This window comes from Endozoicomonas sp. ALB091, from assembly GCF_049310265.1.
Taxonomy (GTDB): Bacteria; Pseudomonadota; Gammaproteobacteria; order Pseudomonadales; family Endozoicomonadaceae; genus Endozoicomonas.
Map to the genome: position 1 here is coordinate 173,014 of NZ_JBLYNQ010000007.1, position 57,671 is coordinate 230,684.

A 57,671-nucleotide genomic window follows, 5' to 3' on the forward strand; every position below is an offset into this window, starting at 1 on the left:
TATTTCCGGTTATCATGCCCAAGCTAACACTCAAGGACCAAAGCTAATTATTGGTAGGGTTGGTGCGTATTGCGGAGCGGTTTATTTGTCAGGAAGCAATTCTTGGATCACTGATAATGCGCTTTTTATCAATGAAAAACATCAATCATTCGATGATAAGTTTGGACTCTTCCTTTTGGAGCACTTAAATTTGAATTCCTATGCGGCCCAGAGTGCCCAACCACTTATATCCGGTAAGTTATTATTGGAAATTAAAGCAAATCTTCCCCCTCTTCCCGAACAACAAGAAATCGCCCGTATCCTTTCAACTGTTGACCATAAGCTTGATCACCTGAAATCCAAAAAAACCCAAACCCAACAACTAAAAAAAGGCCTGATGCAAAAGCTCCTGACCGGCCAAATCCGCGTGCAGCCGGACCCGCAGGATAACTGATCATGGATAACCCGGAACTGGAAGGCGTAGAAAAACCCGCCATTGCCTGGCTTGTCAAACTCGGTTACATCCATCTCAGCGGTGTCGAGGTGGGCCGCCAGCAGGCGCACCGCCATATGGCACCCATTCTGGAGGATGTGCTGGCTGAACAGTTGCTGCGCCTCAACCCATGGCTGGCAACACTGCAAAAAGAGAGTGGCAGCAGCCCTACCGCCACCGTCCTGCGGGAGCTTCGCAAGTTCTGGCAGGAGAACCTGTTGGAAGCGAACCAGAACGCCTGGGCGTCGGTGATTCATGGCAGTAATATCCAGCTCAAGGATGCCCGTGGCCGTGCCCATAGCGTCCGCTTTATGGACCAGGGCAACCCCGGTGCCAACCGCTTCCATGTGGTGGATCAGTACATTGGCAGCAACAGCGAGGGAGACGAGTTCCGGCCCGATCTTCTGCTGTTTATCAACGGTCTGCCTCTGGCAATGATCGAGTGCAAGGCCAGCCATATCAAACTGAGCAAGGGCATTAACCAGCTGCTCGCCTACCAGAACAGCCACCCGCGCCACTTTGTCTTTAACCAGGTCTGTGCGGCCATTAACCGTGGTCAGGCCCGTTACGGTGCCATCTACACACCCGAAGCCTTCTACTTTCGCTACCGGCTGGACGATGCGGAAGAAGCGGTTGTACGACAATTGCTTGGCACAGAACCCAGCGAACAGGATCGTCTGCTGTGGGCGCTGTTTGAGCCGACCCGCTTTGTCGAGCTGGTCTGCCAGTTTGTGCTGTTTGAAGTGGAAGATGGTCGCACCATTAAAAAGCTGCCCCGTTACCAGCAGTGGCGGGCGGTACGCAAGACGCTGGCACGGCTCACCAAAGCTGACGGCAACGGTGTGGTTGGTGGTGATGGCACCGGCGGCGTGGTCTGGCACACCCAGGGCAGCGGCAAGTCGCTGACCATGGCTTATCTGGCCCGCTACCTGCGGGCTGAAAGTGTTGGCCTGAATAACCCCAGCATTCTGGTGTTAACCGACCGCACCGACCTGGACCGGCAGATTTTTAACACCTTCACCAATATCGGCCTGCACCCCCTCAAGGCACCGTCGGTGGCGGGGTTACAGCAGATGCTGGGCAACGACTACGGCAGCATTTTTACCAGTACCGTGCAGAAGTTTCAGGAGCACGATGGCAAACCCATCAAAGCCGCCCGGCACGACCCGGATGAAGACAGTGCCGACCACAAAACGCGTATCCGCCGGGTAGAAGACGGTGGCAACTATTTTATCTGTGAGGACAGCAACACTCACTTCGGCCAACTGGACGACACTTGGACACCGATGCCACCGCTCTGGCAGGAGATCAGCCGGGAAAAGGTGGATTTTCTGGTGCTCTCCACCAAGCCCAACTTTTATGTATTGGTGGATGAAGCGCACCGCAGTCAGTACGGCTTTCTGGCGGCGTTTATGCGGGCCAGCCTGCCCAATGCCAAGTTTATCGCCTTTACCGGCACCCCCATTGCCAAACAAGACAAAGACACCCTGCGGGAGTTCGGTGCCGGGGACTATATCGACACCTACCGTCTGGACGAAGCCGTGGCCGATGGTGCCACCCTGCCCATCAAATACCAGGAGGGCATGACCGAGCTGACCACCGATGCCCAACTCGATAGCGCCTTTACCGATACCTTCGGGCAGGAGGACGAAGGTCGCCAGGCGAAACTCAAACAGGCGCTGCTGAAGAAACGACGCACGGCAAGTGATCGTATCGAGGCCAATACCCGGCATCTGGTTGATCATTTTCTGTCGTCGGTAAAAGCCCGGGGGTTCAAGGGCTTGCTGGTGTGCAACGGCCGGGAGATGGCGGTGCGTTATAAAGACACCCTCGACCGGCTTATGGCGCAACGGGCCGCCAATGGCGAGGAGACCTTCGAGAGTCGGGTGGTGATCTCCCTGGGCAATATCACCGAGAGCCGCACCGGTGCCGATCAGGTGCAGGAAGCCGCTGGCCAATACCAACTGGATAAGGAATTGTCCTTAAATAATTCCGACATTTTAAACTCGGTCTCCGTTCATCCTGAGCGCCCTTCGACTCCGCTCAGGATGAACGGTCGAAGGGTGACTGGCACGATAATCGAGGCCGGAGTACACGCCCTTCGACAGGCTCAGGACGAACGGAGTTTCGAGGCTCAGAAATGTCGGAATTATTTCGGGCCAATTCCTAAAAAGCCGCTGCAAACCATCGAGGAGCGCATCAAGGCAGAGCGCAATGCCGGTCAGGTGCCGGTGGCGGTACCCAGCGATGAGATTCCCGCGCTGGTCAACAACCTGTTCAAAAAACCCTACGGCGATGAAAGCCAGAATGACAGCAACGCACCCGATGACCAGGGCATCCGGTTTTGCAATATTGGCCTGCTGATCGTCTCCGATATGTTGCTGACCGGCTGGGATGCACCGATTGTCAGCACCCTGTACCTGGACAAACCCCTCAAAGAGCACACCCTGCTACAGGCCATCGCCCGGGTGAACCGCACCCGCAAAGGCAAGAATGCCGGGTACATTGTCGACTATTACGGCGTCGTCGAGTATCTGGATGACGCCCTGAAAATCTACAGTGGCGACGTGCAACCGGAACAGATCTGGACCGATATCAACAGCGAGCTGCCGAAACTGGAAGCAGCGCTGCAAAAGGTGCTGGACCTGTTGCCGAAAAAGCACGATCCGATCCACCAGCCGGAACTCTTCAAAAACGACGCGGAGCAATACCTTGACCCGGACGTACGACTGGATGTGGTGGATGACTTTCTTGCGGCCTTCAAGGCGTTTAACGCCCGCCTCGATACCGTACTCCCCGATCAACGGGGTGCCCGCTACAAACCGTTCTTTCAGGTGCTGGCAACGATCAAGGATGCGGTGCGCCAAAGCCTGCCCGATGACGCTTACCAGCAGCCACTGAGCCAGCTGGAGTCGGCCCTGCTGCAACAACTGCTGGACGATTACATTGCTGCCGATGAGGTTCGCAGCCTGATCGGGCGAGAAGTCTCCATTCTGGATGCCGGTGATATGGAGCGCCTGCGCAAGCTCAAGGCCGCAGGCAGTCAGGCGCTGGTGATGAAGAACCAGCTTAAGCACACCATTGCCGTGGGCATGCGCAAGAACCCCGGCTTCTTCGGAAAATTGCAGGAGGCACTGGAGCAACTGCTGGCGGACGAAAAGGCCAACCGCATTGAGCAGGCGGAGTTTCTGCTGCAACTGGAGCTGTTCTGCCAGCAGGTGCGGGAGAAAGCAGCGGGCGGTCAGCAGGCCGGGTTCAAGACCCCGGCGGAGGTGGCGGTATTTGACTACCTGCGCAGCCAACTGAACGACGATGGCGAAACCGCCGCCGTATGGACGCAAGCGCTGTTTGCCGATCAGGAAATCAGCCAGACCATCGCCAGCCCGGTATGGCAGGAGAAAACGGAGATTCACAAACCGCTGCAAACCTGTATTCGCAAACAGCTGCGTACCCTGGCCGGTTGGGATATGACCGTGGCTCGTCAGCACGCCACCGAACTGCTACATATATTGCTGAACAACTGACAGGACGCTCACCACCATGCCGCTGTTTGCTTACGGGACAACCACCATCGAGTGGATTTTTCAGACCGAACCGGGGCTGAAGCGGCACTACATCACCGTTGAGCGCGGTCGGCCAGTGCTGTTGCGGGGCAGAGCGATTCCCGAAGCCGAACAGCGGCAGTTAATCCGCCAGCGGGCCCGCTGGATTCGGGAGCGACTGAAGGAAGTGAACCAGCCTTGCAAGGATATGTACGTCACCGGCAGCCGGATTCTCTACCGGGGCAAAACCTGGTACTGTCAGGTGCAACCCGCTGCGGAACTAGGCAAGCCGGTGATCTGCTTTAGTAACAGCCGTTTCTTTATCCAGTCACCCCAGGGGGACAGCATTTCCCGCAAAGCCCTGAAACCGGTGCTTGAGGGGTTTTATCGCGATAAAGCCAAAGAGAAACTGATGCCCCGCATTCGTCACTGGCAACGGGCAACGGGTTTGCAGGCGGTCTCGGCCCGGCTGTTCAAGTTCAAAGGCCGGTGGGCCAGTTGTTCCGATGATAATATCCTTGAGTTTCACCCCCGCTGTATGGAGTTGTCTCCGTCAGTGTTGGATTACGTCATTGTCCATGAACTGTGCCATACGGTGGAAAAGAGCCATAATCCGGCATTCTGGCTACTGGTGGAAAAACATTACCCACACTGGCAGCGGTGCCATGGGGAGATTGAGCGGTTGGGGGTGGAGGTTTAAACAACCCCTCACTGCTACGACAACTGAATTGTGCGCTCAATTTTAACTGCCGATTTATTCTCACAATCCTGCTTGTTAATTTCAAAGCCGCCAATCATCAATCCTTCACGGCCAAAGTATGAAAAAGCAAAAGTACCACCAGCATCCATAACTCTATTGATATCTGCATCTCTGCAAACCTTAAGGCGAACACTGGTAAGCAAATCTCCATACAGCCAATCAGGGTCAATTTCAGCCGCTTTGTAGTTAACAAACGTATGACAATAAATGAATTTTGCAGCAGGTACTGCCTTTATCCGGTCTGACCGTGTTTCTTTATTGATCATCACAGGAAGACCAATGACAGCATGGATAGACAGACCAACAGTCCTGTTTCAGCGTCTTGAACAACTACCCTGACTAATCACCAATAGCATGACATCCGTGCTATCATGTCAAAATGATCATTTCTTTCAGAGATAAGGCCACTGAGGATTTGTTTAACGGCATCGCGTCCCGTCATGCTCGTAAAGCCTGTCCTCAGTCACTGTTACGTCTTGTTCGCCGCAAGCTGGATCAGCTTGATTCGGCGGTATCGCTTGATGACCTGAAAGTGCCGCCAGGCAATCGGCTGGAGGCATTGACCGGGGATCGCAAAGGCCAATACAGCATCCGGCTTAACGATCAATACCGGATTTGTTTTGTCTGGAGCGACTCTGGTCCGGCTGATGTTGAAATCACGGATTACCATTAGGAGGCTATGATGACGCGTATTCCAACCAACCGAGCGCCCACTCATCCTGGCGAAATGTTGCGGGAGGAGTTTCTACTGCCAATGAACATCACCCAGCAAGAGCTTGCTGCTGCGATTCATGTCCCTTATCAGCGGGTTAATGAGCTAGTCAATGGCAAACGGGGGCTTACCCCGAGTACAGCCCTGCGCCTTGCCCGTTTTTTTGGCATGTCCGCAGACTTCTGGCTAAACCTCCAGCAACGATGGGATCTGTTCAAAGTACAGCAGGCTGAGCAGGATGATATTGAGCGTATAGAACCCGTCCAACAACAAAAGCAGGCCTGAACTTTTCGTCTTTATACCAGAGAACTACTAAAGATTACTGTTCGATAGTACGATGAAAGACTAACAAACCTCATGGAAAGAGATAATGAAAATAACAGAGAGAACCGAAGCCGCCAGAGGAGTCTACGCGGAAACTTTGCAGTCGCACAAAGGCCCTATGAAAAAAATGAAGGCTCTGGCCAGTGCTGCGAATTGCTTCTTCAACCGTCGGAAAGTACAAAACTGGCAAAAATCGAATACAGCCACTATTTCTCAGGCTCCCACAGCTCAGGAGCCAGAAGCGCTGGTAAAGACAAACATCAAAGAGCGCACCGCAGCCCCTTCAGATATGCAGGCTGAATTAAAATCGGTATTGGCAAAAAGAGCGTTAACCGGGGAATCGCAGGGCAGTGACAGCGAGTTCGAGGCTGAATATGATTCTGCCGGTACAAAAGAAGACAATCAGGAAGCGTCTGTTACGGAACCAGAGAAAATAACGAAACAGCCTGAATCCGCAGACGACAAACTTATACCCGGCGGGGTGGAAAGGCTTAATCACCAGGCTGCGCATGACAAAATTAAAGTTCGCCCGCAAAAGCGCAGACCCCCTACCCGCAATCCCGGCCGTCACTGATGGACAAAAGGCAGGGCTTTAAATTATGAGCATTGATAGAAGAAAAATAACGTTAAGCCCCATAGGCAGCACAAAAGAGAGCAACAAAAACAGCACCTGAACGAACAACAAAGGCAGCGCCAAAGGGTGCAAGAAGGCTGCTTAGTAAAAAATCCCGTTTACGCAGAGCACTGAAGGACTCACCGAAGGGTGTTCCATAAATAAGGAACTTTAACAGGATGAAGTGGTCTTAACCTATAATTCAATAATCCAATGAACATATTTAACCCAGACCCAAATAATATTTCTGGAATTTCCTATTTTCAGGAGTTGCCGGGAAATTACTTACCAACAACTGTAGCTTCAGGTTCACACTTGGTCTGGCATGGGAATTGTGCAAAATCCATCAAATCTGGAAGGTGACAACATCTATCTTGATATAAATATTGATTGGACTGGCTCAGGCAGCAACTTTTATAATAAAAGTTGAATGGAAGCAGCAATTCAATTATTAGATAATTCACTAGATATATTTACTTTTTCTATTCAATCCTGCGCATCAACTACAAACAGCCCGCGATTCAATCTTGCACCCATATCCAACCACTCTCTTATTAAATAAGGTCTGTCATCCTCATTTATTGTCCTGAGTAATCCATCGTTCAGCTCAGCTTGTATATCAAAACAAACCTCCGCACCCAGTTCGAGGAGACATCTAGCAGAATTAGGACGATTATTAAGGATTTGTGTTAGGAGCATTGTATTAAGATCAGCCTGACTGTAAGGGTTGTTTGCACCGCAACTCACCCATTCTTTTACACCATGGGGATTATTACCTTCCGCATAACTCCGGGCGGCAAGATTTATAAATTGATTGGTTTTATCGGTTTTTTTGGCACCCAGTTCCAGCCAATGCTTAAATTGCACAATGCTATTTTCTTGGGCAACTCTTTCCAGATTTGAATCAAGAATTGTTTGAAATTCAGGTTTAATATCCGCACCAGCTTGTTTTAAAAAGATAACTTCTGTCGAGTCAGGTCTATCTTCATGAAGCTTACTGGCCAGAAGATCGTCAAGTTGTTGCTGAAGATTTTCTATGGTGGCCCCCATTGCCACACAATCTTTTACGTCAGATACATCTTTTTGCTTCAGGGATTGTTTTAACCATTCATTTAATTTCAGTTGAACGTTAGTATCTATCGAAGCTCCCAGATCGCACCATTCTTTCGCTTTATCCACTGTAGTAGCTGTTTTTAAACCTTCATTAAGTTTCTGCTGAAGGTCGGGTATCATTGCCCCCAGAGACAACCAGCCTCCGGCAAAAACGGGCTCATTACTCTTTATCATTCTTTCCAAGCCTGAATTCAGTTTATTTGTGACTTTAGCATCTATTTTCGCCCCAATATCCAGCCATACTTTCGCATGAAATGGATTTGGATTATCTTTAGCAAACTCTCGATTCAAACCGCCATTTATTTTGCGTTGAATATCATAACCATACAACCCTGAAGTATTGAGAACCACTTTTAATACACCCGGCAACTCCAGGTCTTCTATTAGAGGAACAGGAACATATTGACAGTTAGTCATAGTATCGAACTTTTTATTAACATAACTGATTGAATATTCCTCAAGCGATTTAACATGTATTTTTTCTAATTCATCAACAAGATATTTAGATAATTCCGGAGTTATATCATCAGAATCCTTGCTTAACTCTTTATACAATATTCCCTGAATACATTCTCGATAAGCTATATTACCAAGCATTATTGCCACCCTGTCATATTAATTTTTGCGTAATAATTGATATATAATTTCATTTGGTTAACTACTTAAAGCTGCTTTCACATAAAGCCAACCAACCAGTTATATTTTTACCAGAAGCCCGGATAAGGTATTTGCCAGAAAACCGGTAAATACCTTTTCCAGTCAGCTATAAAAACTTTTGTGAGTGAAATCTTAAGTGATCCTCAATAAACGTGGCAATAAAATGATAGGAATGATCATATCCCTCCTGCATTCTTATGGTCATTGGATACCCTTTGTCTGCAACTGCTTTTTTTAATGCATCCAGGTGCAACTGTTCGTGCAAAAAGGTATCACTGCTGCCCTGATCCACCAGTGTTGGAACTGCTACAGGTGATCTTTTCAACAGCTCACAGGCATCATAGTGTTTCCATTGCTCGCGATCATTACCAAGATAGCCCATAAATGCTTTTTGTCCCCATGGCGCATTGACCGGATTGCAGATCGGACTGAAAGCAGACACCGATGAGTAACGATCAGGGTTTCGCAAAGCAATCACCAGTGCACCATGCCCCCCCATGGAATGGCCGGCAATACTCCGTTTATCATTTACAGGAAAGTGCTGTTCAATGAGTTCTGGCAGCTCAGAAACCACATAATCATACATTTGATAGTGCTGACGCCATGGCTGCCGGGTAGCATTCACATAAAACCCGGCACCAAGCCCGAAGTCGTAGGCAGCGTCAGGATCATCTGGAACGTCATCCCCCCTGGGGCTGGTATCCGGTGCAACAATCGCAATGCCCAACTCTGAAGCTACCCGCTGGGCTCCCGACTTCTGCATAAAATTCTCATCGGTACAGGTCAGCCCGGACAACCAGTACAGAACGGGCACCGTTTTGCTCTGGCTTTCAGGAGGCATGTAGATGGCAAAACGCATGTTGCAGTTAAGGGTTCGTGACTCATGGGTGTACTGTTTATGCCAGCCACCAAACAGCTTATTACTGCTGATATTCTCCAAAGACATAGACCTTGCTCAATACGGGACAGGCCTTACTGAAAAAACCGTAAAGCCCCGGTGAAAAAAATAACCGATGGTGCAGTTATTGCCGGTAATGGATCACAGAGCGAATACTCTCTCCCTGATGCATCAGATCAAACGCCCTGTTAATCTCCTCCAATGCCATGGTATGGGTGATAAAATCGTCGAGTCTGAATTCACCCGCTAAATATTGCTCGACAATGCCCGGCAGCTCAGAACGGCCTTTCACCCCTCCAAATGCGGATCCACGCCATACACGCCCGGTCACCAGCTGGAATGGGCGGGTGGCTATTTCCTGGCCAGCACCGGCAACGCCGATGATAACCGACTCCCCCCAGCCTTTGTGACAGCACTCAAGTGCAGAACGCATGACGTTAACATTCCCGATACACTCAAAGGAAAAGTCAACACCACCATCGGTCATCTCGACGATCACCTCCTGAATCGGTTTATCAACCAACGTTGAATTGACACAGTCAGTGGCTCCCAACTTACTGGCCAGTTCAAATTTTTTCTCATTAATATCAATCCCGATAATCCTGCCAGCACCGGCCATTCTGGCACCAATGATGGCCGATAGACCAATGCCACCAAGACCAAAGACGGCAACGGTGTCCCCGGGCTGTACCTTTGCGGTCTTTAATACCGCCCCCATACCGGTAGTGACTCCGCAACCCAGCAGACATACTTCTTCCAGCGGTGCATCAGGGCTGACTTTTGCCAGTGAAATCTCGGGTAACACAGTATACTCGGAAAATGTCGAACACCCCATGTAGTGATAAATGGGCTGACCATCTTTATAAAATCGGGTCGTACCATCGGGCATCAGCCCCCTTCCCTGGGTTTCACGTATTTTCTGGCAGAGGTTGGTTTTACCTGAACGGCAAAACTTACACTCACCACACTCCGGTGTGTAGAGTGGAATGACATGATCACCAACGGCAACACTGGTCACGCCCTCCCCCACCTGTTCGACAATCCCGCCACCCTCATGACCAAGAATGGCAGGAAACACCCCCTCCGGGTCATCACCGGACAAGGTAAAGGCATCGGTATGGCAAACACCTGTAGCAACGATGCGAACCAGCACCTCGCCAGCCTTTGGTAACATCACATCGACCTCTTCGATCGACAACGGTTGGCCTGGCCCCCAGGCAATGGCCGCTTTTGATTTAATAAATTGATCGGACATTACTATTCCCCAATATCGCTTATTTTTAGGCCACTGCCGAAAACCGTAGCTGAAACCGACAGTTTAACAATGGCAGGAGACGCTGCAAGGGGAGATCAGGATAACGGCTACGGCGGCTCAGGGTGAGCATATCATTATGCTCGCCTGACTGGATAATCGAGTGCTTGTACTTGCCTGCAGGAAGATGACCACAAAGACTATGGCTACTCTCTACCTGATAACAGGAAAACCATCAGGACAATTTTTTCTGCTTCTTATTAATGACAAAGGCCACCTTTCGGTGGCCTCCGGGACGTTGAATCCAAACTCAATTCATTACTGATTATCAAGCAGGATCTTTACCTTACCTCTCTCCTTCAGACTGGCAAGGTACTCATCAAACATTACGCGCCCATTGCCTGCTGCAATAAACTGACCCAGCCCTTTGAGCTGCTCAGGATTTGCTACTGCTTCACCGGGGTAGATGGCGCTCAGGCCAACCACTGCATAATCACCATTTGCCAAAGTGACTGAACGATAGGCGACACTATTTCCGGGGTGAGGCATTTTAAAGGCTTCCTGCAGGAGCTGTGCAGGCACACCGGGCATATTCCTGCTGGTTGCAGGACTCTCAACCACGTCCAGCTTCTGCTCATCAGCCAGCACGTTCAGCGCTGTTCCGGACTGCAGGGTCGTTACCATCTGTTCTGCACGGCTGGCCAGCTGTTCCCGGGCGCGGCTGTTCTTCAGGGCATTAACGATGGTTTCCTGCACATCAGCAAGGGGGATAAGCTCAGGTTTTTTGTGCTCCTTAACCCGGACCACAACAGCCTGTTCCGGAGTAATCTCAATCAGCTCACTATTGGCACCGAGATCCAATACATCTTCGCTGAAAGCCGCTGCTGATACGCGGGGATCGGCGGCAATACCCGATCCAGCGCCCTTTCGACCAAAGGGCTCACTGGTCAATACGGTCAGGCCCAGCTGCTCTGCTGGCTGAGCCAGGTCAGAAGCCTCAAAGCTGATATCTGCGAGCTGTCTGGATTGTTCAATGAACAGGGAGTCAACTTCATTCTGCTTGAGTGCCACTTCAATATCTGCGCGCATCTCATTCAGCGATGGCACATCCGCTTCATCACGGGAGGTCACTTTCAGGATCTGTATACCGAAATCCGTTTCAATAGGCTCAGAAACCTGACCAACGTTCAAACCGGCAACGGTGTTGTCAAAAGCATCACCAAAGAAGCCCGGCTCAACAGCCCCCAGATCACCGCCGTTCTCAGCGGTCATCGGATCATCAGAATAGGACCTGGCTAACTCGGCAAAATCGGTTCCGGCTTGCAGTTTGGCAACCACTTCATTGGCCCGTGCTTTCGCTTCATCAAGGGTGCGATCTTCACCGGTCTGAATCAAGATAACGGAAACATGGGCATTATTGCCAGACTGTTGCTGCAACTGTTCGACACGGTACTGGTATTCAGCTTCAATATCTTCAGCAGAGACGTCGATACCCCTGGCAATATCTGCCTTGTTCAGAACCACGTAGTTTACGACAACCTGCTCAGGCGTCATGAACTGATTCGAGTTGGCCTGGTAGTAAGTGCTGATCTCTTCTTCGGAAGGCGTAATGGCCTGACGAACCGGTTCCGCCGACAGCATAACCCAGGCGAGGTCCCGGGTCTGACCTTCAAGACTCTGCAGTCGTTTAAGTTCTTCTGCAGTCACAAATTCGGTATTGGCAACCCCGGCGCGTAATTGCTGCAAGAGTGTTTCTTCGCGGATGGCGTCGCGGAACTGCAATGGTGTCATACCATAACTGCGAACCATCATCTGAAAACGGTCGGCATCAAAGCGGCCATTTTGCTGAAACTGCGGCATGGATACGATCAGCTTATCAATCTCGGCTTTGCCAATATCCATTTTCTGATCTTCAGCGTTTTGCAGTAACAACTGACGATCAATCAGGGCTTCAAGAACCGAGCTTTGCAGTAACTGATCGTCCAGCATGGCAGGATCAAACTGACCGCCCATTTGCTGAATCAAAACCCGCCGCTGCTGGTCAACAGCCTGAGCCAACTCTGCCCGGGTTATATCCTTACCATTGACTGACGCCACTTCCGGGTTGTTTGGATTGGGCGCAAGCGTTTCCAGACCAGTAATGGCCATCATAAAAGCGATGATGCCGACGACAACAAATGTCACCCAACTCTTCGCTTTGTCCCTCATCGATTGCAGCATAATAACCTCAGGTACCAGGGCCGCTGAGACAGCAGAGCATATCCCTTGTTCTTCTCACCCAGCCTGATGAAGACCAGGTTTAAAAAAAAAGCGCATCATCGGATGCGCTTTCTGGTGAACCGGCAGACAACTCCCCTGGAATAATTCATGTGGAACCCTGCCTTGCCCACCTGATGAAATAGAACCGATTAAAGCACTATAACAGTGAACCGTACCAGATCAGTTCACGGCATCCTTAAGAGCCTTACCAGCTTTGAAGCTTGGAATTCTGGCAGCGGCGATTTCAATCGGCTCACCAGTCTGTGGGTTACGGCCGGTACGAGCGGCACGCTCTTTCACAGAAAATGTGCCAAAACCTACCAGAACAACCTGCTCACCATTTTTCAGTGCACCAGTGACAGAGTTAATCACGGCGTCCAGGGCTCGACCAGCGGCAGCCTTAGAAATGTCTGCAGATGCAGCGATAGCATCAATAAGCTCGGACTTGTTCACTCTATTCCCCTTCTAAGTAGGATGCGTTTTCAATCATTAACAGAGGATAGACACAGAAAGCGTGCTGGCAACTGAGTAATTTACCGGTCTTCTGTCATCTACCCTATCAGGTGCGACCGATATGCTGCTGCATTTTCCAGTGAAAAACAAGCACCATACATGCACCTTCGTCATTAATAGCCTGCCAACCAGCCAATTTGATCTAATACCACTGAAAATAATCACCAGAATTCATTATGCCAATGGCAACCATCGAACACTGACAGCGAACGATAACACCGGGGCAGTATGAAGTCTGATAATCTGCCGTCAAGCAAATTGTCTGACTGGATTCAAGAAGTCTGGCGGGAAACCCGCTTCCCCCGGAGCTACTGAAGACAGTAGCCCGAAGGCTCATCAAATCGGGGAAGCAGAGTCATTCCTGCGTTTCTTGTCTGGAGGGTCATAGGAAAGCAAATCACCGGTTACAGTCTTTAGCTGTCCGGTCATTCCGGTAAAAGAAGTCTACTTTTATCCGCATTAGCATACAGTTGTCTGACAGTTGAGCTGACAACCTGACTCTATGGCTTCGACCTGGCCCGGATATTTCATAAACATGCTCCCGCTCTCACTTGTCCTTTGCCGCTCTAAGGGAGTTTTGTTCAGTCGACCGTACTCCCCGGTACGGCGCTCCCTCACAAAATCCCTTAGAGCGACAAAGTCCTCGGCTTTGGCATCCTGCGTCGCCCTATCTCCCACATCCATGTGGTCGTGCGCGAGAATCGGGGCAGTTTATGAAAAATCCGGGCTAACTCCTGATCCGAAGTAGCGGCAATTTATACCAATCGTCCGGCCGTCATGTCAACTGAAGAATCCACCGGAAAGCCCCGTCATTACTGAACGACCGCCCAATACAGGGCGGTCTTCACCTTCAACGGTCAGTGGGTATTGACACGTTCATCGCTTTTCTGCCCGGTTTTCTGCTCGGAATCGGCAACTTCCAGTGCTTTTTCTGGCAGTGCTTCGGGCATATACGACAGCGCTACTTCCAGAACTTCATCAATCCACTGAACCGGAATAATCTCCAGGTCATCCTTGATATTGTCAGGGATCTCTTTCAGGTCGCGACGGTTCTCTTCAGGAATCAGCACCTTCTTGATACCACCACGGTGGGCTGCCAGAAGTTTCTCTTTCAGACCTCCGATGGCAAGGACTTGTCCCCGGAGGGTGATCTCACCGGTCATGGCAACATCTGCCCGAACCGGAATCCCGGTCAGAATGGACACAAGGGCGGTACACATACCGATACCCGCACTTGGGCCATCTTTTGGCGTCGCGCCTTCAGGAACGTGAATGTGCAGATCGTTCTTCTGATGAAAATCAGGCTCAATACCCATGGCGGCTGCCCGGGAGCGAACCACCGTCAATGCCGCCTGGATTGACTCCTGCATCACATCACCCAGGGAGCCGGTTTTGATAATCTGCCCTTTGCCGGGAACCGCTACCGACTCAATGGTCAGCAACTCACCGCCAACCGATGTCCAGGCCAGGCCGGTTACCTGACCGATCTGATCCTGATCTTCAGCCCGTCCATAGGTGAACTTGCGAACCCCCAGGAAGTCTTCAAGCACTTCCGTGGTAACGGCGCTCTTGCGGTCCTTTTCAGACAGCGCTTCCTGTTTTACCGCCCGGCGACAGACCTTGGCAATTTCCCGCTCAAGTCCACGGACACCGGCTTCTTTGGTGTAGTAGCGGATGATATCCAGCACTGCATCATCAGCAAAGGACAGCTCGCCCTTACGGAGGCCACTGCGCTTGATTTGCTTGGGCACCAGATAACGCTTGGCAATATTGAGTTTCTCATCCTCGGTGTAACCCGGAATGCGGATCACCTCCATACGGTCCAGCAACGGCCCGGGAATATCCATGGAGTTGGAGGTACAGACAAACATAACATCGGAAAGATCGTAATCCACTTCCAGATAGTGGTCATTGAATGAGTTGTTCTGCTCAGGGTCCAGCACCTCCAGCAACGCTGAAGCCGGATCACCACGCATATCAGAGCCCATTTTGTCGATTTCATCCAGCAGGATAAGCGGGTTTTTCACTTCAACCTTAGCCATCTTCTGGATCAGTTTACCCGGCATGGAGCCAATGTAAGTCCTGCGGTGACCGCGGATTTCCGCTTCATCACGAACGCCACCCAGCGCCATACGGACAAACTTGCGATTCGTCGCCCTGGCCAGTGACTCACCCAGTGACGTTTTACCAACCCCGGGAGGTCCCACCAGACAGAGCACAGGCCCCTTCAGTTTACGAACCCGCTTCTGCACGGCAAGATATTCAAGGATACGTTCCTTAACCTCTTCCAGCCCATAGTGATCAGCCTCAAGAATATCCTGGGCACGCTTCATATCATGGCGGACTTTGCTGCGCTTTTTCCAGGGAACACTGAGCATCCAGTCAATATAGCCCCTGACCACCGTCGCCTCTGCGGACATCGGCGACATCATTTTCAGTTTGGCCAGTTCCGCCAGGGTTTTCTCCCTGGCCTCCAGGGTCATCCCCGCCTGATCAATTTTCGCTTTCAGCTCTTCCAGCTCGTTGGGTGCATCGTCCATATCCCCCAACTCTTTCTGAATGGCTTTCATCTGCTCATTCAGGTAATACTCTCGCTGGCTGCGCTCCATCTGTTTCTTGACGCGACCACGGATTTTCTTTTCCACCTGCAGAAAATCCATCTCACCCTGCATAATACCAATCAGATACTCCAACCGGTCGCCCAGGTCGATGATCTCAAGCATCTTCTGCTTGTCTTCGATCTTCATGGGCATGTGTGCACTGATGGTATCCACCAGCTTGGCCGGGTCTTTGATACCGGATAATGAGCTAAGCACCTCATTCGGTACTTTCTTGCTCAATTGCACATACTGCTCAAACTGAGACATCACAGAACGAACCAGCAGCTCACCTTCCCGGTCGCTGATCTGCTCTGAAAGCTGCTCATGAACTTTCGCCTTAACCAGCCCATCGTCTTCATAGACCGAGTCAATCGTTACCCGGGTCTCACCTTCCACCAGAACCTTGACCGTTCCGTCTGGTAACTTCAGCAACTGCAGAATGCTGGCAACGGTGCCCACAGAAAACAGGTCTTCCACCTGAGGCTCATCGGTCTGGGCACTTTTCTGGGCTACCAGCAGAATTCTCTTGTCACCAGACATTGCCAGGTCCAGCGCCTGGATGGATTTTTCCCTGCCGACAAACAGCGGGATCACCATATGCGGGTAGACCACCACATCACGGAGGGGCAACAACGGCAATTCATAGTGCTCTGATGGTTGCAGGGTATCTTTATTATCCATAGCTCAGCCCCTATATGTTCAATATCAATAAAGCCTGCCGTCCACCAGCCCGCTGGCTGGCTGAAAACTGGAAAGTGAAAACCTGGCAGGCATTCAGGACACGATCTATTACGTGTTTGATCAATGGTCAGCCTACAGCAGAACTACCTGAAACACCGTCTCAGGCATCTGTAAAACCGGCCATGGTCTCTAAGATGGGGCTTTTCCGGCTAAATTACAATAGCCACGTATTTTCGTCTCCTGAAAACGGCTAAGGGACGCTTCATCAGGACTCAAGTCCGGGATAAAGAATCTTGTAACATCAAGAACTTGCAAAAGAACTTCGTTCAGGTAACATAACAGTCATTCGGAAGAGACGTCGCATCGACTCTTCAGGAGAGTCGGAGCGTAGCGCAGCCTGGTAGCGCACCACAATGGGGTTGTGGGGGTCGGAGGTTCAAATCCTCTCGCTCCGACCAAATTATTTTTACCTATCTCTCAGATTTACCTACTCCCTGTTTTACCCAAGCCTTCAAATCCCCCATCTTCTTCAGAAGATATCCATCTGATCGGTTTGAGCCTCAATCTTCAGCGGATGCCATCCGGGCAAGTCCTGAAAACTGTCATGAAAGCGCTTGGCCAGAAGAGGAACCTCGCGATTACTTGGGCTATGCATAAAAAAGCAGGGTTGTTTTCCTGCTGATATCCATTCCCTCAACTTGTGCTGCCAGGGTATAAGATACTCTTCATCACAGGTCATATCCCCCAGGCCAATAAAACGAATCATTGGAAAATGCCCGGTAGCAATTGCATGCACAGGAAGACGGGGCTTTTTAGCCTGAGTCAGATTTCAACCTTCTTGCGGCCTGCCAGGGCATGGGCCAGGGTACCACCATCCACAAACTCAAGCTCACCACCCAGGGGAACACCATGGGCAATGCGAGTGGCCCTCACCCCGAGGGTTTTCAACTCCTCAGCAATATAGTGCGCCGTGGCCTCACCTTCCACCGTCGGGTTGGTTGCCAGGATGACCTCTTCTACCTGATTATCAGCCACCGTTTTCAACAGGTGTTCAATGCCAATATCTTCTGGCCCGATACCATCAATAGGCGACAAATGCCCCATTAACACAAAGTAACGCCCTGAAAAGCCACCGGCCTGCTCAAAGGCCATAACATCCGAAGGATTCTCGACAATACACAACAGTTTTTCATCCCTGCCGGGATTGGCACAAATCTGACAGACAGGTTCTTCTGTCAGGGTACGGCAATGCCCGCATCGCCCCACCCCTTCGGCAGCCTGTCTGAGAGCAGCCGACAAGCGCACAGCCCCGTCACGATCCCTTTCCAGCAGGTGCAACGCCATTCTCTGGGCCGAACGCGGCCCCACGCCTGGCAGACAGCGCAATGACTCCATCAATTCCCTGATCATGGGGCTGAACATAAACAAAACCTGATTAACAATGATATCGCTACCCGACACCCATTAGTTCTAGCAAGTGTGTCGGGCGTAAGGAGTTTAGAATGGCAGTTTTATACCGGCTGGAAGACCGAGCCCTGAGGTCAGCTCACCCATTTTTTCCTTGTTGTTCTCTTCTACTTTGCGAACCGCATCATTAATTGCTGCAGCCACCAGATCTTCCAACATCTCCTTATCTTCCGCAAATAGACTTGGATCGATCTCCACCTTACGAACATCATAACGACCGGTCATGATGACCTTAACCAGCCCGGCACCGGCTTCACCAGTGACTACTGCATTGGCCAACTCCTCCTGGAGTTTCTCCATATCTTCCTGCATTTTCTGGGCCTGCTTCATCAGATTGCCCATACCACCTTTAAACATATTGACCTCTGCACAAAAAACACCAAACAGGGACCACCGAAATTCACCGATAATCCCGCCCGGGCTTTTTACTTGATAATATTACCAACTGGTTGAATCGAATCATCCAGAACCATGGCCGAAAAGGTCTCAATCAACCCCTTTACCCTGGCATCGGAATAAATACTCTCTTTCGCTTCCTGGAGACGCTCGGCAATTTTCCGTTCGCGCCAGGCAGCAGGAGTTTCATTAACAATACGACCAGTGTCAATTGACAGTTTAACGGACTGTTCAAAATAATCACACAGCGCCTTTTCCACACGCTGACGATGGGTGTCGTTGTAGAGCGTGCTGCGCTGTTCATCAAGTCGCAACCGGACAGCACCCTGTTCACTGTCAACAAACTCACAATGGGAACCAATGGTGCCTGTCACCCCTCCCAGGGGAAGACCGCGAAAAACCTGAATCCAGCTCACAGCATCCATCTGCGTAAATGGCACCCGGTCTTCTTTTGCCGGTAATTCCACCACAGCCCTGACCGTGGTTTCAGGGGCAACAACCGATGGCAGACTCAGAGACTGGTGAGCAGAGGCATCCGCTACAGTAGCGATTTCCTGTGAATTGACTCCGGACGACCAGTGTGCCTGCATATCATCCAGAGCACTGTCACGCTCATCATAAACAGGCGACTCAAAGGCAGCCTGGTCATAAGCTGACAGTGGAACGACCTCGGGGACTGGCGGTGTATCTTCACTGACCACTGCCCGGGAGGCTATTTCCTCTGTTGGTGTCTCAGGTGGCTCATCAGCAATAACAGGAGGCTCAAAGGTATCCCTGTGACCACCGCTCTGGACCGAAGGGTTTTCGTGCTCAACTGTTTCCCGAGCAATTTCATGAATAACAGCAGGCGCATCAACTTGCTGGGTAGCAGGCTCAGGCTCCGGATCAGAAGCACCTTCTTCATCAGACGTGCTGTTGTGAGATGAAGAGCCTTCAGCCGATGAAAAGCCTTGCGCAGATGAAGAGGCAACACTGTTTGTCGGCGGCGCTGCAACCGCCATCACATCCTGTTTTGCACCAGAAATATCAAGCGGCCTGCCAGCCGCTGGCGCACCATCGGGCCGGAACGCCAGCATACGCAGCAAGGCCATTTCAAAACCACCCCGGGGATCCGGTGCCAGGGGCAGATCTTTCTTGCCCACAAGACCAATCTGGTAATAAAGCTGCACATCCTCAGCCGTCATTGATGATGCCAGCGCTATAACCTGCTCACGATCACCCTGACTGTTATCAACAGCATCGGGCACAGCCTGGGCAATCGCCACCCGATGCAGCAGGGACAGCATATCATCCAGTACCGCCAGATAATCCGGCGAATGTTCTGCCAGGGATGACACCGAACCCAGGATATGAGCCGCATTGGCGGTCGACAGCGCCATCACCATCTTCATCACCTGTCCCTGGTCAATGGTACCCAGCATCGCCCCCACCTCCGCCTCACTGACCCGCCCATTGCCAAAAGCAATGGCCTGATCCGCCAAACTGAGGGCATCACGCATACTGCCATCCGCAGCACGAGCCAGCTGCCACAGGGCCGCCACTTCGCAGGGGATCTGTTCCTGTCCGAGGATATTCTCCAGATGACCGACAATTCGCTCTGGCGTCATATTCTTCAGGCTGAACTGAAGACAGCGGGACAAAATAGTCACCGGCAACTTTTGAGGATCGGTGGTTGCCAGCAGGAATTTCACATGGGGAGGCGGCTCTTCCAGCGTTTTCAACAGCGCGTTAAAACTGTGCGCCGAGAGCATGTGCACCTCATCGATCAGGTACACCTTATAACGCCCACGGGTTGGCGCATACTGGACGTTATCCAACAGTTCCCGGGTATCTTCTACCTTGGTTCTGGAGGCCGCATCCACTTCAATCAGGTCCACAAACCGGCCATCATCAATCTCTTTACAGGCTGAACACTGGCCACAGGGGGTCGAGCTGACACCCTGCTCACAGTTCAGACACCTGGCAAAAATACGGGCAATGGTGGTCTTACCCACACCCCGGGTACCGGTAAACAGGTAGGCATGGTGGAGACGATCCTGATCCAGGGCATTAACCAGCGCCTGAAGAACATGGGACTGCCCTACCAGCTCTTTGAAAGAACGGGGTCGCCATTTGCGTGCAAGAACCTGATAGCTCATTGAGTAGCGTCAATACCTGAGATGGGAATTAAAGTATCTATGCTAACCAAGAAGCCTTGAAATTGCACGATCAGGAAGCTTTAGAGAAGTATTTGAAAGCGAGTTTGGGAGTGAGGAAAATCCGGAGAACCCGAAATGATGGAGGCGAACCCTGCCAGCCACACCCCGGCACATAACGTCACTACTACCGTTGCTCCCTTCCGGGCCTGGCGGGGTTCGTAGCTGATTATTGCGGGGGGACCGGCAAGGTCCACCATAAAGACCGGGGCATCGCGTCCCGATGCAGCGCATTCTGCATAAAACCCGACCTGACGTCAACTGCCAGCGCACATCTGGCCATCATTTTATTCACAATCAGGCCCGGTTTTTTCCGGCTGGTGAGCCCGGAAAAATATTATCATTGATTCACCAGCGCCAACACACCCAACACCGCAAACAACAACGCTGCCCCACGGTGAATCCATTGCAGTGGCAGCCTCTCTGCCAAATTCTCACCAAAGAAGACCACGGGCATATTGGCCAGCAGCATGCCCAGCGTAGTGCCGGCAATCACCATGATCGTGGCAGAATATTCAGCCGCCAGAAGCACAGTCGCGACCTGGGTCTTATCGCCCATTTCGGCCACAAAAAACAGAGCCAGTGTCGTTAGAAAAACACCATAACCCGCCATTGACCCATCATTGTCATCCAGCTTATCCGGGACCAGGGCCCATACAGCAACAGCAAAAAAGGAAGCGGCAATCAGATATTGAAGAATATCGGGGGAAATCCAGGCGACCACCCAACTGCCAAACCAGACGGCAACGGCATGGTTCAACAGAGTCGCCAGCAAAATAGCCAGAGAGATCAGCCAGGGAGCGCGAAACCGCAATGCCAGCATCAGCGAGAGCAGCTGGGTCTTGTCACCGATTTCAGCAAGAAAAACAACCAGTGCGGAAAGGGAAAAGGTTTCCATAACAAGTCCGGGCAGGCGATGAATGATTGGCTCTTGAACCGGATCGGAACCAGTATTGGCCAGACTCTACTGAACCGCAGTGTTGAACACAACAGACCGGAGAATACAGAAAACATTGTAAGCTGGTGCTGATATTGAACATAACCTGCGTATTACATTTCTTACAAACCAGGGGATAGCCGAAAGACTCCCTGCCTTTTGGGACCAGGTGAGCACAAGGAGCAGCTACGCATTTTTTTGCCGATGACGGTCAGTGGGTATTTGATTTAATACCCCGGGCTGTTCAGTTATTACCGTTGACATGTTGTTTATCAGTTCATGGAGGCCCTCAATTTTCTCGCTATTCATTGTGCATGTATGATTATTTTCGGTTTGGCTCCTGCATAATCGATCAAGCTTTTTATATAGCGCTTCGTCATTTCCTTTAATCAATTTTTTAAGATCAGTAATTGCATCCCGATTTTTTTTACATCCAAGAAAAGTAGCACATTGCCTCTCGGATAATCGTTCAAGCTTTTCCTTTAACTCTTTTTTTAACTCTTTGTTGCTTATCAGCAACAGTTTGGTTTCATAGTCGCGCCGGACAATATTGCGTTGCTCCATGGCCAGACCAATGGCTGAAGCTGTGCAAAATGAAACAAAACCGATAGGAACAGCTTTAGGGAGAGTCGATACCGCATAACATAAAAGTGAGCCAATCTGACCGCAAGAACATGAGATAATTAATACCTCTTCGTTCAAAAAGTAGTCTTTCAGATGGCAGGACGGCGCACCTGGGCATGATGTAGACTGCATTATTCAATTCCTGTTGACCAGTATGGGAAATAAGTTATTGCTGCCGGGTCAGCTCACATGAAAAACGAATTTCTGAAGAACAAATTCCAACTCATATTTTCTAGACTTTCTTTCCAAAAAAAAGTTCAACACGTATCGATTGAAAGGCCTATGATTCCCTGAAACACTTGTTTTTTCCTGACAGTCATTATTTGACAGGTATTTAATAATGTTTACCCCATCAGCAATTTCACCACCAATAGCAACCACACTGACAAATCAATTATCGAATGAATGTTCAAGAGAGTTTGATAGCAGCAAAACACAAGCAGTCAAGCCAGAAACCCAAGTAAAGATCAATGAAGGGACATATACGACAACACCTGAGAAAAAATGCCTTGATGATTATGGAATAACGGTAAATTATGAGGCCGAAGGAAGCCAGCTCGGTTTCAGGTATTTTAACTCGATAATCGGTTCCAGAACGGATCAGGAAAAACACAACCGATTCATGTCTGAATTGCGATCAATCAATGAAGTGGATGTGGATGCACTTAAATGTGTAGCAACAGAAAAGCACGATGGCATTAACACCACCATTAAAGTCGACAGGAATGGCAACGTTTGTTTATACAAAAGACTGACCAAGGTACATAACAAAAGTGATCCTTTGGCAGGGCTTATCGAGAAAAAGTACACTGAAGATATTTTTGCTGTTAATCGCTGGATGAATAAAAATAACATCGATACTGTCTTCCTCCGCTGTGAAATGGTGGGCTTTAATATTCAAAACAGACAGAATTACGGTTTGAGTCATCACTTGATTGCATTTGCCCTGGATATAGAGGGGGAACAACTCCCTTTCGATCAGTTCAGTCAGTTGTGGGATAAGGAAATTCGTCCTCCAAACATGCATAAGGTCAATGTGCTGGCAGAAGGAACATTCAAAGAACTCTGTAATTTCAAGGTTAATCATGTTCCCGGAACATCGGCTGCGATGCTTGCCAGTCAAGTGAATAACATCGAGATCATGCCTTCAGAACTGACTACGGATATTGAAGGGGTAGTGATTCAGCCCGAGCATGAATTATTGTATGTGCCCACTTTCAGGGATACGGAAGCCAGCAACGCCATTCAGGAAAAAAAGAGAAACAATGAGCCGCTACCCTGCTTTGTTGAGGGGACAGATACCAGACGACGCTTTTGTTATAAACTCCTGGCAGACTGGGTTGTCGGGGAAGCCGGGGCATCGTCTGCTGGCGGAAAAGTTGAAGATCAGGTGAGAAAGAAACTGGCTAACCAGTTACTTGACATTATTGAGCAGAGGGACCTGATTAAAGAACAGGGCACACTGAATAATCGAAAGGAGTTGAGCCAGAAAATATCAACAGTTTTCGATATGGCAAGGGATGATTTGGTCAACACGCACCCGGGAAGCGAGGAGATCCTGGCGTGGGGAAAAATGAAAGGATACGTTAACAAAAGGCTGGTTGAACTGATAAAACAGGCCAACCCCCAGCTTTTTCCAGTCAAATCCCCATGACCGGCATGATTGGTCATGAGTATCCGTAATCTGACTGATAGCCAAACGTTTTCTTTAACCGCTCAATATAGTCCTTATCACGGCACAGTGTTTTACCCGGGCTGTCTGAGAGTTTGGCGACGGGAGCCCCATTCAGCTCGGTTAATTTCAGAACAATATTGGGCGCATTAAAGCCCATATCGTTGGTGAGATAGGTACCAATCCCAAAGCTGACATTAATTTTGCCAGCGAACCATTGGTAAATAGCCAACGCTTTATCAAAGTTCAGCTTATCACTGAACACCAGGCTTTTGCTGCGCGGGTCAATGCCCAGTCGGCGATAATGATCAAGGGCCAATTCCCCCCAGACGAAAGGGTCACCGGAATCATGGCGCATCCCCTGGTAGGCGCTGGCCAGCTCAACATCAAAGTCCTTCAGAAACGCTGCCATGCTGATGGTATCCGTAAGCGCTATGCCGAGCTGACCTTGATACTCATCCAGCCATACCCTTAACGCATCTTTCTGACTGGTCCGCAGACTCTGACCGAGAACCTGATGGGACTGCAGCCACTCATGGGCCATGGTGCCTACCGGTTTCAAGCCAAGGGTTCTTGCCAGATTCAGGTTGCTGGTGCCCGCAAAGTTATCTGGTAAGCGGTGCTTCAGGCTTTCCACGACGTGGTAATGCCAGTCCCTTGAAAACCGCCGACGCGTACCAAAATCGACCAGAATAATACCACTATCGCCCGGAAGCTGGCTCAGCTTTTCATCAAGGCGACGCTGGCCTTGAGTAATTACATCATCCTGAGCTCCCTGACCATAAAAGCTATGACCATGAAGCTCACTGACGATTGCCAGCAGGAAAATTTCAAAGTGGGTAATTTCACTCCAGAGCCCCTCAATCACCAACGACAATTGACCACTGGTCTGTTCAATGGCAACCGCATGTGGGTCAAGCCGGAAACCCTCAAGATACTCGATAAAATCATCCGCAATAAACGGCAGAGTAGACAGCCACTCAAGTTCTTCCGAACCCAGGCGCAGCTCTCCCAGAAATTCACACTGCCTTTTCAGTTGCTTTTTTGACAGGGCTAACGGCTGGTCACTCCGGCAATGAAACTCCATGCGAGCCCAGGCATCCGGATAGCGATGCACCATGGACTGCTGCATGGTGTATTTATACAGGTCGGTGTCGAGGAGGGTTGGTATAATCGGGCTATCCATACTTCTTTCCTTCAGAGAGCGTCGGCATCACTGACCGCATCAGCAATGATCAGATCGCTGGCACTCTCTACCAAAATAACTCCGCCGGCATTCAGTTCGGCAATAGCATCAGCCACTGATGATTCAGCCAGGCCACGGGTGGCGGCAAGATTGACATACACCTGAAAACCAGCCCGCTGCAGTTGCAATGCCGTGGTTTTTACACAGAAATCAAGCGCCAGACCACCAACCAATACGGTGGTAATGCCTTTATTGGTTAAAAATTCGATAACTCCTGTACTCAACCGTTCTACCAGATCATGAAAACAGGCACCATAGGGATGAATATCCATCTCGACCCCCTTCCAGACAAAATAATCATAATCCGTCACGTCGGGAAGCCCACTCACCAGCTCAAACCCCTGTGTGCCGGGGACAGCATGTCGATTCCAGCGAAGATCAACATTTTTATGACCGGTTACCGGCGTCAACTGCGGATACTCTGCCCCAGCCACCCATACTGCATTGGCCGGATGCGCATCCTTGGAACCCACACGAACACCAGCCAGCCGGGCCTGGCGATTCAACTCGGCAGCGATATTATGACCATCCGGAACCGGTAGCTCATCTGGACACAACGGGGTGAAACAGTTCTGGGCATCCACATCAAAAGCAGCAATGGTCTCCCTCGACCCAATGGCATACATTATTTTCACCGTGACAAAAGGAATCTGATTCACTAACATAGTGAATTATGTTCTCTAACCTGTCAACCAGAGTATCTGCCATCAGGATTTGTCCATGGGCCCCAAGCCGACCAAGAGCCTTCAGCCAATTAAAAGCCTCAAGACAATCAAGAGCCTGAACACGGCACTTATATCTGTCGATCTGGTCGTATTTCAGCTCAGCGCCAACAACAGCCTCCAGGTACTTGTTCATCAGTTACCGGAAAATAAGTGCCCCCAGCTCCCGGCAGGCAGAATAGAGCCTGAATTTGATCACTGCCTTGAAGATACGGCAAAACGACAACTGAGCCGACTGACGTCAGAACCTGCCACCTATTTCGAGCAGGTCGTCACCATTGGCGATAACCAGAGAGACTCCAGGGGCTGGTCATTAACCGTCGTTTACTACGCACTCCTTCGTCCGGGTAATGAACAGCCATTACAGGCCCAGGCGGCATGGGTTGATGTTGTGAATGATCAACCAGTAACCAGATTGGCCTATGATCATAACCAACTGGTTATGGAAGCGCTGGACAGACTGAAAAATAAAATACAGTACAGTGCGCTGCCTGTTTATCTGCTTCCAACAGAGTTCACGTTATCCGATATTCAAAATGTCTTTTCTGTTATTCTTGGCAAAGCCCCACCCATGCGCTCGATCCGCAACCGTTTCCTGAATTACAATCTGCTTGAGGATACCGGCAAAAAGCGCTATGGAAGCAACCGGCCCGCTACGCTTTACCAGACAAACCGACAGTCAGAAAACTGGTTATTTGACAGGCTCTATTTAACAACTAAAGTTTGAAAAATCTTCTGGTGAGAATTCATATTATATCCGGATTGTCACACATTAACCCCTGCAAATTGATTAGTAAAATTGATTAACAGCTACAAAAGTGCATTAAATGACAAGTGGCAGGAATAATAATGAAATATTGAATCATCTTTCTATTAATTTACTCAGATAAAGCCTTCCCCTGTGAATGCGCTATCCATTAAAAAGTAATTTTAATCGTCCACTTACTCCAAGAGAGCAATTTTCAAAGATGCATGTTAATTCGCTTCGATCTGGTACAGATACTAACAATATCATCATACAACCAACAGCAAATAACCCATTACTGGTAAAACCAGTAACAATATGGCGGCAGAGAGAAGTTGCCCTGCCAGACCAGCCAACGCAACAAAAAGTTCATTATTCACAGGCGCTCAACCCACCTCCTCAAACGGTTTTTTACCCGGTACCGCTACCAGTTGCAGCAGCACCACTACCAACGGTATCCGCACAGAGTGACACCTACCCCATTGCTGTTGTGTCAACACGCCGAAGAATTCCTGCTTTTATCCCCGCGCAAGAGCCAGGGCTTTACCTTTGTCGACCAACCTTTTGCGCTCCTCCCCCCACTTTTAGTCCATTCCAGGCCAGCCTGACGCCCTGCTACATCCCCCAACCGGCCTGCCCAGACACTGCAATTCAATTTTTGCCCCGGTTTCCGGCAGGATCAGCAGGAATAACACCAGCAAAAGCATCTGAAGCCCCGGAAGTCATGGAACTCATTACCGAAAACCGGGGAAGATACTTCACTTCAACCATTGACGACATTGCCTGCCATCGAAGAGCTGGTACTGGCAATATACAACTGGGGATTTTTAATCTGAAGGTTGGCCTGCGCTTTCCATTAGATCTAATGGCCAGCGATATGATCTCGTCACCAATACAGGGAAAGCTATGCTTCTCATCATGGAAGGCTCTGACCCAATACTTATCCAGACAACCCGCCGGCTGCTTTTATACTAAAGACCAGCAAAGAGAGCCCATCAGCAGAATCCCTATTTTCCTGAAATGTGATGAAATGAAATCATCTTCATCTACTCAGCTGGCAATCTCTCAGGAGACCATTGACCCATTGGAGGCAGAGCAGGAAATACCAAAAATTATCGATCACCTGAAATCCCTGAATGAGAAAAGAGTCACTGCCAGAATAGTATTCTTTGACTCCAAACAAGTTGGCGGAATAGCTTGCCATAGAGACCCGACAACAGGCTATCTTGCCTATTTTATGTTTAACACACCTACAGTGTATACGTCACTGTCAGTATCATCGCTCAGGGGGCTGTTTTGCGAACTGGAAGCTACCATAGAGCATTCCATGAATGACAGTGAGTTATCAGATTATATTGAATCTTTGGGTGTAGGCTGCTTTCTTAGACGAGGCATTCGCAGAAGGGGGAGCATACAGTTATTTTCTCACACTGTTAGTTTTCTATCAGATGATTAGTCCGGGAGATAATAAGACATCACGCTTCTTAATCCAGCTATTTAACAATTTAATCAGGCAAAGTGACTCACAATGAACAACAATCCATACACAACAAACGCCACTGCACAAGGATACCCCAGATACGGTGTGCCAGTACCAGCTCAACTGGCTTCTCCTTATCGACAGCCCTCCTTTACAGGAATGCCCCATTGGCAGGGACGAAATATAAGTCACACAGCTCATCTGGCACAGCGACTTCAACTCCCATACTTTACAGGTCAACAGGGGCAGATGTTCACCTCATATTTAAACCCGGATTTCACCGGTCCTGGCAGCACCAGCATTGCCGATGTGCAACCGCACATGCGACAAAGGAAAAAGTCGGCACCCGTACATGTCCCAACACCCCATACTTCAGAACATACCCCCAAATCTACAGCAACAGGCAATCCGAATCGGCCCCACCCCAGAAAATCTGAGCACTGCCCCGACGATGGAAAAAGACACACTGATAGCTTTTCTCAAACATCATCCGCCAACGGGATTAATGAATCAGCTGAAAGTGCTGAAGCATCGTTATCAGAAGACAACGGAATGTTACCCGGAGCATTCGCTGGCAGCTCAATCAATCCTTATTCCAGCCTGCAAAATAATGCCCATGTACAAGTGCTTATGGCCGAATTATGGGCAGCCACCCTCAACTATGAAAATACTTTTGGGATCCCCCCCTCTAACACCTTACTGGCAAGAGCTTTTCATTTATTTTTACAGCAAAACCAAAATCATAAGACACCCTTGCTGCCTACTCCGACCACTTTCAATCAGCCAACCGTGAACTGGATGCCTTCCCACAGCCAGCAGTGCCTTGATGTAATAGAATGTTTAAACCTTTATCGAAACCAACGCATATATGGCGATATCATTCATGTTACAGACCATAAATCCGCTGGTCTTGGCAGAGCTTACATCTACCCACTACACATTAAATTCCGCATTTGGTTCCCTGAGGCGTTTAAAGCACTGCCCAACCAACAAATCAAGGCAATGAAGTTAGAAGGGAATCTGAAATTTAATCAGAGCGAAGTGGCAGCGTATGTCAAAAAACATTCTGAAGGAGCTTTTTATGACCTACGGCTTCAGAATGTAAAGCATGCAAAAGAAATTCCCATCTATTTGATAGCTACCGCCTTGATTGATGAAGCCAGTAGAAGAATTACACCTGAATCCCAACAGGTGCTGACTCATATTAAATCGCTTTTCGGACAGCCAATCACTGCAGATATCCTGATATTTTTTAGCAAGCACCAGGGAGGTATTGCCTGCCATTATGATGAAGCAAGTGGCATCAGTACCCGCTTCCTTTTCAGACTGCCTGATCAAGAATTCAAGAGTGTCCCGATCGCAGAATTGTCGAATAAATACCGTAAATTGCAGGCAAAAATAAAACCAATCAATGATGAAAAATTAAAAAGCTATGTTTTTGGCTTTGGGGCTGAAGCCTTTATGAGAGACTTTAATATAAATAAAATAAAACTGCGCTCCAGCGAGGTTTCTCTCCTTCCGAAAGAGGACTGACAGCAAAAAGCCGCCAGCCGTATAAAATGACTTTAACGCTCAATCCGCCATGTTGTACCTTCTCTGCTGTCCTGAAGAATAACTCCCCGGGCAGCAAGTTCATCACGGATACGATCTGCTTCAGCAAAATCACGATGTCTTTTGGCATTGTTGCGTTGCTCAATCATGCTTTCAATCATGGCTTCATCCACATCCGCACCGGCTTTCAGAAACACTTCCGGGTCCCGCTGCAGAATGCCCAGAACCCCACCAAGCTTAACCAGCAGGGCAGCCAGTGGCAGAGCGGCAGATTCGTCCTGACTGCGCACGGTATTGAGGTGACGCACCAGCTCAAACAATACGGCAAGCCCTTCTGCGGTATTGAAGTCATCGTCCATAACCTTGAAGAACCGCTGCTCGAACTCATTATTTTCTGCTGCGGACACCCCTTCCAGGTCAAGCCCTTGTAACGCGGTGTATAGACGCTCAAGGCGTACACCCGCCTCTTTCAGGCTATCTTCGGAATAGTTGATCGGGCTGCGGTAGTGGCTGGAGATCATAAAGTAGCGAACCACTTCTTCATCGTACTTATCCAGCACTTCCCGGATGGTAAAGAAGTTACCAAGGCTCTTGGACATCTTCACATTATCGATGCGGATTGCGCCAGAGTGCATCCAGGTATTCACAAACCTGGCGTCGTTACACGCTTCGCTCTGGGCAATCTCATTCTCATGATGAGGGAACTTCAGATCTGAACCGCCACCATGAATATCGAAGGTATCGCCCAGACAGCATTTACCCATAACAGAGCACTCAATATGCCAGCCCGGACGCCCCTCACCCCAGGGTGATGACCAGCTGGGCTCACCGGGCTTGGCTGCTTTCCATAGAACAAAATCCAGCGGATCTTCTTTTTGCTCTTCCACCTCAATTCGGGCACCCGCTTCCAGCTCTTCAAGCACCTTGCCGGACAGCTTGCCATAATCCGCAAACTTATGAACGCGGTAATAGACATCCCCATTACCCGGTGCGTAGGCAAACCCCTTACCGATCAGCTGCTCGATCATTGCCACCATGCCCGGTACAAATTCGGTGGCCTTGGGCTCCTGGTCTGGTGGCAGGTTACCCAATCGCTGGAAGTCTTCCTGCATGGCGGCGATCATACGACCGGTCAGGGCCATAAAATCCTCACCATTTTCGGCCGCCCGGCGAATAATCTTGTCATCCACATCCGTAATATTGCGAACATAGGTCAGATCATAACCACGGGCACGGAGATAACGAGCCACCACATCAAAAGCCGTTACCGTACGAGCGTGACCAATATGACAGTAGTCGTAGACCGTCATACCACAAACGTACATGCGCACGTGATTGCCATCCAATGGGGTAAACGGCTCTTTCTTGCGGGTCAGGCTGTTATAAATCTGCAGCACTTTATCGGTATCCTTTCTTCAAGCCTTAATGGCCCAGGTATCTTTCAAACCAATGGTCAGGTTAAACACCGGGTGTTCGGCGCAGTGGTCACGGCGGTCTGCAACAAAGTAACCTTCACGCTCAAACTGGAAGGACTGTTCCGGTGCCGCATTGACCAGCGATGGCTCAACCCATGCCTGAGTCACCTTCAGAGAGTCCGGATTCACATGACTCAGAAAGTCCTCTTCACCACGATCCGGTGCCGGATGGCTGAACAGACGATCATAAATTCTCAATTCAGCCTGTTGGCCGTGAGTCGCCGAAACCCAGTGAATAACGCCACGAGGACGGATACCTTCCGGTGGATCTTCCCCTACCGTACCCGGCACATAAGAGGCATGAACTTCAACAATATTGCCACTCTCATCACGGATCACTGCTTCTGCCTTAATGACATAGGCACTTCTGAGACGAACATAATCACCAATCACCAGACGCTTGAACTTTTTGCGGGACAAGGTGGTATCTTCAGTGAAGTCTTCCTGATCGATATAGATTTCCCGGGTAAACGGCAGGGTTCTCTGCCCCAGCTCCGGACGATTTGGATGTGCTGCCGCCGCCATCTCCTGCACCTCGCCTTCCGGCAGGTTCTGAATCACCAGCTTCAAAGGCGAGAGTACCGCCATGGCTCGGGCGGCATTGGTGTTCAGGTCATCACGAATGGCATGTTCCAGCATGGACACATCAGCGGTGCCATCGGACCGGCTTACACCCACCATCTCGGAAAAGCGGCGGATGGCAGCCGGGGTATAACCACGACGACGCATACCGGAGATGGTTGGCATTCGGGGATCGTCCCAACCATTCACCACACCTTCATCCACCAGCTTTTTCAACTTGCGCTTGGAGGTCACCGTGTAATTCAGGTTGGTACGGGCAAACTCATACTGTCGGGGTCTGGCCGGAACCGGCAGGTTATCCAGGAACCATTCATAGAGAGGACGGTGATCCTGGAACTCCAGGGTACAGATAGAGTGGGTAATATGCTCAATGGCATCTTCCTGGCCATGGGCAAAGTCATAGCTGGGGTAAATGCACCACTTGTCGCCGGTCTGATGGTGAGGCACCTTGCGAATCCGATAGAGAACCGGGTCCCGCATGTTCATATTGGGGCTTTGCATATCGATTTTGGCCCGCAGGGACGCCTTGCCTTCTTCGTAGTCACCGGCCCGCATTTTGGCAAATTCAGCCAGGTTTTCTTCGACAGACTTGTTTCTGTCCGGGCTCTCCACACCGGGCTTATTGAAATCACCCCGGTTAACGCGCATGGCTTCAGCGTCCTGATGGTCCACGTAGGCCTTGCCTTCACGAATCAGGTGCAGAGCCCAATCATAAAACTGGTCAAAATAGCTGGAGGCATAACGAACCTCACCAGACCACTGGAAGCCCAGCCAGCGGATATCTTCCTGAATGGCATCCACATAGACCTGTTCTTCTTTCTCCGGGTTGGTATCGTCAAAACGGAGGTTGCACTCACCCTGGTACTTTTCTGCCAGACCAAAGTTCAGACATATAGAAGTAGCGTGGCCAACATGGAGAAAACCATTCGGCTCTGGAGGAAAGCGGGTATGAATACGGCTGACCCGGCCTTCTGCCAAGTCTTTTTCAATAATCTGTTCCAGAAAGTTTCTGGCTTTTTCGGTAGCAGTCATTGTCACTGATGCATCTATGAGAGGTTACTGGCGAACAGAGTTTAGAGACCTGCGCCATAATCGGCTGAGACTACCATATCTGCCAATGCTGGAAAATAACTCATTATCCTGCCAGGAGAATTTACCAGGCATGGTTTCACTTTTTACCGACAGATATCCTTAACAGACAATAATAGATCGTATTGACTATCAGTATTCAGCGCCTGGTTTAACGAATAGGTTTTACACAGGTACGAGAAACACCTAGAATCCCTGGTTTTCCTGACGCTCCCAGAGTCTGTGGACGTTATGTAACAGACGTTATTTAACAAGAGTGGTGACCCACATGATGGTCGTATTACACACCAATTTCGGTGATATCAAACTGGACCTGGATGCTGAAAAAGCACCAAAAACCGTTGCCAATTTCATTGAGTATGCGAATAGCGGCCATTTTAATGGCACCATTTTCCACCGTGTTATCGATGGTTTTATGATCCAGGGCGGCGGCTTTGAGCCTGGCATGGTGCAAAAATCAACCAGGATGCCCATCGACAATGAGGCCGATAACGGCCTGAAGAATGAAACCGGGACGATTGCCATGGCCAGAACCATGGACCCGCACTCGGCATCTGCCCAGTTCTTTATTAATGTCAAAGACAACCACTTCCTTAACCACAGCGCCAAAACCAGTGATGGCTGGGGTTACTGTGTCTTCGGCAAAGTGACTGAAGGCATGGATATCGTCAACAAGATCAAAGGGGTGAAAACCACTTTCCGTGCTGGCCACCAGGATGTTCCGGTAGAAGACGTGGTAATTGAGTCCGCTGAAGTGCTTGAGAACGTGGAAACCGCCTGATGAGGGCGCTGTTTATTTCAGACCTTCACCTGACACCAGAGTGCCCGGCGGTTGCCCGGGCGTTCTGCCATTATCTGGCCGATCGGGCCCCGCAGGCTGATGCCCTCTATATTCTGGGTGACTTCTTTGAATATTGGGTCGGGGATGATGCCATGGATGACTTTCAACACGATATTGCCCAGCGACTCAGACAGTATACCAACAGCGGCAAGGCCCTGTACCTGATGCCCGGCAACCGGGATTTTGCCATCGGGAAAAGTTTCCTGCAGGCAACCGGCGCACAGTGGCTGAAAGACCCGACACTGATCACGATTAATAACCAGAAAATTCTGCTGATGCACGGTGACTCACTCTGCACTGAAGACAAGCAGTACCAGCGCTACCGAAAAATCATCCGTAATCCCCTGGTGATGGCTTTACTGCGTATGACTCCCTTGTCTTACCGCAAGAATCTGGGCCGCAAAATCCGGCAAAAAAGCAAAGCGGCCAAAATCGGAAAAGCGCTGGACATTATGGATGTTACGCGATCCGAAGTTGTTGAGGCGATGGAAAGGTTCGAGGTAGATACCTTGATCCACGGTCATACCCACCGCCCGGACATCCATGAAGTCGCGTTGAAACATGGGATTGGCAAACGCTATGTATTGGGTGACTGGACGAATAAGGGCTGGGAGATTGAACTGGACAGTAATGGTATAACGCTGGATGCTTTCCCGATAAAACATCCATGATCTGCGAGTAAAAATTTTACTGCGCCCGATGCCCTGGAATCCGCATGAAAACAATAATTTTTTTTCAAAAATTGAACAAATGCCCCTCTGATATTGTCATAAGAAATAATCTTACATTAATTAAGAGGATTTGATCATGTTTTCCAGTCACATCACCAATACTCCTGCGAGACAGCAAGGTAATTCCCAAGAGCCCCGGTCCTTAGAATCAACAACGGCTGTCAAGGCATTTAAGTTCGCTGCGTATAGTACTGTGGCGTAAAGTTGTGGTTGCTTGACTGCCTTGGCGATCGATAGGGTCCAATCACACTTCAACCAGCCTGCCGCAGATTTTTTAGACCAACACTACTTTGCTAACGATACTCGTCAATGGATCAATTATCAGCAACTACGTGGCGAACATCAAACTCTGTCTTTCTTTGCCCAGGCAGTGATTTCAGGATCCATCACAATGGCTACCCATGTGTTTATGAACATAATGCTTCCCGCTCAAACGTCAGCTCCAACCCACCCCCTCTAATACTGAAAACCAGCCTGCGCAGAGTCAATCCGCTGCAAGACTTATCATCGCAAATAAACGCTCAGGTATAGTCTGACGAAAAACCAGGTACCACTGTGACATCGGATGTCACTCATTTTTGACTTATCGATGGAAAACGCCCTAAGGTTTTCGGCGGAGACTACTGGTCACATTAAATTGCTGCAGATATTGAACAACATCCAGATGACCCATTTTCTCAGCAATGGAAAGTACATCCGTATTATTGGCAGGGTTTGAGTAGCGAATGTCGGCACCCTGTTGATGCAGATACATGACGGTATCCAGATGACCATAATCTGATGCAGTCCAGATCGCGCTGCCAAAGTTCCGGCTTTCCACATTAACGTCAGCCCCCAGTTCAACAAGATACTTCACCACATCAACATGCCCACCTTGGCACGCCTTCCAGAGCAGTTCAGAGATGTCAGGCTTGGGCGCAGTACTGAAATGGGTCTCGAATGCGCTGAGCAGATACTTTACCGCTTTCAGGTGGCCTTGACTTGACGCATGAATGAGCGCCGATGAAACGTGTGACGGTTTGATAAGCTGCTGTATGGTGTACTCTTCAAACAGGTATTCCAGTACGTGGCAGTGACCTCCCAGGGCGGCGACAAAAAGCAAAGAATCCGCATCAATTGCTGCGGATTTATGAACCAGAAGCATGACCAGCTCAAGGTGCCCCTTCGATGCAGCCTCAACAACAGGCGTATCGAGCGTGACGTTGGCGTTGATATCTGCGCCTTTTTCCAGCAGGAGTTTGACCAGTTCAAAGTGCCCGCCGGCGCAGGCCTGACACAACGGAGTTTGCTGGCCTGAGCAATTGGCTTCAATGTCTGCCCCCCTGTCAAGTAGCCACGTTACAGCTTCAATTGAGCCACTGCGGGCCGCAGCAGAGATCGGGGAATCGTAACCCGCCCCATTAACGTTGATGGCTGCCCTGCTGGCAATGTAATTCATCATCACCACCTTGCCACCCTCAGCCGCTTGCCGGAACAGAGTGGCGCTGAGGTGGGGAGTGTCAAGATTCAGATTCAGGTGCCTAAGCAGGAACCTCAACAGTTGCACATTACCAGAATGGGCCGCTGCCTCAAGAGGGTGCGGGTTTGTCTGGGAGTATGTGTTACCGCATCCGGCGTTGATATCCGCCCCCTGATCAAGCAGATATTTGACCATTGGCAGATTGCCGCTGCGACAGGCAGCCCAGATCAAGGTTTTACTGCCGGTTTCGCCATGGCTATTGTTTGCACCTCGTTCGAGCAGTAACTTGACCTGCTCGAAATGGCCATTGATTGCCGCAACATGAACCGGGGTACGATGACCGGTACTGTGGTTATCAATATGCTCGCCGAGATTGAGCAGATACTCGATTAGATTGGTCGATCCCATTCTGGCCGATTGGTAAATCAGAGCATCCATGCCCCGGCAACCGACTTGCAACCGGGCACCGTTCTCTTTCAGAAACTTCACCACATCCTGATGGCCTGCATGAATGGCCCAGTACAGTGGAGAGATAAAACCTGTGGTACTGCCAGCCTGAATGTCTGCATTATATTCCAGCAGAACCTTGACTATCTCCAGATGCCCTGAAACGGCCGCCATCACAAGAGGTCCATAAAGAGAACCCTTTGCGTCAGGGAGTGCCCCCTTAGCCAGCAGAAGTTTTACCACTTCAAGCTTGCCAGCCCCGACTGCCAGCCAGAGTGGGGTGCACTGAGCCCCCATCTTAATAGTCCTGCCCAGACGGGCTATAACATAAGGGGACGTCCCGTGAATGCTGACCGGTTGTTGATCCAATGTTGCAATCTGCTCGGAGAGGTCGCCATTAACATCGGCACCCCGTTGCAGCAATCCTGAAATGGCGAGGATTTTTCCATTCAGGATTCCAGAGACAAATTGTCTTTGCCAGTTGTCCGGCAAGGCGCGTGGGTTATGATTCCATGATGGTGCAATGGCTCTTTTCGTCAGGGAAGTGACGGGGACAGCGCGATTGCAGGCAGGCGCTTTTGGCAAGGCAGGAAAAACAGGGGCTGACGACTTATCCCTGGCACCAGGGCCAGAGAGCGTTGTACCGGCGAATGTGCTCTGGCTATCAGGACTGGAAACTGCACTATACATTTTGTCATTCCAATTCAGATTTCGAGAACCCTGTTGGACAATTATTTCCCTTTTTTTATCCGCCAGACGTTTATTTAACAACAAAGACAGCCAGAGATTTTAAAACCACGACAATGTAGAGCCGGTTTATCAAGTTTTATGCACAGTGGTCACAGCGGCGAAGACTCTGCTACCAATATTCTCAGACAGGCACCCCGCTGTGAAATCGGATTTCACTCATTTTTTGACTCATCAAGGAAAAGTGCTCCCCGGGTTTCCGACAAAGACTGCTGGTCATTGGGAGAAAAATGATTAAGCTGCTGCAGGTATTGAGCAACATCCTGATGACCCATTTGCTCCGCTATGGAAAGTACATCCGTATTGTTGGCAGGGTTTGAGTAGTGAATGTCGGCACCCTGTTGATGCAAGTACATGACGGTATCCAGATGACCATACTTTGATGCAGTCCAAACCGCGCTGCCAAAGTTCTGGCTTTCCACATTCACGTTAGCCCCCAGCCCAGCAAGATACTTCACCACATCAACATGCCCACTTTGGGCCGCCATCCAGAGCGGTTTAGAGATGTCAGGCTTGGGGGCAGTACTGAAATGGGTCTCGAATGCGCGGAGCAGGTACTTTACTGCGTTCAGGTGGCCATGAAAAGACGCTTGAATGAGTGCCCCTGAAAAGTGTGACAGTTCGATACGCTGCAGTATTGTGTTCTCTTCAAACAGGTATTCCAGTATGGGGCAGTTACCTCCCAGGGCGGCACCAAAAAGCAAATAACCTGCATCAATTGCTGCGGATTTATGAACCAGACGCTTGACCAGCTCAAGGTGCCCATTAAATGCAGCCCCAAAGATAGGCGAGTGGAGACTTTCGTCAGCAATAACATTAGCATTAACCTCTGCGCCTTTATCCAGCAGGTATTCCACCATCTCCACAAGCCCCTTCTGCGCTGCTATATAGATAGGGGTACGAAAACCTGAAGCATCGGCATTGACGCTGACGCCCCTGTCAAGCAGGTATGCCACGGTATCAATACTGCCAGCTCTGGCCGCAAAATAGATTGGCGAATCCAACCCTGTATTGCCGTCAAGTCTTGCGCCCTTGCTGACCAGGAATTTGACCAGTTTAAAGTGCCCCCGGGCGCAAGCCTGACACAGTGGAGCTTGTGGGCCTGAGCAGTTGGCCTCAATGTTTGCACCCTTTTCAAGTAGCCACTTCACCGCTTCGATAGAGCCACTGCGAGCCGCTGCTGAGATCGGGGAATCGCAACCCGTTTCATTAATGTTGATAGTTGCCCTGTTGGCAATGTAATCCATCATCACCACTTTGTCTCCCTCAGCAGCGTGGCGGAACAGAGTAGCGCTGAGGTCGGGGGTGTTGATAGTCAGATTCTGATGCTCCAGCAAGTACGCCAACAGTTGGCAATTGCCAGAATGAGCAGCAGCCTCGATGGGGTGGGGTTCTGTCCAGGGGTAGGTATTACCGCCGCCAGCGTTGATGTCCGCCCCCTGATCAAGCAGATATTTGACCATTTGGAGGTTGCCGCTGTAACAGGCAGCCCAGATCAAGGTTTTGTAACCGGTTTCGCCATGGCTATTGTTGGCACCTCGCTCAAGCAGTAACTTGACCGGCTCAAAATGGCCATTGATTGCCGCAGCATAAACCGGGGTATGCTGACCGGTACTGTGGTTATCAATGTCCTCGCCGAGATTGAGCAGATACTCTATTAAATTGGTCGATCCCCTTCTGGCTGATTCGTGAATCAGAGCATCCATGCCCGGGCAACCAACTTGCAAATGGGCACCGTTCATTTCCAGAAACTCCACCACATCCTGATGGCCAGCATGAACGGCCCAGTACAGTGGAGAATTAACTCCTGTGGTACTGCCAGCTTGTATGTCTGCCTTATATTCCAGCAGGACCCTGACTATCTTCAGATGCCCTGCAACGGCTGCCATCTCAAGAGGTGCAAAGCGATAGTCCCTGGCGTCAGGGAGTGCCCCCTTAGACAACAGAAGTTCTACCACTTCAAGCTTGCCAGCCCCGGCTGCCAGCCAGAGCGGGGTGCACAGAGCCCCCAGTCCGGCAGTCTTGCCCAGGCGGACTGTAACAGAGGGGGGCGTCCCATGAATGTTGACAGGTTGTTGAGCCAATTTTGCAATCTGGCTGGAGAGGTCGCTATTAACATCTGCACCTTGTTGAAGCAATCCTGAAATGGCCTCGATTTCTCCATTCAGGATTCCAGAGACAAATTGCCATTGCCAGTTTTCCGGCAAGGGGAGTGGGTTATGATGCCCTGATGGTGCGATGGTTCTTTCCGTCAGGGCAGCGGCGGGGACAGGGCTGTTGTGAGCAAGGGAAGTTTCTTTTGGCAAGGCAGGAAGAACAAGGGCTAACGACTTATCCGTGGCATCAGGGCCAGAGGGAGTTGTACCGGCGAAAGTGCTCTGGCTATCAGGACTGGAAACTGCACTATACATTTTGTAATTCCAATTCAGTTTTCGATAGCCCTGTTGGACATTTATTTCCCTTTTTTTATCCCCCGTACGTTTATTTACAAGCAAAGACGGCTAGAGATTTTAAAACCACGACAATGCAGAGCCGGTCTATCACGTTTTACGGACAGTCGTCACAGCGGCGAAGCCCCTGGCACCAATATTCTCAGACAGGCACACCACTGTGAAAACGGAATAGTTTGTCCGGAGACTCAATGGCATCCTGTTCAATCCCGGCGAATATCGCCACCCGGTCAGCCACTGACCCGCCATTAATGGCCTCTGCCAATGCCAGATAGTCCTGAAAATGTCGACTTTCAGACTTCAATAATGACTGATAAAACTTCTTCAATTCATCGTCCAGCCATGGCGAGAGTGCCGCAAAACGCTCACAGGAACGGGCTTCAATAAACGCCCCCATCACCAGGGTATCGACCAGCCTGAATGGTTCAAACGTTCTGATGGCAGCACTTAACTGCCCCGCATAGCGACCGGCTCCAAGGTGAACATAGGGAATATCCCTGCGTGCCATAATGGCCAGAACCTGCTCATAGTGCCGCAACTCTTCACGGGCCAGTCTGGACATTTTGTTCAGCAGGCTTAACTGATCTTCTATTCTGAGTTGCAGCCCACCTTTCTGCTGTTCACAGCGACCGTTACCCCGGCCGAACGTCCCGGTGCGATAACGGCTCATTATCGCCATCGCTGATTGAGCGGCCTTCAGTTCATTATTGGCATGATCAACCAGAATCACCGCAAGATTCTCTGGTTTGCGCGCTTCATCAATCCATGCCTCAGGGGTTGGACAGGGTAAGAATTCAAGAATGGGCGAAATATTGGTCATAACTGGCTCACCTGGCTGAGCCAGCATGGTAACACGAGCGACAGGAGGGCGTTAAAGTGAGGCATCAATGTCTTTTTCTTATGAAGCAGGAGATCAAGCAGACCCATAAAGCACGCTGAAGCTACAAAGGTCAGATTCACCAATGCGCAGAATAAAAAACGCTGTCAGACAACTGACAGCTTTTTTTATTCAACTTATTGCCATGGCTTTAGAAACGGTATGCTACACCGGCCATATATACCCAGGGATCCAGAGATACATCAATTTTGTAATCATTTGAGCCATCTGTGAAAGTACCCGTTGTATCTATGTCCATATACCAGACGGCAGCATTCACACTCCAGTTATCAGCAACCTGGTAATCAAAACCGACCTGAGCCGCCAGACCAAGGGAGTCATCCAGCTTCAGATTCCGAAAACCAGCATTCGAACCAGCACCAACAAACTTTTCACTGAAAAAGATAGTGTAATTCAAGCCCGCGCCAAAATAGGGCTGGAACGCTGACGCATTACCCATTGGATAATACTGAACACTCAAAGTAGGTGGTAAGTGCTTTACTTCAGCGAAATCACCAAGACCAGAAAGCCCACCCTTACCCTGCAACTTGTGTGAGAATGGAGTAGCTGCAAGCAACTCAATACCGAAATTATCCTGAATCATATAAGTCAATGATAATCCCAGTTGAGTCTCATTATTGACATCCACTTTTGAGTCAGGCTGTTCGACCCCTGCTACATACAGATTTCCACTATCCACATCAGGATTTACACTGGCCAGACCACCACGAACAATAAAGTCACCAGCCTCATAGGCCTGTGCGGCACCAGATAGCAATACAGTTGCACTGATAATAGCGAGAGAAAGCGATTTGATTTTCATTCCTTACCTTTTTTGTTATTTATCAACCGGAAATGTAATATGCTGTTATTATATAAAGTTCGCCAGCACATTTATTGACCCAGATCAATTCTTCAAAAAACACAACGGTTTCCATAAGATCTCTTTTATAAATACAAATATTCATGGAATAACATTCCACATACTCCTAACTACACAGCATTTTATTGACCCAGATCATAAAAACATCAGTTCCGCTCATGCATGATGGAACTATAACAAGCAGAATATTCAGCAAGAGAGGAAACATTATGCGTGGAATTACCAAGGTTCTGGCCGTTGTTGATACCAGAAAGGAACAGCAGCTTGCCCTTGAACGGGCCAGCCAGATCTGCCGGGTAACCGGTGCTGCCCTGCATATTCTTGCGCCAAACCCCAGGGCCGATGGTGAATCAATGGTTCGCCTGGAAGCACTGGCTGAGCCACTGATGTCTGAGGGTCAGGAGGTTTATCTGCATGAAACATGGAATGGCTCTGTTATTGAAACCATTATCCATGTGCGTCAGATGGAACGCTGCCACCTGGTAGTCAAAGATGCCAAGTTAATCACCGCCCTCAAGAAAGCCTTCTCTACGCCTGAAGACTGGAGCCTCCTCCGCCGCTGCCGGGTTCCTGTACTGCTGGTGCAGGATAATAGTGACTGGACTAAAGGCAAAATCCTCGCGGCCATTAACGCCGACCCGAGAGACCATTATCACAGCATTCTTAACCAGGCGATCCTGCAATATGCGACGGACATCGCCAGTGAGTTCTCATCAGAGCTGCATCTGGCCACCGCTTACCCGACAACGATGCTGGCGATTCAGGATCACGGTGATGGACGGACTGACAAGGACTACTACGAAAAGCATTGTCAGGAATATGCCCGGGAGTTCAATCTCAATGAAGACTATTTCCATATTGAACCCGGTCCAACCGAGACCATGATCCCCGCGCTGCTGCAAGACATTGATGCCAAACTTCTGATTCTTGGCACTCACGCAAGAACCGGCATCAGCGCCCTGGCTATTGGCAATACCGCCGAACAGCTGATCTCCGAGGTCAAAACCGATATTCTGGTACTGCAGCCAAAACATCACATGATCCCACTGGAGCGCGAACTGGGTAAATAAGCCGACACCATAGCTGCCAGCCCCCATCCTGGCAGCCACCTCAAAATATTTCAGTCACGAAACCGGATAAAGCGGCTAAAAACTTCTATATTGTCCTAGGAGCCTGTCGGACTTAAGCGTCCGTAGCGAGGATTGCGAGAAATTGAGGATAAAAATTTCTGCTTCTGAGGAGAATAGCGGGGCTATTTGACGAAGAAGCAGGAATTTTTAGACCAATTTATCGCAACCGCAGTAGGACAGTCTTAAGTCCGACAGGCTCCTACAAGGTTTTCTCCCATCATCTGTTTTTCCAGCAAGAGATACACGTCAGGCTGATTGTGTTTCACCACCTGCCCAGGTTTTTCCCTGAGCCAAGCGAAGCCAGAGGCGGATCACCCATCTTCTGGTATTTTCTTTCCACATAACTGGTAATTCCCTGAGACTGGATATGAACAAGAAAGAACTGGTTGAGCAAGTCGCTGAACAAGCTAACCTGTCCCGAAGCAAGGCCGAGCTGGTTGTCAATGCCTTTATCAGCAACACACAGGAGACACTGGCAAGCGGCGACATCGTTCAACTTATTGGTTTTGGCACATTTTCGGTAGCAGATCGGGCGGCCAGGAAGGGGCGCAATCCACAAACCGGTGAAGAAATTCATATCCCCGCCTGCAAGCTGCCTCAGTTCAAGCCGGGCAACAAGTTCCGAGAAATGATCAAATAGACGCCCACTGCATTCTGAAACTGTTCTGCAAAAAGCGAAAAAGCGCCGGTAAGGCGCTTTTGTCTGAGCGTATTTTGTTACTTTATGCCATGGCTCTCATCACATTCAGAATGGCTCTTTTCTTCATCAGGTTCATTCGATGTAATTGACCGATAATCTCCCCATCCACTTCCGAGTCACTGATTACCTCATCAGAGCTGACCAGGTACTGGTTTCCACGCCCGGTGGCCAGCCACTCGAAAGACACCTCAAGAATTTCAGCCATTTTTCGCAGATTCTCGAGACTGGGACTGCTCATACTGGTTTCCCATTGGGCCAGTGCACTTCTGGATACACCAATCAAATCCGCCAGGGCCTGCTGCGAAAATTTCTTGTCTTTACGGGAGCATAAAATCCTTGTTGTCAGGTTCATCCTTGCACACTCACGACAGGTTCAGAAAGATATCCATGCCAGCAATACACACAGATACCCCGACATAGTTATTTCACTATGTCATTCGGCCATTTCCTGAAAAGCGTTAGATTCAGCTGATGAAGGGAAAATACAGGAAGGAAAGCAGGCCACGGTCAGACCGTGGCCCAAAAAACATTACAGAGACAACATCAGACCAGCGATGGTTGCACTCATAAGATTAGACAGAGTACCAGCAGCCACTGCCTTGATACCCATGCGGGCAATATCCTGACGACGGTGTGGTGCCATAACGCCCAGACCACCCAGGAGAATGGCAATAGAAGACAGGTTGGCAAAACCACACAGTGCAAAGGTGATGATGATCTGCGTACGCTGTGACAGCACTTCAACACCAGCCGCCGCAGCCGCTTCAGGGTTCAGGTAATTAACAAAATCCATGTAAGCAACGAATTCGTTCACCACCAGCTTCTGGCCAATGAAACTGCCCGCTGTCACGATTTCATTCATTGGCACACCAATCAGGAAGGCCAGCGGACTGAACAGATAGCCGAGAATGATTTCGAGGCTCAGGTCAGGGTAGTCAAAGAAGCCACCAATCCAGCCCATGATACCGTTAACCATGGCGATCAGGGCAATGAAAGCGAGCAGCATGGCACCAACGTTTGCGGCCAGCTTCATACCGGAAGAAGCACCAGAAGCGGCGGCGTCTATTACGTTGGCAGGCTTTTCATTGTCACCTTCGTCATCAGCCAGCTCAGAATTATCCGGAGTATCGGTTTCCGGCTTAATCATCTTGGCCATCAGCAAACCACCAGGTGCCGCCATGAAGCTTGCTGCAATCAGGTACCTAAGCTCGACACCCATGCCTGCATAACCGGCCAGAACAGAGCCTGCAACAGAAGCCAGACCACCCACCATGATGGCAAAAAGCTCAGAATTAGTCATACGACCAATATAGGGTCTTACCACAAGAGGAGCTTCTGTCTGGCCAACGAAAATATTTGCCGTTGCCGACAGAGACTCTGTACGACTGGTACCCAGTACTTTCTGTAACGCACCACCCAGGAAGGTAACCACCTTCTGCATAACACCCAGATAGTAAAGAACAGCAACCAGAGAGGAGAAGAAAATGATAATCGGCAGTACGTTGATGGCAAAAATAAAGCCGACCTTGAAGTTACCCAGGTCACCAAACAGGAAGCCGATACCCTGATTGGCGTAGCTGATCACATTACTTACCGCGTTGGAGACACCACCAAGAATTTCCTGACCCAGGGGAACATAAAGAACCAACGCTCCCAGTCCGGCCTGAATGGCAAAGGCACCACCCACAGTTCGCAGGTTGATCGCTTTTCGGTTATCGGACAGTAAAAAGGCAAGTGCCAGAAGGCTGGCAATGCCCACCAGACTCATAAGTATTTGCATGGGAAAAGGTGACCTCAGATGGATGATCGGTGCCGACCGGTTACCCGGCGAGAACTTCAGATAAATCCGGGGGATTGTATAACCTGATTTACAAAAACAGAACCATTATCTGACACAACTGTTCAAAATTAGAACAGCTTCTAAGCAAAACATTGAGTCATATCAACAGAAGAAAAATAAACTGAACGATAATCGGCATCTATCTATTAAATAATAAAATTGATCATGCATTCAAAGAAATAGTAGCCAATAATCGTCTAATCTGCTGACTCATACAGCTGAATAATGCTTGAAAAGTCCTGGTGATTGCCGGAGCGAATTGCATGCATTTTATACAGATTGTCAGCCAGTGATGCCATGGGCGTTGCGGTATGGCTGCTGGCAGCCGTATTCAGAGCCAAACCAAGATCCTTGGCCATCAGTGCCACCATAAAACCGCCCTGGTAACCATGACTGGCCGGAGTCTGGGGCATGACGCCCGGCACCGGGTTGTACTTGTCCAGTACCCAGTTCCCACCTGAACTGTTCTTCATGATTTCTGACAGTACTGCCGGATCAAGGCCATTGTCGATACCCAGTTTAAGAGCTTCCGATGTGCCTGTCATAACAATAGCCAGCAGCATATTGTTGCAGATCTTGGCCAGCTGCCCCGCACCCGTCTCGCCAGCGTGAAAAACAGTCTGCCCCATTATCTCAAGATAGGGCCGGGCCTGCTCTACGGTCTCGGCACTGCCACCCACCATAAACGTCAGTGTTCCAGCAGCAGCTCCGGCGGTACCACCGGACACCGGTGCATCAACATAGTCGATACCCTGCTCTTTTGCCTGCTGCCCGACTTTTCTGGCAACTTCAGCTTCTATGGTGCTGCAATCAATCACCAGACAACGGTTGCCTATCGTTTGGAAGAGTCCATCATCTCCCAGGTAGAGTGATTCGACCTGTTTGCCAGCCGGTAACATACTGATCACCACACTGGCACCCTGTGCAGCCTCAGTCACGGATTCGGCCTTTGAGCCTCCGGCTTGTTCCAATTGATCAAGCGCCTCAGGAACCAGATCATAACCACAGACATCATGCCCGGCTTTCACCAGGTTCTGAGCCATGGGACCACCCATATTGCCAAGGCCGATAAATGCAATTTTTGTCATTAATATCATCCTTATTCAAAATAGTCGGATTAGTCGTAATGCCACTCAGGTTTGCGCTTCTCAAGAAACGCACTGACGCCTTCCTGCTGGTTCCTGCCATTGAACAACGTCAGGAACTGCTCCCTTTCCTCTGGCAAGACATCTCTGGAAAATCCGGAACGCCCCATCTGGATCAGCTTTTTACAGGCCCTCAAGGCATCCGGACTCTGGTTTCCGGCATTGGCCGCAAGCGCTTTCGCCCGTTCAAGACTCTTACCACTGTCCACCATTTCCTCTATCAGTCCAATTGCCAATGCTTTTTCTGCGGTCACTTTCTCGCCGCAGAGAATCATGCGCTTGGCCCAGGCTTCGCCCACCAGCAGGGTAAGGTTCTGAGTTCCGCCGGCACAGGGTAATAACCCCACCGACGCTTCAGGCAGGGCCATAATGGCACCCTGTTCAGCGATGCGCAGGTCACAGGCCAGCGCCACTTCCAGCCCACCACCCATGGCATAACCGTTGATGGCCGCAATGCTGAGCCCCGAAAAGTTACTGAGGGCTTCAAAAGCCCTGCCAAAGCTTTGTGCAAATGGGCGAGCTTCCTCCGGGGTCAGGTTATCAAAGCGCTTTAAATCAGCGCCTGCACTGAAGAACTTCTCCGAAGCCGAGGTGATCACCAGGGCAATCACATCAGGCTCACGGTTCAACTGGTGAATAATCTGCTCCAGCTCATCAAGGCTTTCTGGCGTCCAGGTATTGGCCGGAGGATTGTCCAGGGTGAGAATGGCGGTACGTTCTTCACAGGTGAGACGTAACTTTTCAGACATAATCACTGTAACTCCATACCGGTATCAGAAATGCTCTCGGAAAGTAAACGACGGGCGACAATCAAGCGCATAATTTCATTGGTTCCCTCCAGAATCTGGTGGACCCGGGTATCCCGCACATGTCGCTCCAGAGGATACTCCCTGATATAACCATAACCGCCATGAATCTGCAGGGCCTCGTTACAGACCCTAAACCCGATATCCGTAGCAAAACGTTTAGCCATGGCACAGTATGCGGTTGCTTCCGGATCCTGATTATCCAGTTTGAAGGCTGCCAGTCGAACCATCTGGCGGGCAGCCACCAGCTCGGTATTCATATCCGCCAGCTTGAACTGCAAGGCCTGGAAACCGGCCAGTTCACGACCAAACTGCTTCCGCTCTTTCATATAGGCCCGAGCCGTGTTCAGTGCCTGCTGAGCTGTACCTATGGAGCAGGTGGCGATATTGATTCGACCACCATCCAGACCTTTCATCGCAAAAGAGAAGCCCTGACCTTCCTTGCCCAACAGGTAGTCTGCAGGTATACGAACATTGTCAAATGAAATCAGTCGGGTTGGCTGGGCATTCCAACCCATCTTTTCCTCCTTCTTGCCGTACTGGATACCTGCCAGATTGGCGGGAACGGCAAAGGCGGAAATGCCTTTCGGACCGTCTTCGCCGGTTCTTGCCATCACCAGCAGCAGATCGGTACTGCCAGCCCCGGAAATAAACATTTTCGAGCCATTGAGCACATACTCATCGCCATCCCGCCCGGCGCTGGTTGTCAACGATGCGGCATCACTGCCCGATCCGGGCTCGGTAAGGCAATAGGACGACAGCTTGCTGCCACTGACCAGCCCTTCCCCCCAATCTGACTTTACCCGATCCGTAGCAAACTCACTGATCATCCAGGTAACCATATTATGAATGGTGATATAGGCGGTGGTAGCCGTACACCCCATGGCCAGCTGCTCAAAAACAATATGGGAGTCCAGCCTGGACAGGCCCAGCCCACCCATGGACTCATGGGTATACAGGGCACAGAACCCAAGGTCTCCCGCTGCCCTGATTACATCAACCGGGAAATGACAATCAAGATCCCACTGTGCTGCATGGGGGGCCAATTCGGCATCGGCAAATTGCCGGGCCAGATCACGAAAAGCGACCTGCTGTTCAGAAAGGTGATAATCCATATAAAAATGCCGCCTCTTGTGTTTTGTTATTTGTGAGGCCTGGGGCATGCGGCATTTTTATTAGTGGTTAGTGCATGCTCGCCAGGTTGGTGCACACGAAAAGTATCGGTAAGTTTTTTTATAACATCTCGACCGCGATGGCGGTAGCTTCTCCTCCACCAATGCAGAGTGAAGCAACACCTTTGGTGCCGCCGGTCTTTTTCAGGGCATGCAACAGTGTTACCAGAATGCGGGCACCGCTGGCACCCAGGGGATGACCAAGTGCGCAGGCACCGCCATGAATGTTGACCTTATCATGATCCAGGCGCAGTTCGCGGATAGCCATCATGGCCACTACGGCAAACGCCTCATTCACTTCAAACAGGTCTACCTCGCTGGCCTGCCAGCTAATTTTTTCCAGTAGCTTACGGATGCAGTCTACCGGAGCAATGGTAAATTCTTCAGGCTTCTGAGCATGGCTTTGGTAGCCAATAATTCTTGCCAGAGGTTGTAAGCCCTGTGCTGCTGCATCACTTTCACGCATTAACACGAGCGCCGCTGCACCATCGGAAATAGAGCTGGAGTTTGCCGCTGTCACGGTGCCCTCTTTGCTAAAGGCCGGACGTAACTGACGGATTTTCTCCGGCCTGGCCTTGCCCGGCTGCTCATCAATATCAACCAGCCCTTTACGGGTTTCAACCGGCACAATTTCTTCAGCAAACGCACCAGAACTGTTCGCTTTGCTGGCCCGTTCCAGAGATGCAAGGGCATAGTCGTCCATAGCCTCGCGGCCCAGGCCAAAGCGATCAGCGGTTGCCTGGGCAAAGACCCCCATGGCCACGCCCTGGTAAGCATCCTCCAGACCATCGGTGAACATATGATCCTTGACCTGGCCGTGACCCAGTCGCATCCCTCCCCTGGCTTTATCCAGCAGGTAAGGGGCATTGGTCATACTTTCCATACCACCAGCCACCACCAGATCGGCTTCACCGGTTTTCAGCTGGGTTGCTCCCAGCATCACCGTTTTCATACCGGAACCGCAGATTTTGTTCACTGTCGTGGCTGGGACATGGTCGGGAATACCGGCATGCAGCGCCGACTGACGGGCAGGCCCCTGGCCGGTACCTGCTGGCAATACACAGCCCATCAGTACTTCTGATACATCCTCTGGAGCAACACCTGCCCGCTCCAGTGCTGACTGGATCGCAATAGTACCCAGGTCAACCGCTGTCATAGACGACAGGTTACCTTGAAATCCACCCATTGGGGTACGGGCAGCGGAAACAATAACAATGTTTTCCTGTGACGGGTTAGGTGCAGAAGACATAGTGAAACTCGCTTTTTCTGTCATTTATTCTTTCTGATTTGCAGGACAGTGTCCTGTGTTTTTCTTGCAACTGTCTCTGTGCATAATAGCTTTATTGGTAAAAGAAAACGATTATGGAATTTTTCCAACTGATTCTTGTCCTACTCATAGTCTTGAGTCATGAAGCAGGCCAAAGCAATGAATGCTGTCAGGAGCAACGCGGCAGATTTCCCATTTCTTTGTCCTATCTGTAACCATAACGGGTATATCAGAGGACAACCTGGTGGAAATTCACTGGTCAAAACCTCTTGCCCGGCATCCCACGTTTTCCACCTGAAATGCTTCACCCAATGGGTTGAGAGTGAACAGCAGGCCGCAATAAATCTTGACCAACGCCAATGCACTCAATGCCTGCAACCGGCGCTGCCATTGATTCGTCTGGACGGGGAAAGCGTCCTTGACGACGAATCACATTATTGTGAATCCATGATGCTTAATGCCTGCCGTACCGGGAATCTCGGCAACCTGAAAATGCTGCTGCGCGAAGACGAGGCTTTGGCAAAACGGACTTACCGTTCGGCGCTCACCGGTCATCCTGAACACCCGTTAACTGTTGCCATCAATTACGGCCATACTGATTGCGTTCGAGCCCTGATCGACAGCCATGCTGATGTCAATGCCGCCAATCACAATGGTGTGACACCCCTGAACATTGCAGCCCGGCAGCGCCGCACCGATTACTTGCAAATGCTGACCCGGGCCGGGGCGAATATCATTAACTTACTGCGCACCGCTGTCTGGGAGGGCAATACTGACCTCCTTAAATACCTGAGCAGCACTCAACCCGGCCAACTTGCTCTTGATAAAGCTCTGCGCGAAGCCGCCATACAGGGGCAGACGCAGTGCCTTGAAATCCTGATCAAGGCGGGAGCGAAGGACCTTGATGATGCCTTGTACAGTGCGGTCCTGGCAGAAAATATCGAGAGCCAGAACATTCTGGTCGAACAAGGAGCGGATATTACGACCCTGCTGCACACTGCTGTCAGAAAAGGTTCTTTAGAATGTATCGATAACCCGATCTTCTTGAGATACGTCAATGCCACCGATAAGAAAGGCAGAACCCCACTGCATATTGCCGCTGCCAAGAGCCGCACCAAATGCCTTAAAAAGCTCATTAAAACCGGTAGAGTGAATATCAATATCGCTGGTAAATTCGGCTGGACGGCTCTCCACTTAGCCGTTAGATACGCCAGTACAGAAACCGTCATGGCGTTACTGGGCGCTGGCGGCATCAAGGTCAATGAGAAGACTAACGCAGGCTGGACAGTCCTCCACTTAGCTGCCAGATACGCCAGCGCAAAAACCGTCATTGCTTTACTGTCCGCTGAAGGCATCAAGGTCAATGAGAAGACTAAGGCTAACTGGACGGCCCTCCACTTAGCTGCCAAATACGCCAGCACAAAAACCGTCATTGCTTTACTGTTCGCTGAGGGCATCAAGGTCAATGAGAGGGAAAAATATAACTGGACAGCTCTTCACCTGGCTGCCCGCTATGGCCGCACAAAGATCGTCAAGGCGTTATTGAACGTTTCGGATATCCAGATCAATGAGCAGACTGACACAGGCTCGACAGCTTTGAGCTTTGCTACCAGGTATGGCCACACTACTTGCAAAAAACTCCTTACTGAAAATGGGGCAATAAATAATCAGTCGTTCTGCCTTCTACAGTGAGCCATGTTTATTCAATAAAATTCCAACACTTTTGATTGGTTGTGTTGTCGGGCGAGAACCAGATAGCCACTTACCCCTACATTCACGTAGAATACCGAAACTTCTGCACTCTAATACAGGGGGCAGACTGTAAGTAGTTAACCAAATGAAATCATATATTTCTGACTAAGTTGTCAGTCACTCTGCGGCGTTGCAACTCCGGTCACATAGCTACGGCTATGCTCCCTACGTTGCGCCTTGCATAGCAACTGCCCACTTAGCCAGAAATATACGATTCCATTTGGCCAACTACTTAGAAGTCTTATTGATATACAGAGTCAATCTCTGACTGACGGAATTACCGGATGAAAAGCAGTATCCGACTGAGAGCACTGGAAAAGAAAGACCTGCGGTTTGTGCACTCTCTTAATAATAACCGCAGTATTATGTCCTACTGGTTTGAAGAGCCCTATGAGTCTTTCGATGAACTGGAAGATCTTTATGGCAAGCATATCCATGACAATACCGAACGCCGTTTTGTTGCTGAGCTTACGGCCACGCCGGAGCTTTCCGGCGTAGTCTGAAGCAGTTGGCCCCCTTGACGGACAACCCCATATAACTTTGATATCCCGTATTCTCAAGCAGCGGCATCCCTGCCTTGCTGATCGACCTGTCAGATATCAATTACCTCAAAAGGCACCTGGGGATTCACATCAGCATCATAATCCACACCCTCAACACCGAAACCAAACAACTTCAGAAACTCTTCTTTATAGAGGGTATAATCGGTCAGCTCCGCCAGATTGTCATTGGTCAGCTGTGGCCAGATATCCTGGCAGTGCTTCTGAATATCTTCTCTCAGCTCCAGGTCATCAAGGCGAAGACGGTTGCTGTCATCCACTGCCGCAGCCGCACCATCACTACGGTAAAGACGCTCACGGAACATACGGTTGATTTGTTCGATACACCCTTCGTGTACGCCCTCTTCCCGCATTTTCTTGAAAACCATGGAGATATAGAGCGGCATAACAGGAATCGCCGAACTGGCCTGAGTGACCACACTCTTCAGTACCGCGATATTGGCTGAACCATGGATTGATTTCATCGAATCGTTGATGGCATGGGCTGTACGGTCCAGATCTTTCTTGGCTTCACCCAGGGCACCATCCCAATAGATCGGCCAGGTCAGTTCCGTACCAATATAGCTGTAGGCCACTGTCTTGCAGCCTTCTGCCAGAACGCCCGCAGCAGACAGCGCGTTCATCCACAGTGCCCAGTCCTGCCCCCCCATGACCGTAACCGTTGCTTCCACCTCTGCGTCAGTGGCCGGTTCCACCGTCGCTTCAAACAATGCATCTTTGTTGGTATCCACTGCGGTAGCGCGATATGGCTCACCCATCGGCTTCAGTACCGAGCGAATCACCTCGCCAGTATCCGGCAGTTTTCGCACGGGTGATGCCAGCGAGTAAACCACCATATCCACCTGGCCAAGATCCTGTCTGATCAACTCAATGGTCTTTTCTTTGGCTGCGTGGCTGAAGGCATCGCCATTCAGGCTTTTGGCATAGAGGCCAGCTTCGTGGGCCAGCTGATCGAAGGCCGCAGAATTGTGCCAGCCCGCGGTTCCCGGCTTGTTTTCGGTGGCCGGCTTTTCAAAGAACACACCAATGGTGGCCGCACCGGAACCAAAAGCTGCGGTGATACGAGAAGCCAGTCCATAACCACTGGAAGCACCGATCACCAGTACTTTTTTGGGGCCATTGGCTACGGGACCCAATGACCGGGTGTAAGCAATCTGCTCCTTCACATTGGCTTCACAACCTACCGGGTGAGTGGTTGTGCAGATAAATCCACGAATCCTTGGTTTAATGATCATCGTTGTCCCCAACAAGTGAAATCCGGTTCGAAAACCAGGGGCTTAGTACCAGTCATGAGCCCGTCTGTATGAATAACCCGGTAGCTTATCCAAAAGCCACAGCCCGGGAAAGAGATGGCGCGTATAAGTCGGTAGCGTTATGGATCGGTTTGTTAGAATTTGTAAAGAGCAGGCGAGGTGAGCGGTTATTGATAATGCCGATACAGCAAGATCTTCAGTAAAAAGGAATAACGTCCTGTGTGGCGTCGGAAATAATACTAAAGTACCTTTTACTGCCTTTATGAAATATCCAGGTTAACAGCCGATAGGTGGATTGTCAGTCATAGGTTATGGAGACTCCTGTGATACCTCCAGGTTACCCTTCAGAGAACCAACCCCCGGTCGAGGTTAAAAAAGACTTTGCCAAGGCACCTCCGGTTGCGCCGCAAACACTCAGCTCTATGGTCTCTGAACCTGGTGCCTGCTTTACCAGCCTTGAACAACGCACTATCGCTCAAGTGGTCACTGATAACTGTCTGACAAAACCGGAGACAAGGCCCGAACCGTTAACCTCTGCAGGTTTCTCTGACGCACCCAATACAGCGGTAAGCAAGCACATAGATCAAACCGTTGTCACGTTAAGACTCAGTAATGCATTTAAGGGTGCCTGCCTCAAGCCCCTGCCACCATGGGTAGAGGTCGATCCCGATGCATTGAATGATACTGCCTGGCTCGATCAATTCCTGAGCAAAGAGGATCAACAGTGGGTTGATGTCGTATTAATTCAAGAAGGTAAGGCTTGTCCCCGGGTTAAGGGGCAAACGCCCGGGCTTAATCCCCTGCTGCCAATCGTAGCGGTGGTGAAACCCAGCCAGGCTTATAAATCAATCATTGCAGAGCAGACAAGGCACCCGGTTTCGAAACGCTGCCATTACCAATGGCTTGATCGGTCCGAACTGCAATCCCCAGAGCAGCAGGTGCTCAGTGTCTATCAGGGAAAAAGACCTGCTGCAGTTCTTGAATATCCATCGACCCTGGACCCCAGGATTGGTTCGGCAGAGTTATTTCCCGGTCTGGATACCAGGGTATTGGCCAACCCATTTGGTCAGGGTGTAACCATCATCGCACAACGCAGAGACGAACCACAAAGCAAGTATTATGCGAACCGCCTGGAGGCCCTGGTAAAAAAAGAGTGGCACCAGGCAGAGGCTGATATAGCCAGAGGGGTTCCCAAAGATCTTGCCCTGCTTCATAGCCACATCAGAAACCTGCACAAGCGTGGCGAACTGGAACTGGTAAAACCTGATTGCATCAGGCGGGAGATCATCCATGCCCGTGAACAACTGTCAGCCTATAACCAGTCAGTCAACCCTGGTCAGTTAACACCAACGCAGCTGGCCGTAAGGAAACAGGCTATTCAGGAACGGGTCACGGAACGCTTCAATCAACCCGCTGTTACCCAGAAACAACTGCGCTGTTTGTCTGAACATAAGCAAGTATCCAGACCATTATCTGAAAAGATGAATACAGATGCCGGAGAGCTTCTGGCTGACGAGATGATCAGTAACTATGAGCAGCAGTTAACCCGGGAAATACCCACTGAACAGACAGCGGCAGAACAGCAAGCGAAGCAGATTCTAACCAGTAATAGAGCAATCCAGAATGAAATAAGCAAAATAATCGATCAGCACCTTCATCATCCGGAACAGTTAAAACTCATGATTTTAAGGCATAAAATCACCGATCTCAGAAATGATCAACTGCTGCTGTTTCAGGTATTAGACTCACCGGCATTAACATCTATTGCCGGAAAAATCAGCTGGCAGGCGGCAATGGAGTTCAAGCGGGTTGGCTATGATCTGAACGATGAACTCACCCTTCCCGGCCGATGGACTGACCGACTTCTGGATCCTGACAATCCTCCCCGGAAGCTGGGTAGTGGGAAGGAGAATACGGTGTACCTGTTATCCTATAAAACCGGAAATGACACAGTAAAGCGGGTGTTCAAACCTGAACAGGCCGTTGACATCTCAAGCTGGAGAAAAATCATCTCTCCACAGTTGTACCACGACAGGTATCATCCCAATCTTACGGCCAGAAATCTGGCCACCGGCGAGATTGCCCGCCTGCTGGGCATGAACGTGATGCCCGATATGTCATTTTGCGAACATAACCACCAGATTGGACTGGAGATGGAACTGGCTTCAGGCGTATCAGCCAGGACCAGTGTACGTGCCAGCGCTGCTCCTAAACAAAAGAAAAAGCTGGCCCATCACGAACTGCTGGATAAGGAGGGCAACCGGGAAATCAGGAACAAAATATTCAGCGGCCTGGCTGACCTTGAGCTGTTGGATGCCATTTGTGCCCAACCAGACCGACACGATGGAAATTATTTCATAGACTACGAAACTGGCCGGGTCACCGGCATTGATAACGATACCTGTCTTTACCCGTTCAGAGACATCATTGCGCCATCCGCTGACAGTATAAACGCTAGATACCGTAAAGGATGCCGCGTCGGTTTTCCGCGGCTGATGACCCGCAAGTCTTATGATCGTTTACAGAAGCTTGATGTAGAAGTGTTGTGTGACTCACTACCAGCCTGCTTCGATCTGAACGTTAAAAACGCTCTGATGCAGCGAATATTCCTGATTCAGGAACACAGTCAGGCATTATTCTATGCAGGGCGGATAGTCGATGATTGGGAATCGTGGCGTGACCCAACCACAAAGGAATCCGCTATCGGGTTTCTCACTCTGCCAATGCATGACATTGTCAACAAAGAGCACAAGGCCCTTAAGGAAGAAGTGAGTCGTATCCAGCCTCTTCTCAGTAAATATCAGTCAAATGAACCACTGTCTGATCGGGAAAGCAATCTTGTCAGAGGTTATTTATGGAGAAATAAACTGCTGAGTAATGATGAAGTGAATCAGAGGCATGCTATCAGCCGAAGCTATTTTTACACGGCCATATATTATTGAACTGGCAGCATGACGTGGACAGCACCATTGAACATGCCCTGGTCATTCTTTAGTTGAAAACCAACTGTATTATTTCCCCCGGGTATCCGATAATTCGACGGAATCCCAAGTCAATCTGGCCTATAGTAAATGCCTTAATCCGTTGCCATAGAAACAAATAACAAGTGATATCCCAGAGGTAGTCATCACAGTGCAGTTACAAACTTCCGGAATTGGATGCTGGCAGGGAGCAGGGCTGCTCACCACTACCCTGCTAGGCACCAGCGTATTTATTCTTCCCCAGTTAACCATTGAACTGGCAGGCTACGGAGCCCTGTGGGCCTGGGCCCTGCTTACCCTGACCATTATTCCGGTGGCATTGGTGTTTGCCAGTCTGGCCAGCCGGTTCCCCCATGCAGCCGGACCGGCCTATTTCGTGGAAAAGGCCTTTGGCTCTGTCGCCGGAAGAACCATCGGCATCATTTTTCTTTGCGCTGTCCCCCTGGGTGCACCTGCTGCCATCATTATGACCTACCAGTTTATTGATGCCCTGTTTATGGTGCCGGGCTCAATAATCATTGTCGTTCAATTAGCGTTCCTGGTCTTGCTTTATGCTCTGAATTTTCGGGGCATACATATTTCTGCCACCCTTCAGCTGATACTGACTTTTTCTATCATGGCGGTACTGATTCTGATGATGGTGGCCCGGGGGGTAGTTGATGTACCCGCCTCCCCGGAGAAAACTGTCGTTAGCAGCAGCATGATTCTTAAAGCCGCCGGGCTTGCTTTCTGGAGTTTTCTGGGAATGGAAGCCATGTCCCATCTGGCAGGTGACTTTCGAAACCCCGAAAAAGACCTGAAACCGGCCATCATGATCGGCGTTACCATCGTTGGCTGTATTTATCTCGCCTGTACATGGTTGATACTGTCCATACCGGTGACGGCTCCCCTGGCCATGGCGGGTGTTTTTGATCAGCTGTTGGGCGGACTGGGTTCACCAATCATCGGGACTCTCGGGCTGGCAGGTGGTATTGCAACTGTCAATGTCTACATCGCCAGTCTGATTCGTCTGACACTGAGTTTCAGCCAGGAAGGAGTGTTGCCAGCCTGGTTCAGTAAACAGAATCGTTACGGTGTTTCCGAACGCGCCCTGGCAACCGTGCTACTTATCATTGCAGCGATTCTGATCTTTACTCACTGTACCGATCAGGATCTGGAAGATCTGGTTTCCTGGGTCAATGGGGTTTTCGTTATTATTTACCTGGCCTCCATGCTGGCAGCCTTCCGACTGCTGCCTGCTAAATACCACTGGATGAACCTGCTTGGCTGCCTGTTCTGCTTTATGCTTGCCTGGGGCCTCGGGTGGAAAATGGCGTATGCCGCTGGCATGCTGGCGATTGCCTCACCATTGCTATGGTGGCAAAGGCAAAAGCAAAAGTCGGCTTGTATGGATCCTGGTATTATCGATCATCACTACAGTGTGGATAAATGAAAATAAGCAGCTAGGCTCTGAGGGCGATAATGAGAACTCATTTTTGGTTCAGGAGTCCATGAAATGAATTTTCCTCCTGCTTTTTCCCCCTCAGCACAATACTCACCCACCGCTGCATCCGCAAGCGCACAACCATTAACGGACTCGTCGTACTCCAGGTTTTTTCACTCTCTTGAAGAGATGAGCGATCTGGGGTCGGATGTTAAACGTTTTATGGAGATAGCGAAAAAAAATATTCGTGATCGAAATATTGCGGCTTCACCGTTTCTGGTTTCTGAAACAGAAAAGGTAGCCAACGAGTTACTGGGACTACTACAACCCGATGACATAAGTGATAAACCTGATAACCCGGCAGATCACAGTTCACTGGAGAAAATCCATTTGTTCTCTAAAACCACAACCATTGACATGACGCTGAAGCAGTTGGGCGTCCCCTGTACCAGCAGTCGTGAACTGAGACAACAAGGGTACGATAACGCCACTCAAAGGCTCAATGAACAGATTGCCAAAGATACAAACGGAGTGATTACCAACCTGCTCAACCCTGGCACGCTGAAAGACCCAAAAACAGCTTTCTTGTTAGTAAGCTGGTTGTTTCAAAATGTATCGTGGAAACAACCT

At 50.0% G+C, this 57,671-nt stretch carries 47 protein-coding genes, 1 tRNA gene, 1 other RNA gene and 1 pseudogene (2 of these 50 only partly in view); 21 read left to right on the forward strand and 29 right to left on the reverse strand.

The window, feature by feature from the left end; genetic code table 11:
• The 3 genes in view from ACO6UX_RS12935 to ACO6UX_RS12945 are tightly spaced (at most 16 nt apart) and all read left to right on the forward strand, a layout consistent with a single transcriptional unit that may run on beyond the window.
• Positions 1-433, forward strand: the end of a protein-coding gene (locus ACO6UX_RS12935; protein ID WP_422448201.1) for a restriction endonuclease subunit S. 866 nt of this gene lie to the left of the window's left edge; 433 of the gene's 1,299 nt are visible here — the last part of the coding sequence; its start codon lies off the left edge, out of view; it ends in the stop codon at positions 431-433.
• A 2-nt stretch (positions 434-435) separates the two neighbouring features.
• Positions 436-3,996 carry a type I restriction endonuclease subunit R gene (locus ACO6UX_RS12940; protein WP_422448203.1) on the forward strand — a complete coding sequence of 1,187 codons (3,561 nt, stop codon included), beginning with the start codon at positions 436-438 and terminating at the stop codon, positions 3,994-3,996.
• Positions 3,997-4,012: 16 nt separating this feature from the next.
• Positions 4,013-4,714 (forward strand): M48 family metallopeptidase, encoded by a 702-nt coding sequence (locus ACO6UX_RS12945; protein ID WP_422448205.1) that lies wholly within the window; start codon positions 4,013-4,015, stop codon positions 4,712-4,714.
• A 14-nt stretch (positions 4,715-4,728) separates the two neighbouring features.
• Here the strand turns inward: ACO6UX_RS12945 and ACO6UX_RS12950 are convergent, their stop codons facing one another.
• The gene (locus ACO6UX_RS12950) at positions 4,729-5,040 is read right to left on the reverse strand and encodes a hypothetical protein (protein ID WP_422448207.1); all 312 of its coding nucleotides are present in this window, start codon (positions 5,038-5,040) and stop codon (positions 4,729-4,731) included.
• Positions 5,041-5,153: 113 nt separating this feature from the next.
• Here ACO6UX_RS12950 and ACO6UX_RS12955 point away from each other — a divergent pair, with 113 nt between their 5' ends.
• The 3 genes from ACO6UX_RS12955 (at position 5,154) to ACO6UX_RS12965 (ending at position 6,384) form a co-directional block, all read left to right on the forward strand.
• The gene (locus ACO6UX_RS12955) at positions 5,154-5,447 is read left to right on the forward strand and encodes a type II toxin-antitoxin system RelE/ParE family toxin (RefSeq protein ID WP_422448209.1); all 294 of its coding nucleotides are present in this window, start codon (positions 5,154-5,156) and stop codon (positions 5,445-5,447) included.
• Between the two features lie 6 nt (positions 5,448-5,453).
• Positions 5,454-5,771 carry a HigA family addiction module antitoxin gene (locus ACO6UX_RS12960; RefSeq protein ID WP_422448211.1) on the forward strand — a complete coding sequence of 106 codons (318 nt, stop codon included), beginning with the start codon at positions 5,454-5,456 and terminating at the stop codon, positions 5,769-5,771.
• A gap of 85 nt (positions 5,772-5,856) precedes the next feature.
• Positions 5,857-6,384, forward strand: a complete 528-nt coding sequence (locus ACO6UX_RS12965) for a hypothetical protein (RefSeq protein WP_422448213.1) — start codon at positions 5,857-5,859, stop codon at positions 6,382-6,384.
• A 525-nt stretch (positions 6,385-6,909) separates the two neighbouring features.
• Here the strand turns inward: ACO6UX_RS12965 and ACO6UX_RS12970 are convergent.
• The 5 genes from ACO6UX_RS12970 to hupB all read right to left on the reverse strand — a co-directional run bounded on the left by ACO6UX_RS12970 (position 6,910) and on the right by hupB (position 13,055).
• Positions 6,910-8,133 (reverse strand): hypothetical protein, encoded by a 1,224-nt coding sequence (locus tag ACO6UX_RS12970; protein WP_422448215.1) that lies wholly within the window; start codon positions 8,131-8,133, stop codon positions 6,910-6,912.
• A gap of 166 nt (positions 8,134-8,299) precedes the next feature.
• Positions 8,300-9,139 carry an S-formylglutathione hydrolase gene (gene fghA / locus ACO6UX_RS12975; RefSeq protein ID WP_422448217.1) on the reverse strand — a complete coding sequence of 280 codons (840 nt, stop codon included), beginning with the start codon at positions 9,137-9,139 and terminating at the stop codon, positions 8,300-8,302.
• A 76-nt stretch (positions 9,140-9,215) separates the two neighbouring features.
• A complete protein-coding gene (locus tag ACO6UX_RS12980) occupies positions 9,216-10,346 on the reverse strand; it encodes an S-(hydroxymethyl)glutathione dehydrogenase/class III alcohol dehydrogenase (protein WP_422448219.1) in 1,131 nt (376 codons plus the stop codon).
• 315 nt (positions 10,347-10,661) lie between these two features.
• Positions 10,662-12,563, reverse strand: a complete 1,902-nt coding sequence (locus ACO6UX_RS12985; protein WP_422448221.1) for a SurA N-terminal domain-containing protein — start codon at positions 12,561-12,563, stop codon at positions 10,662-10,664.
• Positions 12,564-12,782: 219 nt separating this feature from the next.
• Complete coding sequence (hupB, locus tag ACO6UX_RS12990) at positions 12,783-13,055, reverse strand: nucleoid-associated protein HU-beta (protein WP_101746322.1); 273 nt, start codon at positions 13,053-13,055, stop codon at positions 12,783-12,785.
• 121 nt (positions 13,056-13,176) lie between these two features.
• On the opposite strand from hupB, the gene ACO6UX_RS12995 reads away from it, so the two are divergent.
• Positions 13,177-13,347 carry a hypothetical protein gene (locus ACO6UX_RS12995; protein WP_422448223.1) on the forward strand — a complete coding sequence of 57 codons (171 nt, stop codon included), beginning with the start codon at positions 13,177-13,179 and terminating at the stop codon, positions 13,345-13,347.
• A 625-nt stretch (positions 13,348-13,972) separates the two neighbouring features.
• Here the strand turns inward: ACO6UX_RS12995 and lon are convergent.
• Positions 13,973-16,396 carry an endopeptidase La gene (gene lon, locus ACO6UX_RS13000; protein WP_422448225.1) on the reverse strand — a complete coding sequence of 808 codons (2,424 nt, stop codon included), beginning with the start codon at positions 16,394-16,396 and terminating at the stop codon, positions 13,973-13,975.
• Between the two features lie 381 nt (positions 16,397-16,777).
• Here lon and ACO6UX_RS13005 point away from each other — a divergent pair.
• A tRNA-Pro gene (locus ACO6UX_RS13005) sits at positions 16,778-16,854 on the forward strand.
• 71 nt (positions 16,855-16,925) lie between these two features.
• Here ACO6UX_RS13005 and ACO6UX_RS13010 read toward each other — a convergent pair.
• The 7 genes from ACO6UX_RS13010 to ACO6UX_RS13040 form a co-directional block, all read right to left on the reverse strand.
• Positions 16,926-17,222 carry a DUF72 domain-containing protein gene (locus ACO6UX_RS13010; RefSeq protein ID WP_422449553.1) on the reverse strand — a complete coding sequence of 99 codons (297 nt, stop codon included), beginning with the start codon at positions 17,220-17,222 and terminating at the stop codon, positions 16,926-16,928.
• Positions 17,219-17,818, reverse strand: a complete 600-nt coding sequence (gene recR, locus ACO6UX_RS13015; RefSeq protein WP_422448227.1) for a recombination mediator RecR — start codon at positions 17,816-17,818, stop codon at positions 17,219-17,221. Before recR ends, ACO6UX_RS13010 begins: the two co-directional genes overlap by 4 nt.
• 75 nt (positions 17,819-17,893) lie before the next feature.
• Positions 17,894-18,220: a YbaB/EbfC family nucleoid-associated protein gene (locus ACO6UX_RS13020; protein ID WP_101746317.1), complete on the reverse strand. Its 327-nt coding sequence runs from the start codon at positions 18,218-18,220 to the stop codon at positions 17,894-17,896.
• 68 nt (positions 18,221-18,288) lie between these two features.
• A complete protein-coding gene (dnaX, locus tag ACO6UX_RS13025; protein WP_422448230.1) occupies positions 18,289-20,397 on the reverse strand; it encodes a DNA polymerase III subunit gamma/tau in 2,109 nt (702 codons plus the stop codon).
• A gap of 149 nt (positions 20,398-20,546) precedes the next feature.
• An RNA gene (gene ffs, locus ACO6UX_RS13030) (signal recognition particle sRNA small type) lies at positions 20,547-20,643 on the reverse strand.
• A gap of 151 nt (positions 20,644-20,794) precedes the next feature.
• A complete protein-coding gene (locus tag ACO6UX_RS13035) occupies positions 20,795-21,352 on the reverse strand; it encodes a TMEM165/GDT1 family protein (protein ID WP_422448232.1) in 558 nt (185 codons plus the stop codon).
• Between the two features lie 225 nt (positions 21,353-21,577).
• Positions 21,578-22,147: a hypothetical protein gene (locus ACO6UX_RS13040; RefSeq protein WP_422448234.1), complete on the reverse strand. Its 570-nt coding sequence runs from the start codon at positions 22,145-22,147 to the stop codon at positions 21,578-21,580.
• Between the two features lie 208 nt (positions 22,148-22,355).
• On the opposite strand from ACO6UX_RS13040, the gene ACO6UX_RS13045 reads away from it, so the two are divergent.
• The gene (locus tag ACO6UX_RS13045; protein WP_422448236.1) at positions 22,356-23,669 is read left to right on the forward strand and encodes an RNA ligase family protein; all 1,314 of its coding nucleotides are present in this window, start codon (positions 22,356-22,358) and stop codon (positions 23,667-23,669) included.
• Positions 23,670-23,682: 13 nt separating this feature from the next.
• Here the strand turns inward: ACO6UX_RS13045 and pncB are convergent, their stop codons facing one another.
• Both pncB and ACO6UX_RS13055 read right to left on the reverse strand, forming a co-directional pair.
• Positions 23,683-24,873: a nicotinate phosphoribosyltransferase gene (gene pncB, locus ACO6UX_RS13050; RefSeq protein WP_422448238.1), complete on the reverse strand. Its 1,191-nt coding sequence runs from the start codon at positions 24,871-24,873 to the stop codon at positions 23,683-23,685.
• Between the two features lie 11 nt (positions 24,874-24,884).
• Positions 24,885-25,598 carry an isochorismatase family protein gene (locus ACO6UX_RS13055; protein ID WP_209199741.1) on the reverse strand — a complete coding sequence of 238 codons (714 nt, stop codon included), beginning with the start codon at positions 25,596-25,598 and terminating at the stop codon, positions 24,885-24,887.
• A 55-nt stretch (positions 25,599-25,653) separates the two neighbouring features.
• On the opposite strand from ACO6UX_RS13055, the gene ACO6UX_RS13060 reads away from it, so the two are divergent.
• From ACO6UX_RS13060 to ACO6UX_RS13070, 3 genes are all read left to right on the forward strand, one after another.
• On the forward strand, positions 25,654-26,382 hold the full coding sequence (locus tag ACO6UX_RS13060) for an NUDIX hydrolase (protein ID WP_422448240.1): 729 nt from the start codon (positions 25,654-25,656) through the stop codon (positions 26,380-26,382).
• Positions 26,383-26,623: 241 nt separating this feature from the next.
• Positions 26,624-27,856, forward strand: a complete 1,233-nt coding sequence (locus ACO6UX_RS13065; protein ID WP_422448242.1) for a hypothetical protein — start codon at positions 26,624-26,626, stop codon at positions 27,854-27,856.
• A 72-nt stretch (positions 27,857-27,928) separates the two neighbouring features.
• Positions 27,929-29,413, forward strand: a complete 1,485-nt coding sequence (locus tag ACO6UX_RS13070) for a hypothetical protein (protein ID WP_422448244.1) — start codon at positions 27,929-27,931, stop codon at positions 29,411-29,413.
• A 32-nt stretch (positions 29,414-29,445) separates the two neighbouring features.
• On the opposite strand, the gene cysS is transcribed toward ACO6UX_RS13070, so the two are convergent.
• Both cysS and ACO6UX_RS13080 read right to left on the reverse strand, forming a co-directional pair.
• Positions 29,446-30,825, reverse strand: a complete 1,380-nt coding sequence (cysS, locus tag ACO6UX_RS13075; RefSeq protein WP_422449554.1) for a cysteine--tRNA ligase — start codon at positions 30,823-30,825, stop codon at positions 29,446-29,448.
• A 21-nt stretch (positions 30,826-30,846) separates the two neighbouring features.
• Positions 30,847-32,520 carry a glutamine--tRNA ligase/YqeY domain fusion protein gene (locus ACO6UX_RS13080; protein ID WP_422448246.1) on the reverse strand — a complete coding sequence of 558 codons (1,674 nt, stop codon included), beginning with the start codon at positions 32,518-32,520 and terminating at the stop codon, positions 30,847-30,849.
• Positions 32,521-32,848: 328 nt separating this feature from the next.
• Here ACO6UX_RS13080 and ACO6UX_RS13085 point away from each other — a divergent pair, with 328 nt between their 5' ends.
• Together ACO6UX_RS13085 and ACO6UX_RS13090 are read left to right on the forward strand one after the other, a co-directional pair.
• Entirely contained in the window at positions 32,849-33,358 is a 510-nt protein-coding gene (locus ACO6UX_RS13085; RefSeq protein WP_422449555.1) for a peptidylprolyl isomerase, read from the forward strand.
• On the forward strand, positions 33,358-34,089 hold the full coding sequence (locus tag ACO6UX_RS13090) for a UDP-2,3-diacylglucosamine diphosphatase (protein ID WP_422448248.1): 732 nt from the start codon (positions 33,358-33,360) through the stop codon (positions 34,087-34,089). Before ACO6UX_RS13085 ends, ACO6UX_RS13090 begins: the two co-directional genes overlap by 1 nt.
• A gap of 661 nt (positions 34,090-34,750) precedes the next feature.
• On the opposite strand, the gene ACO6UX_RS13095 is transcribed toward ACO6UX_RS13090, so the two are convergent.
• From ACO6UX_RS13095 to ACO6UX_RS13110, 4 genes are all read right to left on the reverse strand, one after another.
• Positions 34,751-36,745 carry an ankyrin repeat domain-containing protein gene (locus ACO6UX_RS13095; protein WP_422448250.1) on the reverse strand — a complete coding sequence of 665 codons (1,995 nt, stop codon included), beginning with the start codon at positions 36,743-36,745 and terminating at the stop codon, positions 34,751-34,753.
• Positions 36,746-36,957: 212 nt separating this feature from the next.
• On the reverse strand, positions 36,958-39,213 hold the full coding sequence (locus ACO6UX_RS13100; protein ID WP_422448252.1) for an ankyrin repeat domain-containing protein: 2,256 nt from the start codon (positions 39,211-39,213) through the stop codon (positions 36,958-36,960).
• 181 nt (positions 39,214-39,394) lie between these two features.
• Positions 39,395-40,072 carry a tRNA-(ms[2]io[6]A)-hydroxylase gene (locus ACO6UX_RS13105; RefSeq protein WP_422448254.1) on the reverse strand — a complete coding sequence of 226 codons (678 nt, stop codon included), beginning with the start codon at positions 40,070-40,072 and terminating at the stop codon, positions 39,395-39,397.
• Between the two features lie 208 nt (positions 40,073-40,280).
• Positions 40,281-40,952: an OmpW/AlkL family protein gene (locus ACO6UX_RS13110; protein WP_422448256.1), complete on the reverse strand. Its 672-nt coding sequence runs from the start codon at positions 40,950-40,952 to the stop codon at positions 40,281-40,283.
• 269 nt (positions 40,953-41,221) lie between these two features.
• Between ACO6UX_RS13110 and ACO6UX_RS13115 the strand changes: the two genes are divergently transcribed.
• Together ACO6UX_RS13115 and ACO6UX_RS13120 are read left to right on the forward strand one after the other, a co-directional pair.
• Complete coding sequence (locus ACO6UX_RS13115; RefSeq protein WP_422448258.1) at positions 41,222-42,082, forward strand: universal stress protein; 861 nt, start codon at positions 41,222-41,224, stop codon at positions 42,080-42,082.
• 427 nt (positions 42,083-42,509) lie between these two features.
• Positions 42,510-42,782, forward strand: a complete 273-nt coding sequence (locus ACO6UX_RS13120; protein WP_101746299.1) for an HU family DNA-binding protein — start codon at positions 42,510-42,512, stop codon at positions 42,780-42,782.
• Positions 42,783-42,864: 82 nt separating this feature from the next.
• Here the strand turns inward: ACO6UX_RS13120 and ACO6UX_RS13125 are convergent, their stop codons facing one another.
• The 6 genes from ACO6UX_RS13125 to ACO6UX_RS13150 form a co-directional block, all read right to left on the reverse strand.
• Positions 42,865-43,194, reverse strand: a complete 330-nt coding sequence (locus ACO6UX_RS13125; protein WP_101746298.1) for a helix-turn-helix domain-containing protein — start codon at positions 43,192-43,194, stop codon at positions 42,865-42,867.
• A gap of 177 nt (positions 43,195-43,371) precedes the next feature.
• Positions 43,372-44,622 (reverse strand): NupC/NupG family nucleoside CNT transporter, encoded by a 1,251-nt coding sequence (locus ACO6UX_RS13130; RefSeq protein ID WP_422448261.1) that lies wholly within the window; start codon positions 44,620-44,622, stop codon positions 43,372-43,374.
• Between the two features lie 257 nt (positions 44,623-44,879).
• Positions 44,880-45,770 carry a 3-hydroxyisobutyrate dehydrogenase gene (mmsB, locus tag ACO6UX_RS13135; protein ID WP_422448263.1) on the reverse strand — a complete coding sequence of 297 codons (891 nt, stop codon included), beginning with the start codon at positions 45,768-45,770 and terminating at the stop codon, positions 44,880-44,882.
• 29 nt (positions 45,771-45,799) lie between these two features.
• A complete protein-coding gene (locus tag ACO6UX_RS13140) occupies positions 45,800-46,576 on the reverse strand; it encodes an enoyl-CoA hydratase (protein ID WP_422448265.1) in 777 nt (258 codons plus the stop codon).
• Between the two features lie 2 nt (positions 46,577-46,578).
• Complete coding sequence (locus ACO6UX_RS13145; protein ID WP_422448267.1) at positions 46,579-47,748, reverse strand: acyl-CoA dehydrogenase family protein; 1,170 nt, start codon at positions 47,746-47,748, stop codon at positions 46,579-46,581.
• Positions 47,749-47,866: 118 nt separating this feature from the next.
• Entirely contained in the window at positions 47,867-49,078 is a 1,212-nt protein-coding gene (locus ACO6UX_RS13150; RefSeq protein ID WP_422448269.1) for a thiolase family protein, read from the reverse strand.
• Between the two features lie 153 nt (positions 49,079-49,231).
• Here ACO6UX_RS13150 and ACO6UX_RS13155 point away from each other — a divergent pair, with 153 nt between their 5' ends.
• Both ACO6UX_RS13155 and ACO6UX_RS13160 read left to right on the forward strand, forming a co-directional pair.
• Positions 49,232-50,764 (forward strand): ankyrin repeat domain-containing protein, encoded by a 1,533-nt coding sequence (locus ACO6UX_RS13155; RefSeq protein WP_422448271.1) that lies wholly within the window; start codon positions 49,232-49,234, stop codon positions 50,762-50,764.
• A 344-nt stretch (positions 50,765-51,108) separates the two neighbouring features.
• Positions 51,109-51,291, forward strand: a pseudogene (locus tag ACO6UX_RS13160) (spermidine acetyltransferase); the annotation flags it as partial.
• A 125-nt stretch (positions 51,292-51,416) separates the two neighbouring features.
• Here ACO6UX_RS13160 and fabV read toward each other — a convergent pair.
• Complete coding sequence (gene fabV, locus ACO6UX_RS13165; RefSeq protein ID WP_422448273.1) at positions 51,417-52,619, reverse strand: enoyl-ACP reductase FabV; 1,203 nt, start codon at positions 52,617-52,619, stop codon at positions 51,417-51,419.
• A gap of 341 nt (positions 52,620-52,960) precedes the next feature.
• On the opposite strand from fabV, the gene ACO6UX_RS13170 reads away from it, so the two are divergent.
• The 3 genes from ACO6UX_RS13170 to ACO6UX_RS13180 form a co-directional block, all read left to right on the forward strand.
• Complete coding sequence (locus ACO6UX_RS13170) at positions 52,961-55,579, forward strand: hypothetical protein (protein WP_422448275.1); 2,619 nt, start codon at positions 52,961-52,963, stop codon at positions 55,577-55,579.
• A gap of 190 nt (positions 55,580-55,769) precedes the next feature.
• Positions 55,770-57,050, forward strand: a complete 1,281-nt coding sequence (gene yjeH / locus ACO6UX_RS13175) for an L-methionine/branched-chain amino acid transporter (RefSeq protein WP_422448277.1) — start codon at positions 55,770-55,772, stop codon at positions 57,048-57,050.
• A 63-nt stretch (positions 57,051-57,113) separates the two neighbouring features.
• Positions 57,114-57,671, forward strand: partial view of a serpin family protein gene (locus ACO6UX_RS13180; protein WP_422448279.1) — the 5' portion only. Its footprint extends 540 nt past the window's final position; only the first 558 of its 1,098 coding nucleotides appear in the window; it begins with the start codon at positions 57,114-57,116; the stop codon falls past the right edge of the window.

Coding starts and splice junctions, on each gene's coding strand:
- ACO6UX_RS12960 (WP_422448211.1), top strand. CDS start 5,454: ATGATGACGCGTATTCCAACCAACCGAGCGCCCACTCATCCTGGCGAA.
- fghA (WP_422448217.1), bottom strand. CDS start 9,139: ATGTCTTTGGAGAATATCAGCAGTAATAAGCTGTTTGGTGGCTGGCAT.
- recR (WP_422448227.1), bottom strand. CDS start 17,818: ATGTTCAGCCCCATGATCAGGGAATTGATGGAGTCATTGCGCTGTCTG.
- ACO6UX_RS12940 (WP_422448203.1), top strand. CDS start 436: ATGGATAACCCGGAACTGGAAGGCGTAGAAAAACCCGCCATTGCCTGG.
- ACO6UX_RS13110 (WP_422448256.1), bottom strand. CDS start 40,952: ATGAAAATCAAATCGCTTTCTCTCGCTATTATCAGTGCAACTGTATTG.
- ACO6UX_RS13090 (WP_422448248.1), top strand. CDS start 33,358: ATGAGGGCGCTGTTTATTTCAGACCTTCACCTGACACCAGAGTGCCCG.
- ACO6UX_RS12950 (WP_422448207.1), bottom strand. CDS start 5,040: ATGATCAATAAAGAAACACGGTCAGACCGGATAAAGGCAGTACCTGCT.
- ACO6UX_RS13115 (WP_422448258.1), top strand. CDS start 41,222: ATGCGTGGAATTACCAAGGTTCTGGCCGTTGTTGATACCAGAAAGGAA.
- ACO6UX_RS13120 (WP_101746299.1), top strand. CDS start 42,510: ATGAACAAGAAAGAACTGGTTGAGCAAGTCGCTGAACAAGCTAACCTG.
- dnaX (WP_422448230.1), bottom strand. CDS start 20,397: ATGAGCTATCAGGTTCTTGCACGCAAATGGCGACCCCGTTCTTTCAAA.
- ACO6UX_RS12945 (WP_422448205.1), top strand. CDS start 4,013: ATGCCGCTGTTTGCTTACGGGACAACCACCATCGAGTGGATTTTTCAG.
- ACO6UX_RS12965 (WP_422448213.1), top strand. CDS start 5,857: ATGAAAATAACAGAGAGAACCGAAGCCGCCAGAGGAGTCTACGCGGAA.
- ACO6UX_RS13040 (WP_422448234.1), bottom strand. CDS start 22,147: ATGCAGTCTACATCATGCCCAGGTGCGCCGTCCTGCCATCTGAAAGAC.
- ACO6UX_RS13130 (WP_422448261.1), bottom strand. CDS start 44,622: ATGCAAATACTTATGAGTCTGGTGGGCATTGCCAGCCTTCTGGCACTT.
- ACO6UX_RS13065 (WP_422448242.1), top strand. CDS start 26,624: ATGCATGTTAATTCGCTTCGATCTGGTACAGATACTAACAATATCATC.
- fabV (WP_422448273.1), bottom strand. CDS start 52,619: ATGATCATTAAACCAAGGATTCGTGGATTTATCTGCACAACCACTCAC.
- ACO6UX_RS13105 (WP_422448254.1), bottom strand. CDS start 40,072: ATGACCAATATTTCGCCCATTCTTGAATTCTTACCCTGTCCAACCCCT.
- ACO6UX_RS12995 (WP_422448223.1), top strand. CDS start 13,177: ATGCTGCTGCATTTTCCAGTGAAAAACAAGCACCATACATGCACCTTC.
- ACO6UX_RS13080 (WP_422448246.1), bottom strand. CDS start 32,520: ATGACTGCTACCGAAAAAGCCAGAAACTTTCTGGAACAGATTATTGAA.
- ACO6UX_RS13035 (WP_422448232.1), bottom strand. CDS start 21,352: ATGGAAACCTTTTCCCTTTCCGCACTGGTTGTTTTTCTTGCTGAAATC.
- ACO6UX_RS13095 (WP_422448250.1), bottom strand. CDS start 36,745: ATGTATAGTGCAGTTTCCAGTCCTGATAGCCAGAGCACATTCGCCGGT.
- ACO6UX_RS13060 (WP_422448240.1), top strand. CDS start 25,654: ATGGGCCCCAAGCCGACCAAGAGCCTTCAGCCAATTAAAAGCCTCAAG.
- ACO6UX_RS13045 (WP_422448236.1), top strand. CDS start 22,356: ATGTTTACCCCATCAGCAATTTCACCACCAATAGCAACCACACTGACA.
- ACO6UX_RS13150 (WP_422448269.1), bottom strand. CDS start 49,078: ATGACAGAAAAAGCGAGTTTCACTATGTCTTCTGCACCTAACCCGTCA.
- ACO6UX_RS13140 (WP_422448265.1), bottom strand. CDS start 46,576: ATGTCTGAAAAGTTACGTCTCACCTGTGAAGAACGTACCGCCATTCTC.
- ACO6UX_RS13100 (WP_422448252.1), bottom strand. CDS start 39,213: ATGTATAGTGCAGTTTCCAGTCCTGATAGCCAGAGCACTTTCGCCGGT.
- ACO6UX_RS12970 (WP_422448215.1), bottom strand. CDS start 8,133: ATGCTTGGTAATATAGCTTATCGAGAATGTATTCAGGGAATATTGTAT.
- ACO6UX_RS13070 (WP_422448244.1), top strand. CDS start 27,929: ATGAACAACAATCCATACACAACAAACGCCACTGCACAAGGATACCCC.
- ACO6UX_RS13085 (WP_422449555.1), top strand. CDS start 32,849: ATGGTCGTATTACACACCAATTTCGGTGATATCAAACTGGACCTGGAT.
- ACO6UX_RS13020 (WP_101746317.1), bottom strand. CDS start 18,220: ATGTTTAAAGGTGGTATGGGCAATCTGATGAAGCAGGCCCAGAAAATG.
- ACO6UX_RS13125 (WP_101746298.1), bottom strand. CDS start 43,194: ATGAACCTGACAACAAGGATTTTATGCTCCCGTAAAGACAAGAAATTT.
- ACO6UX_RS13155 (WP_422448271.1), top strand. CDS start 49,232: ATGAATGCTGTCAGGAGCAACGCGGCAGATTTCCCATTTCTTTGTCCT.
- mmsB (WP_422448263.1), bottom strand. CDS start 45,770: ATGACAAAAATTGCATTTATCGGCCTTGGCAATATGGGTGGTCCCATG.
- ACO6UX_RS12955 (WP_422448209.1), top strand. CDS start 5,154: ATGATCATTTCTTTCAGAGATAAGGCCACTGAGGATTTGTTTAACGGC.
- lon (WP_422448225.1), bottom strand. CDS start 16,396: ATGGATAATAAAGATACCCTGCAACCATCAGAGCACTATGAATTGCCG.
- ACO6UX_RS12985 (WP_422448221.1), bottom strand. CDS start 12,563: ATGCTGCAATCGATGAGGGACAAAGCGAAGAGTTGGGTGACATTTGTT.
- ACO6UX_RS13055 (WP_209199741.1), bottom strand. CDS start 25,598: ATGTTAGTGAATCAGATTCCTTTTGTCACGGTGAAAATAATGTATGCC.
- ACO6UX_RS12980 (WP_422448219.1), bottom strand. CDS start 10,346: ATGTCCGATCAATTTATTAAATCAAAAGCGGCCATTGCCTGGGGGCCA.
- ACO6UX_RS13145 (WP_422448267.1), bottom strand. CDS start 47,748: ATGGATTATCACCTTTCTGAACAGCAGGTCGCTTTTCGTGATCTGGCC.
- pncB (WP_422448238.1), bottom strand. CDS start 24,873: ATGGATAGCCCGATTATACCAACCCTCCTCGACACCGACCTGTATAAA.